The sequence below is a fragment of the Phocaeicola sp. HCN-40430 genome (assembly GCF_037890285.1).
GTDB lineage: Bacteria > Bacteroidota > Bacteroidia > Bacteroidales > Bacteroidaceae > Phocaeicola > Phocaeicola acetigenes.
Genome location: NZ_JBBKBS010000015.1, coordinates 1 through 57,671, shown reverse-complemented (window position 1 = coordinate 57,671; position 57,671 = coordinate 1). Strand labels below are relative to the sequence as shown.

Annotated in this window: 42 protein-coding genes and 1 tRNA gene (1 of these 43 running past the window's edge); 22 read left to right on the top strand and 21 right to left on the bottom strand. The window is 41.0% G+C overall.

Translation table 11 applies throughout. The annotated features are described in order from the left end of the window. The 3 genes from bglX to WKU26_RS08165 all read left to right on the top strand — a co-directional run. Nucleotides 1-356 carry the final stretch of a beta-glucosidase BglX gene (gene bglX / locus WKU26_RS08175; protein ID WP_340321606.1) on the top strand. Its footprint begins 1,891 nt before the window's first position, so 356 of the gene's 2,247 nt are visible here — the last part of the coding sequence; its start codon lies beyond the left edge, outside the window; the stop codon is at nt 354-356. A 189-nt stretch (nt 357-545) separates the two neighbouring features. Further along, complete coding sequence (locus WKU26_RS08170) at nt 546-2,300, top strand: DUF6377 domain-containing protein (RefSeq protein ID WP_340321605.1); 1,755 nt, start codon at nt 546-548, stop codon at nt 2,298-2,300. 91 nt (nt 2,301-2,391) lie between these two features. After that, the gene (locus WKU26_RS08165; RefSeq protein WP_340321604.1) at nt 2,392-3,174 is read left to right on the top strand and encodes a Cof-type HAD-IIB family hydrolase; all 783 of its coding nucleotides are present in this window, start codon (nt 2,392-2,394) and stop codon (nt 3,172-3,174) included. 116 nt (nt 3,175-3,290) lie between these two features. Here WKU26_RS08165 and WKU26_RS08160 read toward each other — a convergent pair whose 3' ends face one another. Beyond that, entirely contained in the window at nt 3,291-4,022 is a 732-nt protein-coding gene (locus WKU26_RS08160) for a class I SAM-dependent methyltransferase (RefSeq protein WP_340321603.1), read from the bottom strand. 210 nt (nt 4,023-4,232) lie between these two features. On the opposite strand from WKU26_RS08160, the gene argR reads away from it, so the two are divergent. The 6 genes from argR to proC all read left to right on the top strand — a co-directional run bounded on the left by argR (nt 4,233) and on the right by proC (nt 9,660). Further along, a complete protein-coding gene (argR, locus tag WKU26_RS08155) occupies nt 4,233-4,712 on the top strand; it encodes an arginine repressor (RefSeq protein ID WP_178266056.1) in 480 nt (159 codons plus the stop codon). A gap of 12 nt (nt 4,713-4,724) precedes the next feature. Further along, the gene (locus WKU26_RS08150; protein WP_340321602.1) at nt 4,725-5,291 is read left to right on the top strand and encodes a GNAT family N-acetyltransferase; all 567 of its coding nucleotides are present in this window, start codon (nt 4,725-4,727) and stop codon (nt 5,289-5,291) included. Between the two features lie 11 nt (nt 5,292-5,302). Beyond that, nucleotides 5,303-6,511: an argininosuccinate synthase gene (locus WKU26_RS08145; protein ID WP_178266054.1), complete on the top strand. Its 1,209-nt coding sequence runs from the start codon at nt 5,303-5,305 to the stop codon at nt 6,509-6,511. Between the two features lie 90 nt (nt 6,512-6,601). After that, nucleotides 6,602-7,570 (top strand): N-acetyl-gamma-glutamyl-phosphate reductase, encoded by a 969-nt coding sequence (argC, locus tag WKU26_RS08140; RefSeq protein WP_340321601.1) that lies wholly within the window; start codon nt 6,602-6,604, stop codon nt 7,568-7,570. A 102-nt stretch (nt 7,571-7,672) separates the two neighbouring features. Then, nucleotides 7,673-8,797 (top strand): aspartate aminotransferase family protein, encoded by a 1,125-nt coding sequence (locus WKU26_RS08135; protein ID WP_340321600.1) that lies wholly within the window; start codon nt 7,673-7,675, stop codon nt 8,795-8,797. 89 nt (nt 8,798-8,886) lie between these two features. Beyond that, nucleotides 8,887-9,660, top strand: coding sequence for a pyrroline-5-carboxylate reductase (proC, locus tag WKU26_RS08130; protein WP_340321599.1), 774 nt, complete (start codon nt 8,887-8,889; stop codon nt 9,658-9,660). A gap of 320 nt (nt 9,661-9,980) precedes the next feature. On the opposite strand, the gene WKU26_RS08125 is transcribed toward proC, so the two are convergent. The 7 genes from WKU26_RS08125 to WKU26_RS08095 form a co-directional block, all read right to left on the bottom strand. After that, the gene (locus WKU26_RS08125; RefSeq protein ID WP_340321598.1) at nt 9,981-11,330 is read right to left on the bottom strand and encodes an MATE family efflux transporter; all 1,350 of its coding nucleotides are present in this window, start codon (nt 11,328-11,330) and stop codon (nt 9,981-9,983) included. A 164-nt stretch (nt 11,331-11,494) separates the two neighbouring features. Continuing rightward, nucleotides 11,495-12,865 (bottom strand): DUF4989 domain-containing protein, encoded by a 1,371-nt coding sequence (locus WKU26_RS08120; protein ID WP_340321597.1) that lies wholly within the window; start codon nt 12,863-12,865, stop codon nt 11,495-11,497. A 78-nt stretch (nt 12,866-12,943) separates the two neighbouring features. Next, nucleotides 12,944-14,374, bottom strand: coding sequence for a BT_3987 domain-containing protein (locus WKU26_RS08115; RefSeq protein WP_340321596.1), 1,431 nt, complete (start codon nt 14,372-14,374; stop codon nt 12,944-12,946). A 34-nt stretch (nt 14,375-14,408) separates the two neighbouring features. Continuing rightward, on the bottom strand, nt 14,409-15,557 hold the full coding sequence (locus WKU26_RS08110; protein WP_340321595.1) for a DUF1735 and LamG domain-containing protein: 1,149 nt from the start codon (nt 15,555-15,557) through the stop codon (nt 14,409-14,411). An 8-nt stretch (nt 15,558-15,565) separates the two neighbouring features. Next, nucleotides 15,566-16,651 carry a glycoside hydrolase family 18 gene (locus WKU26_RS08105; RefSeq protein ID WP_340321594.1) on the bottom strand — a complete coding sequence of 362 codons (1,086 nt, stop codon included), beginning with the start codon at nt 16,649-16,651 and terminating at the stop codon, nt 15,566-15,568. A gap of 28 nt (nt 16,652-16,679) precedes the next feature. Next, nucleotides 16,680-18,269, bottom strand: a complete 1,590-nt coding sequence (locus WKU26_RS08100; RefSeq protein ID WP_340321593.1) for a RagB/SusD family nutrient uptake outer membrane protein — start codon at nt 18,267-18,269, stop codon at nt 16,680-16,682. Nucleotides 18,270-18,281: 12 nt separating this feature from the next. Further along, nucleotides 18,282-21,389 carry a SusC/RagA family TonB-linked outer membrane protein gene (locus WKU26_RS08095; protein WP_340321623.1) on the bottom strand — a complete coding sequence of 1,036 codons (3,108 nt, stop codon included), beginning with the start codon at nt 21,387-21,389 and terminating at the stop codon, nt 18,282-18,284. Nucleotides 21,390-21,913: 524 nt separating this feature from the next. Between WKU26_RS08095 and WKU26_RS08090 the strand changes: the two genes are divergently transcribed. The 6 genes from WKU26_RS08090 (at nt 21,914) to WKU26_RS08065 (ending at nt 33,832) form a co-directional block, all read left to right on the top strand. Continuing rightward, nucleotides 21,914-24,193 carry a GH92 family glycosyl hydrolase gene (locus WKU26_RS08090; RefSeq protein WP_340321592.1) on the top strand — a complete coding sequence of 760 codons (2,280 nt, stop codon included), beginning with the start codon at nt 21,914-21,916 and terminating at the stop codon, nt 24,191-24,193. Nucleotides 24,194-24,243: 50 nt separating this feature from the next. After that, entirely contained in the window at nt 24,244-26,526 is a 2,283-nt protein-coding gene (locus WKU26_RS08085; protein ID WP_340321591.1) for a GH92 family glycosyl hydrolase, read from the top strand. Between the two features lie 10 nt (nt 26,527-26,536). After that, nucleotides 26,537-28,819 carry a GH92 family glycosyl hydrolase gene (locus tag WKU26_RS08080; protein ID WP_340321590.1) on the top strand — a complete coding sequence of 761 codons (2,283 nt, stop codon included), beginning with the start codon at nt 26,537-26,539 and terminating at the stop codon, nt 28,817-28,819. 262 nt (nt 28,820-29,081) lie between these two features. Further along, a complete protein-coding gene (locus WKU26_RS08075; protein WP_340321589.1) occupies nt 29,082-30,455 on the top strand; it encodes an MFS transporter in 1,374 nt (457 codons plus the stop codon). Nucleotides 30,456-30,482: 27 nt separating this feature from the next. Further along, nucleotides 30,483-31,454, top strand: coding sequence for a glycoside hydrolase family 130 protein (locus WKU26_RS08070; RefSeq protein ID WP_340321588.1), 972 nt, complete (start codon nt 30,483-30,485; stop codon nt 31,452-31,454). A 146-nt stretch (nt 31,455-31,600) separates the two neighbouring features. Further along, the gene (locus WKU26_RS08065; protein WP_340321587.1) at nt 31,601-33,832 is read left to right on the top strand and encodes a GH92 family glycosyl hydrolase; all 2,232 of its coding nucleotides are present in this window, start codon (nt 31,601-31,603) and stop codon (nt 33,830-33,832) included. A 445-nt stretch (nt 33,833-34,277) separates the two neighbouring features. Here WKU26_RS08065 and WKU26_RS08060 read toward each other — a convergent pair whose 3' ends face one another. Together WKU26_RS08060 and WKU26_RS08055 are read right to left on the bottom strand one after the other, a co-directional pair. Further along, complete coding sequence (locus WKU26_RS08060; protein ID WP_178266043.1) at nt 34,278-34,769, bottom strand: peroxiredoxin family protein; 492 nt, start codon at nt 34,767-34,769, stop codon at nt 34,278-34,280. Between the two features lie 19 nt (nt 34,770-34,788). Continuing rightward, nucleotides 34,789-36,594, bottom strand: a complete 1,806-nt coding sequence (locus WKU26_RS08055; protein ID WP_340321586.1) for an AMP-dependent synthetase/ligase — start codon at nt 36,592-36,594, stop codon at nt 34,789-34,791. A 208-nt stretch (nt 36,595-36,802) separates the two neighbouring features. On the opposite strand from WKU26_RS08055, the gene WKU26_RS08050 reads away from it, so the two are divergent. Further along, nucleotides 36,803-37,867 carry a M20 family metallo-hydrolase gene (locus tag WKU26_RS08050; protein WP_340321585.1) on the top strand — a complete coding sequence of 355 codons (1,065 nt, stop codon included), beginning with the start codon at nt 36,803-36,805 and terminating at the stop codon, nt 37,865-37,867. Between the two features lie 4 nt (nt 37,868-37,871). On the opposite strand, the gene WKU26_RS08045 is transcribed toward WKU26_RS08050, so the two are convergent. From WKU26_RS08045 to WKU26_RS07995, 11 genes are all read right to left on the bottom strand, one after another. Beyond that, nucleotides 37,872-38,576, bottom strand: coding sequence for a M48 family metallopeptidase (locus WKU26_RS08045; RefSeq protein WP_340321584.1), 705 nt, complete (start codon nt 38,574-38,576; stop codon nt 37,872-37,874). Nucleotides 38,577-38,741: 165 nt separating this feature from the next. Further along, the gene (locus WKU26_RS08040; protein WP_340321583.1) at nt 38,742-39,203 is read right to left on the bottom strand and encodes a hypothetical protein; all 462 of its coding nucleotides are present in this window, start codon (nt 39,201-39,203) and stop codon (nt 38,742-38,744) included. Then, a complete protein-coding gene (locus WKU26_RS08035; protein ID WP_340321582.1) occupies nt 39,193-39,702 on the bottom strand; it encodes an RNA polymerase sigma factor in 510 nt (169 codons plus the stop codon). Before WKU26_RS08035 ends, WKU26_RS08040 begins: the two co-directional genes overlap by 11 nt. Nucleotides 39,703-39,762: 60 nt before the next feature. Beyond that, nucleotides 39,763-40,539: an acetylglutamate kinase gene (gene argB / locus WKU26_RS08030; RefSeq protein WP_178266037.1), complete on the bottom strand. Its 777-nt coding sequence runs from the start codon at nt 40,537-40,539 to the stop codon at nt 39,763-39,765. An 82-nt stretch (nt 40,540-40,621) separates the two neighbouring features. Further along, entirely contained in the window at nt 40,622-42,514 is a 1,893-nt protein-coding gene (gene speA / locus WKU26_RS08025; protein ID WP_178266036.1) for a biosynthetic arginine decarboxylase, read from the bottom strand. 29 nt (nt 42,515-42,543) lie between these two features. Beyond that, entirely contained in the window at nt 42,544-43,071 is a 528-nt protein-coding gene (locus WKU26_RS08020) for a shikimate kinase (protein WP_340321581.1), read from the bottom strand. Further along, complete coding sequence (gene topA / locus WKU26_RS08015) at nt 43,068-45,401, bottom strand: type I DNA topoisomerase (protein WP_340321580.1); 2,334 nt, start codon at nt 45,399-45,401, stop codon at nt 43,068-43,070. Before topA ends, WKU26_RS08020 begins: the two co-directional genes overlap by 4 nt. Nucleotides 45,402-45,881: 480 nt before the next feature. Next, nucleotides 45,882-47,519, bottom strand: a complete 1,638-nt coding sequence (locus WKU26_RS08010) for a TonB-dependent receptor (protein ID WP_340321579.1) — start codon at nt 47,517-47,519, stop codon at nt 45,882-45,884. Beyond that, nucleotides 47,516-50,530 (bottom strand): tetratricopeptide repeat protein, encoded by a 3,015-nt coding sequence (locus WKU26_RS08005; RefSeq protein WP_340321578.1) that lies wholly within the window; start codon nt 50,528-50,530, stop codon nt 47,516-47,518. The genes WKU26_RS08010 and WKU26_RS08005 overlap by 4 nt, the downstream gene beginning before the upstream one ends. A gap of 15 nt (nt 50,531-50,545) precedes the next feature. Continuing rightward, on the bottom strand, nt 50,546-51,079 hold the full coding sequence (locus tag WKU26_RS08000) for an NUDIX domain-containing protein (RefSeq protein ID WP_340321577.1): 534 nt from the start codon (nt 51,077-51,079) through the stop codon (nt 50,546-50,548). A gap of 179 nt (nt 51,080-51,258) precedes the next feature. Next, a complete protein-coding gene (locus WKU26_RS07995; RefSeq protein ID WP_340321576.1) occupies nt 51,259-51,663 on the bottom strand; it encodes a hypothetical protein in 405 nt (134 codons plus the stop codon). A gap of 120 nt (nt 51,664-51,783) precedes the next feature. On the opposite strand from WKU26_RS07995, the gene WKU26_RS07990 reads away from it, so the two are divergent. The 6 genes from WKU26_RS07990 to WKU26_RS07965 all read left to right on the top strand — a co-directional run bounded on the left by WKU26_RS07990 (nt 51,784) and on the right by WKU26_RS07965 (nt 57,608). After that, nucleotides 51,784-52,620 carry an alpha/beta hydrolase gene (locus WKU26_RS07990; protein ID WP_340321575.1) on the top strand — a complete coding sequence of 279 codons (837 nt, stop codon included), beginning with the start codon at nt 51,784-51,786 and terminating at the stop codon, nt 52,618-52,620. Between the two features lie 41 nt (nt 52,621-52,661). Next, nucleotides 52,662-54,431, top strand: a complete 1,770-nt coding sequence (sppA, locus tag WKU26_RS07985; RefSeq protein WP_340321574.1) for a signal peptide peptidase SppA — start codon at nt 52,662-52,664, stop codon at nt 54,429-54,431. A gap of 16 nt (nt 54,432-54,447) precedes the next feature. Beyond that, nucleotides 54,448-55,557 (top strand): tetraacyldisaccharide 4'-kinase, encoded by a 1,110-nt coding sequence (gene lpxK / locus WKU26_RS07980; protein ID WP_340321573.1) that lies wholly within the window; start codon nt 54,448-54,450, stop codon nt 55,555-55,557. Then, complete coding sequence (locus WKU26_RS07975) at nt 55,514-56,323, top strand: purine-nucleoside phosphorylase (protein ID WP_269877247.1); 810 nt, start codon at nt 55,514-55,516, stop codon at nt 56,321-56,323. Before lpxK ends, WKU26_RS07975 begins: the two co-directional genes overlap by 44 nt. A 3-nt stretch (nt 56,324-56,326) precedes the next feature. Beyond that, on the top strand, nt 56,327-57,364 hold the full coding sequence (gene thiL, locus WKU26_RS07970; RefSeq protein ID WP_340321572.1) for a thiamine-phosphate kinase: 1,038 nt from the start codon (nt 56,327-56,329) through the stop codon (nt 57,362-57,364). A gap of 171 nt (nt 57,365-57,535) precedes the next feature. Next, nucleotides 57,536-57,608: transfer RNA gene (locus WKU26_RS07965), tRNA-Phe, on the top strand. Nucleotides 57,609-57,671 lie beyond the last annotated feature (63 nt).

Genomic DNA, 57,671 nt, shown 5'->3' with positions numbered 1-57,671 from the left:
CATTTGAATACAGCAGCCTGACTCTTTCATCTGAAAAGCTAACTACCCAAGACAGTTTATCGGTTAGTTTCACACTTAAGAACACAGGCCATTACGATGGCACAGAAGTCGTTCAGCTCTACATACAAGATAAAACCGGTTCTGTGACCCGCCCAGTCAAAGAACTTAAACGATTCCAACGTATCACATTAAAAGCCGGCGAATCGAAACAAGTATCATTAAGCATTCCTGTTTCCGAATTAGCATTTTGGGGATACGATATGAAGTTTGAAGTTGAACCCGGTGATTTCAGACTTTGGGTAGGAACTAACAGTTCAGAAGGATTAACAAAAGACTTCTCGGTTTCTGCATTATAGTTTACAATAGTTTCATAAGATGAATAAAACAGGCTAAAATTAGCCAACACGCTGCTTAAATCACTCTAATACGGTGTTTAAGCAGCGTTTTTATTCATTTTTCACCGAAAAGTTCTTTCCTTACAAGAAATCTATATAACTTTAAAGTCTAATCTAATAATGTTAGTTTACGACCTTTATCTATCCAACATGAAGTCATATAATCTCTTTAAAATACTCATTTCGTCTATTTTATTTCTATCAGGAACTTTATTTCATTTACCGGCTCAAGATATTCAAAACGAAGAAATGCTGCTTCGTAAATTGGATGCAGCATTATTAAAGTATCCAGAGTATGTCCACCAGAAAGAAAAGCAGATTCTTGAACTCCATAAGTATGAAATATCCACCAGAGATAATGAACAGAAATACTGGATTAACAAGCTTCTTTATGAAGCGTACGTATCTTTTGAAGCAGATTCAGCTCTAATTTATGCACAAAAGAACCTTGAATTATCTCAAAAAATGGGAAATAAAGGACGGGAAACTTTATGGAAAATCTATAAAACTTATATGACTGCATCTACAGGATTAGTGCTAAGTGCCTCCAGTGATTTAGAAGAACTACGTCCATATATTACAACTCCTGATTTGAAAATAGAATACTATGCTCATCAAATCTTTCTGTCCGGGCACATCCTACAATATGCAGCGGCACCTATTGACTGGAGTAAACATATTCCTCAAAGTGTACGTGAACAAGTGGACTATTATGCCCGACAAGAACAATTGTACAGAGATTCATTAGCATTATGTCTGCAAACTGAAAAAGAACATATGTCTTTATGGTATCAAGGACTTGCATTATTTGAAACCGATTCCCTTGTCTCTATCCAAGACACATTGAAAATAGCTATCCAAAAATCTCAGATGGATACCCGGGAAGATGCTATGCATGCTTATTTATTATCTAAAATATACCAAAAGCAGGGAGAGGAAAAGAAAGCCAAGCATTACCTCATCTTATCTGCACTGGCAGATATAAAATCTGCCAATAAAGACATTGCTTCACTGGAAGAACTTGCACAAATTGAATTTCAGAATGGAAATATCGAACGAGCCTATCTTTATATTTCAAAATGTCTGGAACTTGCTCAATCTTATTGCAATCGAGTACGTCTTGTCAGTATTTCTAAAATCCAGCATAATATATTAACGGCTTATCAAAATCTGGATAAAGCCCAAAAATCCAAACTGAGAACATCGGTTTTCTTCTTAGGTTTTTTGGCATTCTCACTGATCATCGCAATCTTTATTTTAAAGAAACAAATTGATAAACTAAACAATTCACGAGCCCAAATCAACCAAGCCAATAAATTATTGAGTGAGCAAGCAGCCGAAATGCGAAAGGTACACAAAGACTTGGAATATGCTCATAAAAAAGAACAACAACTGAACACTTCATTAAAAGATGCTAACATGAAGTTACAATCATCTAACCAACTAAAAGAAGAGTACATCGCTTATGTTTTATCGATATGTTCCAACTATATCAGCCTATTAGATGAATTCAGAAGCAAATTAAAATGTAAACTAAAAGTACATCAATATGAAGAGGCACTCACTTTAACCAGCAACCAGGCGATGACGCAAAGTGAGCTAAAAGAATTCTACCGCACTTTCGACACAATCTTCCTCCACGTATATCCTTCATTCGTAAAAGAGTTCAATCAATTACTCATTCCTGAAGAACGCATCGTACTGTCGGAAGATGAAAAACTGAATACCATGTTGCGTATTTATGCACTTGTCAGATTAGGTATTAGTGAAAGTGTAAAGATTGCAGAGTTTTTACATTGCTCTGCACAAACGGTATATAACATACGGCTTAAGACTCGCAACAAACTAATTGTACCTAAAGATGACTTTTTGACCCTAGTTCAAAATATCGGAAAAGAATGTTAACTTCTTCTTACACAGATTATATAAAAATGAAAACTATCTCTATCTCTTTTATTCATTATCTTTGTACAGATTTTGATTTTAAGATACAAATATGGTTAAAGCGATTTTCTTTGATATAGACGGAACTTTGGTGTCATTCAAGACTCACACCATCCCCGAAAATACCCGACAGACCTTACAGCAATTACGCCAACAAGGTATTAAAGTATTCATTGCTACCGGACGTCCTAAAATGTTGATGATGGACGCTGTAGGAGATATTGAATTCGACGGATACATCACACTGAACGGAGCACACTGTTTTACCTCCAGTCATGAGGATATTTTCAAGAAAGGTATCTCACGAGAAGATATCGGGCGTCTGGTAAACTACCACCATGCTCATCCGAAGATACCTTTTGTCTTTGCCTCTGCCGACCGTTGGTTTATCACCTCCATCGATTCATCTGTAGAAAAAGTAGCACGCCTGATTGAGATTGATACTCCTCCGGTTGAACCCATAGAACACGCCCTACAGGAAGATGTACTTCAGATTATGGGATACTTCAATAAGGAGCAGGAAAAAGAAATATTCGAACAGGTGTTGCTGGAATGTGAACCCATGCGTTGGAATCCACTCTTTACTGACATCATCGCAAGCGGGAACAGCAAAAGTATGGGTATCGACAAGGTGCTGGAACATTACGGTATCAATTTAGAAGAGACTATGGCTTTTGGCGACGGAGGAAACGATATCCCAATGCTTCGCCATGTAAAGATCGGAGTGGCAATGGGTAATGCAGCACCGGAAGTGCAGGCTTCAGCCGATTACGTTACGACCTCTGTAGACGAAGACGGAATTACGCATGCATTGAAACATTTCGGAGTCATCTGATTGCAGTATAAAGCAATCGAACAAATACAAATAAAGAGCTCACTTGGATTCCCTATTAGCCGGTTTTATCCAAGTGAGCTCTTTCGTATATTATAACTTGCCAGACGGTATAAGCATTATCGCAAGGTCAACTTAGCCAAATAATCATAATGCTCACCTTCCTGAACTTTTTCTACATTAAATCCATACTGTGATGCATACAGACTCAAGGTTTCAAAATCAATATAAAGCCAGTCGAATGTTTCTCCCTTTATCTTTTTATAATGCATGCAAAAATCAATCTCCCCATAGTAGGAAGCCGCAAGGTCAATCACAAAACTGCCGTCTTCTTCTTCGAACAAATAGCGCAGGTCACTCGAATCCATCAGTACACATCCACCCGGATTGAGCAATTGCTTCACACGTAAGAAAAACGCCGGTAAGTTTTCAATCTTTCCGACAATTCCCGAACCATTCATCAGCAACAGAATCGTATCAAAGCGATCGGTAAAATGTTCATCAAAGAAATTAATCTGACGCGCATTCTCCAATCCTCTTTCCTGCATTACCTTTACCGATAAAGAAGAAATATCAATAGGCAAAACTTCTTTTCCCTTTTCTTTTAATACGAGAGAATGACAGCCACTACCAGCACCCACATCCAGAATGCGCCCTTCTGCCATCTGCAAAGCAACCTGTTCCAACACCGGCATTTCATCATACGTACGGAATAAATTCTCTACCGGAAAATCATCCTCCTCAAACTGTGATGAAAATACTTTCAGACGGCCCGCCTTACCCAAATGAAAGTAATCGGATATAGCAACTCCCATCGGATCTTTTTCTTCTGACAAACAACTTGTTTTCATATATCTTAAATCTGATTAATCTTTCATCAACAAAGATAAGCAAAATAAATACGATCCCACAAAAACAGATTTGCTTCTGTTTGCATAATCATTCCCTATTTTTGCATATTCATATTATTTTTGCAAATAATTGCATAAATAAACCTATAAACGCATCCATTATTCCAAAAATATACGTAACTTTGCGCCCGACAAAGAATAATTATACATATGAAAAATAAAAACAGCAGACTCGATTCTATCAAGATTATCATATCGAGTAAAGAGATAGGAAGCCAAGAAGAACTTTTGCAAGAACTGGCAAAAGAAGGTTTCCAGTTAACACAGGCTACACTTTCACGAGATTTAAAACAGCTCAAAGTAGCTAAAGCTGCCAGTATGAACGGAAATTATGTATATGTACTTCCCAACAATACGATGTACAAGCGTATGACAGAATCTCATACAGCCAGCGAAATGCTACGTCATAACGGTTTTGTGTCAATTGAATTCTCTGGAAATATTGCTGTTATTAAAACCCGTCCAGGTTATGCCAGCAGCTTGGCATACGACATAGACAACAGCCAGTCGTACGAAATTTTAGGAACAATTGCAGGAGATGATACCATCATGCTGGTTCTTCGCGAAGGATGTTCTCAAACCACTTTAAAACAATCTCTTTCACACATTATACCTAATATAAACAAATAAAGAAAATTAGCAATGGATACTAAACAAATTGATGTGATGGTAGCCGACGCCTCACACGAGGTTTATGTTGACACAATATTAGACACAATCAGAGAAGCTGCAAAAGTACGTGGAACTGGTATCGCCGAACGTACACACGAATACGTAGCTACAAAGATGAAAGAAGGGAAAGCCATTATTGCTTTATGCGGCAACGAGTTTGCCGGATTCACTTACATCGAATCATGGGGAAACAAGCAATATGTAGCAACGTCCGGTCTGATTGTACACCCTAAATACAGAGGATGTGGTTTGGCTAAGCGAATCAAGCATGCTTCATTCACCCTTTCACGCTTGAGATGGCCAAAAGCAAAAATATTCAGTCTTACTTCGGGAGCTGCAGTTATGAAGATGAATACCGAATTGGGATATGTACCGGTAACCTTCAACGAACTGACAGACGATGACGCATTCTGGAAAGGTTGCGAAGGCTGTATCAACCATGAAATTTTAGTAGCAAAAAAACGCAAATTCTGTATCTGTACCGCCATGCTTTACGATCCGGCTCTACATACAGACGATAAAATCAATAACTTTTAAACAGAAGCCTTATGGAAGAAAAGAAAAAAGTAGTCGTTGCATTTAGCGGCGGATTGGACACCTCATTCAACGTAATGTATTTAACAAAAGAAAAAGGTTACGAAGTGTATGCAGCTTGTGCCAATACCGGAGGCTTCAGCCCTGAACAACTGAAACAGAACGAAGAAAATGCATATAAACTGGGAGCCGTTAAATACGTTACACTGGACGTGACTCAGGAATATTACGAAAAGAGTTTGAAATACATGGTCTTTGGAAACGTATTGCGTAACGGTACTTATCCTATTTCTGTAAGTTCAGAACGTATCTTCCAGGCATTAGCCATTGCACGTTACGCAAAAGAAATCGGTGCACATGCCATCGCTCATGGTTCTACAGGAGCCGGTAACGACCAGGTGCGTTTCGATATGACATTCCTGGTAATGGCACCGGGAGTAGAAATCATCACCTTAACCCGCGACATGGCACTGAGCCGTGAATACGAAATCAACTATCTGAAAGAACATGGATTTGAAGCTGATTTCACCAAGCTGAAATACTCTTACAACGTAGGTATCTGGGGTACTTCTATCTGCGGTGGAGAGATTCTGGATTCTACACAAGGCCTTCCTGAAAGTGCTTATCTGAAGCAAGTAACCAAAACTGGAAGCGAACTGCTGAAGTTGGAATTCAAAAAAGGAGAACTGTATGCTGTAAACGGTGAAGTATTTGATGACAAAATCAAAGCGATTCAGAAAGTTGAAGAAATCGGAGCAGCGTATGGTATCGGACGTGATATGCACGTAGGCGATACTATCATCGGTATCAAGGGACGTGTAGGCTTCGAAGCCGCAGCTCCTATGCTGATTATCGGCGCACACAAATTCCTTGAAAAATATACATTGAGTAAATGGCAGCAATACTGGAAGGATCAGGTGGCAAACTGGTATGGAATGTTCCTTCACGAAAGCCAGTATCTGGAACCGGTTATGCGCGACATCGAAGCCATGTTGCAGGAATCTCAGCGTAACGTAAACGGTACAGCTATTCTGGAGCTTCGCCCATACTGCTTCTCTACCGTAGGAGTTGACTCTAAAGACGACCTTGTAAAGAACAAATTCGGAGAATACGGTGAAATGCAGAAAGGATGGACCGCAGAAGATGCCAAAGGTTTCATCAAAGTATTGTCTACTCCTTTGAGAGCATATTACGCTAATCACAAGGACGAAGAAAATATCTAATACCTAAGTAAAGAGTTCATCTGTTTACAAGTTTGTCCATATTTTTAGGGACATAACTTATAAACTTACAAACTCATAAACCAAAAACTTATGATTAAAGTAGGAATTATAGGAGGGGCTGGATATACAGCAGGCGAACTGATTCGCCTGCTTCTCAACCACCCTGAAGTAGAAATAAAGTTTATCAACAGTTCGAGTAATGCCGGAAACAAAATAACCGATGTGCACGGAGGACTTTACGGAGAAACAGACCTTGTTTTCACCGATGAGCTTCCTCTCGACACAATCGATGTGTTGTTCTTCTGCACTGCACACGGCGACACAAAAAAATTCATCGAAAGCCATTCTATTCCAGAAGACTTGAAGATTATTGACTTGTCAATGGATTACCGCATCAAAAGCGATGACCATGATTTTGTCTATGGTCTTCCAGAACTGAACCGCCGCACTATCTGTCAAAGCAAGCATGTGGCTAATCCAGGATGTTTTGCCACCTGTATTCAGTTGGGACTGCTTCCACTTGCCAAACACCTGATGCTGAACGATGACATTATGGTCAACGCTATCACAGGAAGTACCGGAGCGGGAGTAAAACCTGGAGCAACAAGCCATTTTAGCTGGCGTAACAACAACATGAGTGTGTACAAACCTTTTTCACACCAGCATGTACCGGAAATCAAACAGTCACTCAAACAACTTCAGAACAGTTTCAATGCCGACATAGATTTCATTCCTTACCGTGGCGACTTTGCACGTGGTATTTTCGCAACTCTTGTTGTAAAAACCAAGATTGAATTGGATGAAATCGTGAAAATGTACAACGACTACTACGCAGAAGACTCTTTCGTACATATTGTTGAAAAGAACATCGACCTGAAACAGGTAGTCAACACCAACAAATGCCTGATTCATTTGGAAAAACACGGCGACAAACTGCTGATTATCTCTTGTATTGACAACTTGCTGAAAGGTGCAAGTGGACAAGCGGTACACAACATGAACCTGATGTTCAATCTGGAGGAAACCGTAGGATTGAGACTCAAACCTTCGGCATTCTAACTAAAGAATCATATATAACGCCATTCTGAGTGTAGTAAATACTTCCACTACATTCAGAATGACAGATACAAAAGTATCTTACTTCAATCCTAATTTACAAAGATGAAACTATTCGACGTATATCCCTTGTTCGATGTAAACATCGTAAAAGGAAAAGGCTGCCATGTATGGGACGACAAAGGTCAGGAATACCTCGACCTGTATGGAGGACATGCCGTTATTTCTATCGGCCATGCACATCCTCATTACGTGGAAGCAGTCAGCAAACAGGTAGCCACTCTCGGCTTCTATTCCAACTCTGTCATTAACCAGCTGCAAGTAGAACTGGCGCAACGTCTCGGAAAGATTTCCGGATACGACGATTATCAACTGTTCCTTATCAATTCCGGAGCAGAAGCAAACGAAAACGCACTGAAACTGGCTTCGTTCTACAACGGACGCACTCGCGTTATTTCATTTGCCAAAGCGTTCCACGGACGTACTTCACTGGCAGTAGAAGCCACCAACAATCCTAAAATTATTGCTCCTATCAATGCCAACGGACACGTTACTTACCTTCCGCTGAATGATACTGAAGCAGTGAAGGCAGAGCTGGCCAAAGGTGATGTATGCGCCGTAATTATTGAAGGTATTCAGGGAGTAGGCGGCATCCAGGTTCCTACCACAGAATTTATGCAAACATTACGTACTGCTTGCGACGAAACCAACACTGTCCTTATTTTGGACGAAATCCAGTCGGGTTACGGTCGTAGCGGAAAATTCTTTGCACACCAGTACACAGGCATCCGCCCGGATATGATTACAGTAGCCAAAGGTATTGCCAACGGATTCCCGATGGCCGGCGTACTGATCAGTCCTAAATTCACTCCTGTATACGGACAGTTGGGTACTACTTTTGGTGGAAATCAGTTGGCTTGTGCAGCAGCTCTTGCTGTACTCGATGTAATGGAAGCTGATAATCTGGTAGAGAATGCTGCGAAAGTAGGTGCGCATCTCATCGAAGAACTGAAGAAATTCCCACAGATAAAAGAAGTACGTGGAGAAGGTCTGATGATTGGTCTGGAATTCAACGAACCGGTCAAAGAACTACGCCAGCAACTTTTGTTCGATCAGAAAGTATTTACCGGTGTCAGCGGAACCAATGTCATCCGCCTGCTTCCCCCACTCTGCCTGAGTATGGAAGAAGCTGACGAATTCATCAGCCGCCTCAGCAAACTTTTAAAATAAGCAGGATACAGAAATAATTCCGCATAAACAGACAGTCGCATACCTTTTTAATTATATCTTTGTAAATAAGACTATAAAAAAGAAAAGTTATGAAAGTAGCAATTATCGGAGCCGGCAACATGGGAGGAGCTATTGCTCGCGGACTGGCACAAGGTCACTATACAGAAGGATATGAAATCACTGTTTCCAATCCCAGCAATAAAAAGCTGGAAAAACTGAAAACAGAATATCCAAATATCCATACCACAAACAACAACAAAGAGGCGGCAACCGATGCCGATATCGTTATCGTAGCGGTAAAGCCTTATAAGGTAGCCGAAGTGTTAAAGCCTCTTCGCCTGCGCCAACCTCAAATACTGGTTTCGGTAGCAGCCGGACTGACTTTCGAGGAACTGGCTCATTCGGTGGATCCTGAAATGACTATATTCCGCGTTATTCCGAATACCGCCATTTCCGAACGTGCCAGCATGACACTGGTTGCAGCACGAAATGCATCGGACCAGCAAAAGGAAAACATACTGAATATGTTCAATGAAATGGGACGTTCTATCCTGATAGAAGAGAAACAGTTTGCAGCCGCCACCTCTCTTACTTCATGCGGTATTGCTTACGTACTGAAATATGTACAGGCAGCCATGCAGGCGGGAGTAGAATTAGGTATTTCGCCCAATGTAGCAATGCAGATGGTAGCTCAGACAATGGAAGGAGCTGCACAATTGTTACTCAACAATGAGCATACTCACCCCGCGTTGGAAATAGAGAAAGTAACTACTCCCGGAGGTATTACTATCAAAGGAGTTAATTCTCTGGAAGCCGATGGATTTACAGCAGCTGTTATCAATGCGATAAAAGCAAGTCTATAGTTTATACGACACATAAAAATAGATCAAAATCCGGTTACCTTCACCTTGAAAGCAACCGGATTTTTTATTGCATTCCTTTTCACAGGAATATCCATACTCTGAAACGTATCCTATCCATTCCATCCACAAGTCTTGTCATCTGCTATCACAGAGTAAAATCGACGACGCCGGATATACAATCGGCGTGGGCGAATATACAATCAGCGACGTCATTTCCACAACCAACAGCGTCGATTATAAAGCGACAGTAGTTGCAGGCATAAACAGAAACAATATCCCAATCTGATACTACCGTTAGTCGTACACAGGTCCGATTCACGCTATTTTACAAAACTCTTCTTTGCCCACTTCAGACTGTTCCATCGGCGGACAAAAATCAAAGCACGAATGTTTTCGTCGAGCAGAAAAGCACACCACATTCCTACCAGCCCCCATCCCCAATAGATGCCGAACAGGTAACTGAATCCGACCGAAACAATCCACTGTACCACCAATCCCACGTAGAAAGGATAATTTACATCGCCGGCCGAACGCAGTGCATTCGTAGCATAAATGTTTACAGCACGACCAATCTCTACCAACACGTCCACAATCATTACCGTTACCCCCAGTTTGATAATTTCTTCATTATTGGTGAGCATACTGAAAATGGAATGTCCGAATACCGCCCAAATACAAGAAAGTAGCAGAGAAACCAAAATAGAAAGCCTCATCACATACTTACCTAACAGATAAGCGGCACGAATCTTATGCTGCCCTACCAGATGACCGATGCTGATAGCTCCTCCCTGTGCCATAGCAATGGCAAACAGGTATACAAACATCACAATATTGACTGTATAAGTACGGGTAGTCAGCGCATTATTTCCGAGTATATTAATCAGATAGGTAATCACCACTTGAGAGAAGCTGTACGACATATTTTCTCCTGCTGACGGAAGACCTACCTGCAGAAGCTTCTTCAACTCGATAAAAGGGAAAGGACGGAAATAAGCCAAAGGGAAACGAGGTATGTGCTTACGGAACAAGATAATAAACAAAACGACCATACTGACTCCGCGGGCTACAGAAGTAGAAATAGCTGCTCCCTCGGCGCCCAAGGCCGGAAATCCAAACTTACCGAATATCAAAGTATAGTTTCCTACGATATTTAATATATTGACCAGCACAGTAACCAGCATCGGATAAATAGCTTTATTGGCACTGCGCAGCGAAGCCGAAATAGTCAACGAAATAGCCTGAAAAAATGCAAAGGCTCCTACAATCTGCATATAGCCAATACCGTACTTCAAAAGTTCAGGACGTAATCCCATCCATCCTAACAGTGTTTCAGCCCCAAAATGCAAAATGGCACTGACTATACCACCTACTACCAGATTGAGCAAAAGAGAAACCCCGACAACTTGTACCATATTCTTCTGAAGTTTTGCCCCCAGATATTGAGAACACAATACAGAAGTACCGATATTAATCACCTCAAATATCAAGAAAGAAAACATTACAATTTGGTTGACTACACCTACTGCTGCCACACTGTTGTCGGAATAACGGCTCAACATAATGGTATCCACTGCACCCAGTGTCATAATCAACAAGGTCTCGATGAAAATAGGAACTACCAACTTGGTTAGTCCTTTACGAATATTAGTCTGCTGAATAACCTGTTCCACAATGATAAAAATTTTCGTGTGCAAAATTATCACAATTTCACACGCGAAGGCTTGATATGAATCAATAATCTACTCGGACATATAATAACAAAAAGGAGACATCATCACTGATATCTCCTCTCGCTTAGATTTCTAAATCTATGAAATGTGCATATCCACACAATTTACTGTTCTTTTTCTCCGTAGAATTTCATTTCCAATAACTTCATCAGTGCATAATCTGAATTAACAGTACCCGCATATTTAATATAACGTGTCTTGATTGGCACCACAATATTAATATAATGTCTGTCAGTAGAAGGAGTATCCACTACACCAAGAGAAGTCCATTCACTCTTATCGTCAGAAACAAAAAGTTCTGTTTTCAACGGAGATAAATACTTATATCCACTTGGATATGAATATTCATAACCATATGCAGCCCAGAATCCTACGATATTTTCTTCCTTACCTAAATCAATAACGATTTCACCTACAGAAGTATTTATTTCCACAAATTGAACACCAGCACCCCAAGTATAATTATCAAACAAATCTTCAGGATTTCCAGACCAGCCATCCAGTAAAGTTGCAATCCATGAGTCTCTTTCCAATTGGCTCCAATTAGATTGAGTGCCACTCACCCATTCCAACAACGAAGAAGTTTTATTTAAGGTTATATTTATACTTTCATTGTCCGGATTCACAGAAACCATGTCTGTATTTTCAAAGACAGGCTTCAAGACAATATTAAACTCCTCATCTTCTTCATTAGCAAATAAGAAATCATTTGATATTGCCCATTTGATTTCACCACTATTCTTCTCTCCTGCAGGGATTGTTACCTGAGCTGGAGTAAAAGATGCATCTCCTAAAAATTCTTCAGGTATACCAGCAACACTAAAAGAAATAGGCAAATCTTCTTTTACAGGACGGTCTAACTGAACTTCAAACGAATACTCTACAGCTCCACCTATAACATCACCATCTTTGCACACACGCTTCATGGCAACAGTATTTCCATTTTCTCCAGCCATAGAAACATGTACTAAATATGGATCTTTCTCTATTACCATTTTACCAGTAGCAGATTCTGTTTTCAAATTCAAGCCCTCTGCATTTACTACATTAAAGCCCAATTCATAAGTTTGTGCTTCCAGATTTTCTGCAGCAAAAGAGAAATCATCACCCTTTAAACCAATTGTTACAGAAGCCGAGACATATCCAGCCGGAATCTTTATTGTTGTTTCTGAAAGTTCTACTTTATCAACAGGTATATTTACACAATAAGGAGCTATCTGCAATACAACATCTTCAGGCGAAGGAGTAGCTAACGAAACTGTCCAAGTGTGACGTAAAGAAGTAGCTGTAACCAACTCTCCATTCTCATTGTAAGTAGCCTTTACTTTCATTGTAGAAACATCCCCCGATTCTCCTGGAGTAACTATACTAACCGGATTTTCAGGATATCCCAGCAAGTTTAATTCTTCATCTTCCTGACATCCCATAAAAATGCCGGCACAACAAAGTGCTATGCTATATAAATAAAATTTCATAATATACTAAAGGTTTTATGTTTTACTCAATGGTAAAGCAACAGCTTTTTATAAACGTATTGCTTTACCATCATTTAATCAATTATATAAATCATCCGGATACTTATAAGGTTTCGGGTCTTGATGCTTATAGAATATTGTAGGATCTTTTAAATCAGAGCCATACAAAGTGGAAGCACCTGAATAACGATAGAAAATACTTCCATATTTCGCAGGACTTGGAGCAAATCCCATATGCCATCCATAACCTCCACTAATCAACCTTTGTGCAGTAGATGAACTTAATGAAGTACCACCTCCTAAATTTAACTCAGCAGCACTACCTGCACACTTTTTATAAGTCATATTACCAATAGGAGATGCAGATCCACCATAGTTTGGAACGACTACATCAATCCATTCGTCAGCATCAACTCCATCAACAGATGATGTTCCATACATTCTTCCAAAATCAAATACTGTTACCAGTTTATCAGGCATAGCCTGCTTTGTTTCATAACACAAGCGAGCGGCAGCACGAGTAGAAGGACTATCAAAAGCAGGATTTTCTAAATCCGGATTTTTGGAATATTCATCATCATAATTAACTCCATCCAAATTGTATGCATAACAATATTGAGCAATTTCGCGTGCAAAGTCTTTTGCTCCCTGTTCTGACAATTGAGCCAATCCAGCCATATCATGATTACCCAGCAATCCTAATAAAACCTTAATACCGCGTTTACGCAATGGCTGTAAATAGGTTTCATTATTGTCCAATAAATACTGGACTTGCGGATTACATTTTACAAATGGGCGTCCGGCATCACTGTCATAGTTTATATTTGCAGCAAACAATACAACTACATCCCATAACAATTTCCCATTTTCCAATTCAAAAGAAAAAGCGTTCAAAGGATTTGTTCCATTCACCTCAAAGAATAAAAAGCCTTTTACGACATCTTCTCCTTTATACGCATCACTGGCATTACGCATATCCTTCACCAAATACATACAGTGTTTAGCTGTCTCATTCTGAACTGTAAAGTCACTGCTCGGTTCTGTTATAGCTACCGGTATAGCATAAGTTTGGTCTTCCAATACGGCTTCTCCTCCAGTGATTGTCATTCCAACCTCTCCAGATTTTTCTTCCGTAAAATTAATAATACCACTGTTATCGAATGAAACCAACTCTTGAGGATATAACTGGAAATCAGTACCGTGTTCCTGATTATAAGTTTCCAGATAAGATGCATCGATAGCCACTTTTGCAGAGGTAGCCGTAGTAGCCGGTTTAGTCAGATTCAATTTGACAGAAGTGGTATATGAATCTTCATATAATTCTACAATAGGAGCGGACAGATTGGATTTTCCATCTCTCAAATAAGCATTGTTCTGCAACACCTTGTTATATTGGGATTCATCTATCTTTTTTCCGACTTCCAAATCATCGGCACAAGAAGTCATCATCGAAAAACTTACCAATGCCATGCTTAACAATAAGCCCGATTTAAAATATTTCATAGTCATAATTAAGTATCTTAAATAGTAATTAGATTGTATATTATTCCGGAAGTTCTACATTCACCCATTCTACAGTACCATTGCCCGACAAGTCATTGCCGTTTTCTGTATAATCGTGAATACTATTACCTGTTCCTTCATTAAACTTCCAATAAGCAATCAAGCCTTCTGTTTTAGGATCTACAACATACATACTGCTGGCAATCTGTTCGGCTGTTCTTTGTACACTCCAAATACGCAATTCGGATATTTCACCAGGCAAATAACGGCTGGAATCATAAGAGTATCCTACATAACAATTACTTCCCAATGATACAGAAGAAGAAGCTGCATTATCCGAAGCTACCAGATTTCCGTTCTGATAATAAAGACGTTCACCGGTTGTTGCATCATATACAACAGCAATATGAATCCATTCATTAGTAGGTAAACCCGGTGCCACATTAGGATTAGGGAAGTTTCCTCCAGGTGCAACCATCTGCAACTGATTACGAGGACGGTCGGCATCTCCAATACGAACAAGGAAAGTACCCTCAATACCAAATACAGAACTCAACGGATTGTCACGTCCTGCTTCCCAATCGGCAGAACGAACCAAAGCTTCCACTGTAATGGTCTTTAAACCACTAACTGAGCTCTTCCATTTAACAGGAAAATACGTCTTGCTGATATTGGCAACCACATTAATCAAAGCAGCTCCTTTAAAGACATAGTAAACAGTACGTTTACTATCCAATAAATCGATATTGCTTGCACTCATAAAAGATACCGGAAGGACATATCTTTTCTTATCGTCCAACTGATTCGTATTTTTAAAGTTTATGATAATATTATCACCAGATACAGCACCTGCCTTAATAGTAGCAGTTTTTTCCGGTATCTCATAATATTCCTCTCCTAAAGCAATGGCATTATCATTATAAATCAAGTTATATGTGGCTGCCATAGAAGGTATTGCCCCTACATGAATTTGAATATCTTCGGTAGCTGGAGCAGCAAGGCGATAAGAAATTTCACGAGATGCTTCTGTAATATCTGCTCTGATCAGCAAGTCACTGCAAACTCCTTCAGAACTGATATAAAGTTTATTATCATAATGATGTTCATTATCAATATCATTTGACTGACAACTGCTTATCATAAACACAGCTGAAGCCAAAAGCATTATACTATTATTCAACAGTTTCATACGTATTCTTAATTATTAGGATTCATAATTTGAATAGATTCACGAATGTTACGATAAACAGGATTATTGCCAAAATAATCATTATGAGCATTCTGAACAAACAAACCTTTTCTCTCAAAATCGGCAGAAGGTGAAGCAACCCATTTTGCGGCTCCATAAGTGGCTAACATCTTACTGCCTCCTGTTTCAGTGTCCCAATAACCAAAAGCCTGCTCTTTATCTTCGGGGCGTGGAGTTTCTACACAAGCAACAAAACGATCTGTCGGTACCAAGTTTTCAGAACTGCCCAACGCTGCAGCTGCATCTTCACCTGCTTGTACTGCCATATAGGCTTTCACACTTAAATCACCCTCACCTGTAGACGATAATGTTTTCAGAATAATGTAATTACATTTTGAAAGAATGCCCATATGTTCCGGGAACAGATATTGTGCGTTTCCATAAAAAGCCAACATCTTACCTTTATGGCTATCAATCCATGCTCCTATTCTATCAAAAAAATTCTTTTGGCGTGCATTATATTCAGCCAATTCCTTTTCCGGCAAACTTACCATAGAACGTCCTGTATAATCTACGATAACTCCATCATAGTTATATCGGTCACAAAGAGCCAACATTTCATCTGTACGCTCTCCCAAATATTGCAACGCATCTTCTTCAGTCAAACTACCATCACTGTTTTTTACAATTGCAGTCCAGTCTTTTTCAAAACTTGCATAATCAATTGTATAAACAGTACGGGTTCCTTTCTTTCTGATTTCAACCATTTCATTTTGAATGGCTTCACACAACTGATCCGGATTATTCAGATTGACAAAATCAATACTATCAGGCAAAACAGTCAAATGTTCAGAACGGTTTACCGGATAAGTTAATGGATTATTAAATGAAACAAACATTACATTGTGATCACCTGCTTTATAATTGCATAAATCTTTCAAATAAGCTTCATAAAGCTCTGGATTCTGTTCTTCAAAAGAAGGGGTACGTAAAGTAAGACTTTCCGGGTCAGTCCAATCATTACAAGCAGGAAGCAGCAAGGCCGACATAATAAGTCCTACAAATATTTTTTTATTTTGAAATATCGTTTTCATATATACAATACATTAAATTCATTAATACTTATTTTTTGCATGCCCACCACACATCTGTAGCCATGTTGTCAGGGCCTTGTAAGTATTTTGAAACAGCTTCATTTACATTATTCAAGTTGCTGGAATACTCTTCTGTCGGATAAGGCATGCGTCGAGCACCTTTATTAGAGTCAACAACACCACCACTCTTATTACCATCAGCTGTAGCAGGAATCAAATGCGGATATCCTGTACGACGATAATCAGACCAAGCTTCATGTCCCAACATCCAATTGGCAATCCATTTCTGAATAATGATTCTCTCTTGTTTTTCTTCCTTGGTTGCACCTTCATTCCATTTTACTGTAATGGTTGAAAGCTTTTCATTATAACTTTGACCAGAGAAAGGATCTACATAAGTCTCAGGAACATTTTCCTCATCTGCCATATAAGCATCTGCACCGTCTGCTCCCCACTGTTCAAATGACAGGCGAATACCTTCATTGTAGAAGCCTTCTGCATCTCCGCCCATATTGAAATCAAAAACAGCTTTACCTTCCGCACGCAGAAAAGCAACTTCTGCAGCATTCATCCACATAATAGGATCTGATGCCGAAATTTTCACAGTGGAGTAATCAATAAAATTATCAGCTATACTGCTTTGTGTGATATCAATACCACGTCTTAAACCGACATAGCTGCCATTGGATGCTTTTTCAAAATAACTTGCACGACGATTATCTTTATAACCATTCATATAGCAAATTATATCAGCAGCTGCATGAGTATCTCCACCGCTTGTTTCTATATTATAACGAACTGCTTCGAACAAAGGATTGGTAATTGTTCCAAAATACTTCCAGGAAGCATTGTCCTCATTGGCTGTAATCAATCCTGCTTCACTGTCAATACAAGCTTCCGCTATTTCTTTTGCTTTTTGTGGATTTGCATATGCAATACGAATTGCCAGACGCAAGCGCAATGAATTGGCAAATTTCATCCATTTCTTCACATCTCCACCGTACACATAGTCGGCTGTAGGAACCAATAATACATTCTGATTTTCAGAAAGTACCTGAATAGCATTATCAAGTTCCTCGAAAAACTTATTATAAACTTCTTCTTGAGAATCGTATGGAATTGTAATCTTACCATCTTCTCCAATCTTAGAATAAGGAATCGGGCCATATGTATCTGTAATACGACTCATGGCTGCAACCTTGATCACTTGTGCAATAGCATAAGGAACCGGATTACCAGTATTGTTTGATACAATCTTTACAGAGTTTAAGTTTCCATATAGCACAGGAATCACTTTATCACTGACCAGGAAAACACGTGTCCAGTCATTTTTTGCATTATAATTAGAAATAGTTGCAGAAAAGCCTTTGTTAGAATCTGCAAAATATCCTCCCATCGGGCCTCCCAACAAACAATCTGTAAATTGGGCAGTATTCACATCCGGAGATACTACACAACCTGCAAGCTGGGTCATGGCCGATCCCAATGCATAATCATCATTTTCAAGATCTCCCGGTTGGTAAGGATTGGAATTTATATCCAAATATTTGTCTGTACAAGAAAATGAGACAAATACTAAGGAGCTCAATATTAACTTGTTTAATATGGTATTTTTCATAATTATTATCTTTTAAAATTTAAAGCTCAAACTAAAGCCTATATTACGCAATGCTGGCATCATAAAATAGTCAATGCCCTGATAGAAATTATCAGTAGAAGCCACTGTTTCAGGGTCGAATGGAGCTTTATTGTAAATCATCCACAAATTGCGTCCGATAAGTGCGACTTTAATATCACAAACATTTCGTAACATTTTGCGTGGGAAAGTATAACTTATAGATGCTTCTTGCAAACGTACATTGGTTGCGGAATAAGTATAATACTGCGGAACTGCTGTTCCTGCTCCAATTGTGCTATACCAAGTCTCAGGAGTAACACGGTCTGTACCATTTACCATCACATAACCTAAATCCCGAGCATCAGCAGAAGCTTCAGAAACGCCATAATAATCAAGCATTGCCTGAGTTCTTGAATAAACCACTCCACCCAAGCGAGCTGTAATCAAGAAACCTACATTGAAACCTTTCCAAGACAGATTATTACGCCAAGCCAAATTACCATCAGGTAATACACTTCCTAACTTAATGTATTGATCTGGATCTGAAATGGTTTCAGTTGTCATTTTTCCGTCACGACCAATATAAATATCGCCATTGCTATCACGCTTCAGATCAATCAGAGAATAGAGGTCACCCATTGTTCCACCTTCTTTCAGGAAGAAACGTGTTTCTCCCAATCCTCCCATATTCAAAGAAGATAATGAGAATTTTTCTCCTGTAATAGGATTGATTGCATTATCAGCTAATTCCAGAATTTTATTACGGTTCATAGAATAGGTAATACCTGTATCCCATGTAAAGTCTCTCCAAGTATTTTTATATCCTAAAGAAAGCTCAATACCTTGGTTACGAACAGCACCTGTCTGAATATACATTGCAGACCATCCACTTACCGGAAGCTGAGGGTTAAATGTCTGGTTCATAGTCTTGGCATTGTAATAAGTTACATCCAAATCGAAGTTTTTCAAGAAGCGCATAGACAAACCAACTTCGAATGACTGAGTACGTTCCGGCTTCAAGTTATACAACGGATATTGGGTTGTAATGCTCCAGGCATTATTTTTCCATTCATAACGTGGGTTTGCAATATAACGTGAGAAAGGATTACCTACAGATGCCCAAGAACCGCGTATCTTCATATAAGACAAATAATCTTTATTTAAATTAGGCATCAACTCGGAAAGTACGATAGATCCACCCACTGAAGGATAGAAGAATGACTTACTGCTTGAATTTGGACCTGCCAACTGTGAAGGCCAATCATTACGTCCTGTCAATGTCAAATAATAAGTGCTCTTATATCCGATTTCTGCTGAAGCAAAGATTGACTGAGTCTGCTCACGCCATCCTTCCTGGAACTTTTTAGTTTTACTTGCACTCAAATTCTGAATAGCAAAGAAGTTTGTATATCCTACCGGCTCATCACCAAAAGCAGCTCCTCCATCCGCAATAGGACCACGTACTTGCATTGCATCAGAACGCATATCAGAGATAGAAGCACCTAAGTTGGCCTGTAAGCTCCAATCTGTACCAAAGTTTTTATTTACACTTACAAGGACATCTGCATACAACTGTTTTTCCTGAGTACGAGTAATACCATAAAGTCCTCGGTTTGATTGTTCTGTCAGCTGAAGATTAGTTGATGCATAGAATTTTTCGGTATAATCATTATTTGAATTATCCAAACGTACACGTCCGCTCACGTTCAACCAATCTAAGATCTGATAACTTAATCCGGCATTCAACATGTATCGGTCTTTCTTGTTATTACGAAGGTTACGATAGTTGATCCAATAAGGATTCTGCATCGTCATTGCCTCATCACCGATAGGCCAATACTGGGTATAAATCTTACGAGCCGGGTCATAGCGTTCATACATCTCAATATCCGACCAATCATTTCCTCTCGGGAACAGATAAGCGCCTACCAATGGGTTATTATACACACCCTGGTTAGTCATATTCTGGTCGTTCTGTAAAATATAGCTGGCACCGATATCCAACTTCATTTTATCATTCAGGAATGAAGTTGTATTACGTACAGTAAAATTATATCGATTATATTTATTATTAGGAATAATACCTTTAGAGTTCACTGCTGCTGCAGAAGCATAAGTCTGATTCTTCTCTGTACCAGTCGACAAAGAGATGCTTTCACTTCCAATTATACCTGTTTGGAAATAATCATCCGTAGGATTATAACCATAATAGTTGGCTTCAGTCAAATGAGGTCCCCAGCTACGGCTACCAGTAGAACTATATACGCCCTCAGAACCAGTTCCATAACGTGTCTGAAAACGTGGCATTACAAAAGGAGAAGAAAATTCGGTATTACTGTTGACTGTAATACTCAACTTACCTTCTTTTCCTTTTTTGGTAGTGATAACAATTGCACCATTAGCGGCATCTGAGCCATACAATGCAGCAGCTGCTGCACCTGTCAATACAGACATTGATTCAATATCTTCCGGGTTAATGTCAGCAATCGGTTCAGTTGAGCCCTGTGAGTTAAATTCAGTTCCTCCTTTATTGCTTCTACCAGAAAAAATAGGTACACCATCAATTACATAAAGAGCATTAGATGATTGCATAATAGATTTTGTACCACGCATTACAACTTTTGAAACACCACCAACTCCTGAAGAAGATGCATTGATATTTACACCAGCAACTTTACCATTTAACGAATTGACGAAGTTTACGTCTTTATTTGTTGTTACATCATCTGCAGTAACTTGCTGTACATTATAAGACAATGCTTTTTCCGAACGTTTAATACCCAAAGCCGTAACCACAACTTCGTCCAATACCTCTGTATCTTCTTTCATAGTAAGATTTAAGACTGTTTTCCCAACTACAGACACTTCTATTGTCTTATAGCCTACATAGGAAAATTGCAAAACAGCCTTGTCGGAAACCTCTAAAGAGAAATTACCATCAAAATCTGTAATTCCTCCATTGGTCGTACCCTTTTCCATGACTGTTACACCAATCAAAGGTTGTCCCAAAGCATCTACAACTTTCCCAGTTACTTTTTTTTGTTGAACAGTTTGTTGAACAGCTGCAGCATGTTCTGCAACAGGTTGAACAGCATCTGAAGATGCAAACGCATTTTGCATAGGAATTGCCAAAAGCGTTGACATCATTAATGTCCGAGCAAGAGTTTCCGAACATTTAGATGAGTGTTTCTTTCTCATTTCTGTTTTTTCTTGTTAAGGTTAAACAATATGTTATTCTTCAAAACGGCCCCAAATTTATAAAATATATTTAAGCAAGAACGTTTTTATATAATTTTTTCTAATAAAACATACAATATCTATTCAAATTCCAATCACATAATGACATTCTTCAAAAGAGAGTAATTCAAAATTATTTTCAATATTGACAATTAATTACAATAATAAAGACAAATAGTTTTTGTACTACCAAAACTATTAGGCAGGTCTAAATGAAAAATAATATACTCTCCAATGAGAATTTAACAAGTTCTAACTGACAATTCAAAAACATACAATTTCCCATTGTAATACCGAGCTTAAAATAAAAAATAAAACTATTTTCGAACTATATTCATTAAAAAAGGAAGAATAAAACATTAAGTTCCACTTAATTTTCACAAAATGGTTATCTGCCAGTATTGGATATGTTTTTTGTTAATCGTATTTTTGTAGCGATAAATTTACATTATAACTATAAATTTAATTTCATGAAACTCGTTGCATCTTCGTTCTGCGCTTTAGCTGCATTATTTGTGGCATGCAGTACCCCCAACAAGTCTGCTACCACAGACTATACGCAGTATGTAAACCCGTTCATCGGAACCGACTTCACCGGTAATACATACCCCGGTGCGCAAGTACCTTTTGGTATGGTTCAGCTCAGCCCGGACAATGGTCTTCCCGGATGGGACCGTATTGCCGGATACTATTACCCAGACAGCACTATTGCCGGATTCAGTCACACACACTTGTCTGGAACAGGAGCTGGAGACTTATATGACATTTCTTTCATGCCAGTTACTCTTCCGTACAAAGAAGCAGAAGAACCTCTGGGCATACATTCTAAATTTTCACACGACAACGAAAGTGCATATGCCGGATACTATCAAGTATTGCTGACAGACTATAATATTAATGTAGAATTGACTGCAACTGAACGTTGCGGTGTACAGCGTTACACATTTCCTAAAGCAGAATCGGCAATTATTCTGAACCTTAGCAAGGCAATGAACTGGGATGCTACACAAGACTCTCATATTGAAGTAGTAGACTCTGTGACCATTCAAGGATATCGCTATTCGGACGGATGGGCACGCAACCAGAAGATTTACTTCCGTACCCGCTTCTCTCGTCCTTTCGACAAGATGACAATAGATACAACTGCAATTGTAAAAGAAGGTAAGCAAATCGGTACTGGTTACATTGCACGTTTCGACTACCCGACCTCTGAAGGAGAACAAATCACTCTAGTTACAGCCATCTCGGGTACAAGTATGGAAGGAGCTGCCAAGAACTTACAGGCAGAAGCACCTAACAATGATTTCGATACTTATTTGGCACAAGCCAAAGACATGTGGAACAAAGAACTGGCTAAAATCCAAATTGAAACCACAAACGAAGATGATAGAGTGGTATTCTATACCGCATTATATCACAGTATGCTTGCACCTACTATCTACAACGATGTAGACGGAGCTTACTACGGTCCGGACAAGCAAGTACATCAGGCAGACGGCTGGACCAACTACAGCACTTTCTCATTATGGGACACTTACCGTGCCGCTCATCCTCTGTTTACTTATACTCAGCCTGAACGTACCAACGATATGATTAAGTCGTTCCTGGCATTCTACGAACAGAACGGACGCCTTCCGGTATGGAATTTCTATGGAAGTGAAACTGATATGATGATTGGTTATCATGCAGTACCTGTCATCGTAGATGCATATCTGAAGGGAATTGGTAACTTTGATGCAGAAAAAGCATTGGAAGCATGCGTTGCAACTGCAAATTTAGACCACTACCGCGGTATCGGTCTTTACAAAGAAAAAGGATATATACCTTATAATATAAAGGACGAATACAATACTGAAAACTGGTCGCTGTCGAAGACACTGGAATACACCTTCGACGACTTCTGTATAGCCGAAATGGCCAAGAAGATGGGTAAGGAAGAAATTGCCAAAGAATTTTATACCCGTGCCGGATATTATAAGAATGTATACAATCCTGCCACTTCATTCATGCAGCCACGCGACGATAAAGGTAATTTCATCGCCAACTTCAAAGCCGATGAATATACTCCGCACATCTGTGAAAGTAACGGATGGCAGTATTTCTGGTCTGCACAACACGACATCAAAGGTATGATTGACCTTGTAGGAGGAAAAGAACGTTTTGAGCAGAAACTGGACAGTATGTTTACATTCCATCCAACCGACGAAGACGAGTTACCGATTTTCAGCACAGGAATGATAGGACAATACGCACACGGCAATGAGCCAAGCCATCACGTAAGCTACTTGTTTAATGCTGTAGGCCAACCGGCTAAAACACAGAAATATGTAGCGGAAATCATGCACAATCTGTACACAAATACACCTGCCGGACTTTGCGGTAACGAAGACTGTGGACAGATGTCGGCATGGTATGTATTCAGTGCAATGGGATTCTATCCGGTAAATCCAGTATCAGGTATGTACGAATTGGGCACTCCGCTGTTCCCAAAGACAGAGTTGCATTTGTCTAACGGGAAGACATTTACAGTTATTGCCAAAGAAGTAAGTCGTGAGAATATCTACATCCAGTCTGTCAAGTTAAACGGACAGCCTTATGACAAGAGCTACATCACTCACGAGCAAATTATGAGTGGTGCTACACTGGAACTGGAAATGGGTAGCACACCAGGTACAGCTTGGTATTAATTGAATTAATCACTATTTTTGCTTTAATTTAAAGCATTTTCATTCTTATCATGAAGATAAAAAACATTGCAATCATAAGTTGCACAACCCTTTTCTCTATGCTGGGAGCATGTACCTCTTCCGGCATAGAGAAAGATTATGCATCTTATGTCAACCCGTTTATCGGAACAGGAGGACACGGACATACTTTTCCGGGAGCAGTAGTACCCAACGGAATGATACAGCCCAGTCCCGATACACGTATCGACGGTTGGGATGCTTCATCCGGGTATTATTATGCAGACTCACTGATAAATGGCTTTTCACATACTCATTTAAGTGGTACAGGATGCGCCGATTACGGTGATATCCTGCTGATGCCTACAGTAGGAGAACAAGTATATAATCCTCAGGACTATACACAACAGAATTTACCGTTCTCTTCTACATTCTCTCACAAAAATGAAATAGCAGAACCTGGATATTACTCTGTATATCTGGACCGTTATCAGGTGAAAGCCGAACTGACTGCAACCAAACGTGCTGCTCTGCACCGTTACACATTCCCTGCAAGTGAAAAAGCAGGTTTTATCTTAGACCTGGACTACTCTGTACAACATCAGACCAATCTGGACATGCAGGTAGAAGTAGTGAGTGACACTGAAATACGAGGACATAAACTCACAGAATACTGGGCCTTCGATCAGCAAATCAGCTTTTATGCCAAGTTCTCCAAACCTTTTACTTATACAATTGTAAGAGATACATTAACCGATCAAAACAACAAACAGCAGCCTCGTTGCAAAGTGCTTCTCAACTTCAGCACACAGCAAGACGAACCGGTATTGGTAAAGGTAGGTATTTCTGCAGTAGATATGGAAGGAGCTAAAAAGAACCTGGAAGCAGAAATTCCAGACTGGAACTTTGACAAGGTACGTAAAGATGCACGTCAGGCTTGGAATGAATATCTGTCTAAAATTGATGTTACTACAAACAATGAAACAGATAAAACTATCTTCTATACCTCAATGTATCATACAGCCATCAGTCCGAATCTTTTCATTGACGTAGACGGACGATACTGGGGTATGGATCGAACAGTCCACCAGGGAGATATCGATAAACCTATTTACACTACATTCTCTCTTTGGGATACTTTCCGTGCATTACATCCTTTATTGTCTATTATTGAGCCGCAAATGAATAATGATTTCATTTATTCTTTGCTTCAGAAACACAAAGAAGGAGGTATTTTTCCGATGTGGGATTTGGCATCCAATTATACCGGTACCATGATTGGCTATCATGCCGTATCGCTCATAGCCGATGCCTACACCAAAGGCTATGCTGATTTCGACCTGGATGAAGCTTACAAGGCCTGCTTGCGTACAGCCGAATATGATACAACAGGTATTGCCTGTCCGGCTTTAGTGCTTCCACATTTAATGCCACAGACTAAATATTATAAGAATAAGTTAGGCTACGTACCTTGTGATAAAGATAATGAATCAGTAGCCAAGGCATTGGAATATGCTTACGATGATTACTGCATCTCTATTTTGGCAGAAGCTGTAGGCGACAAAGAGAATTTGGCTAAATATACACAATTTGCCAAAGCATACCAGCATTACTTTGATCCGGAAACACGATTCATGCGTGGAAAAGATTCGGAAGGGAACTGGCGTACTCCGTTCAGCCCAAGAGCTTCCAACCATCGTAGCGATGACTATTGTGAAGGAAATGCATGGCAATGGACCTGGTTCGTACCGCATGACATCGAAGGATTGGTGCAATTGATGGGAGGAAAAGAAGCCTTTATCGGTAAATTAGACTCTCTCTTTACAGCCGATTCCAGCCTGGAAGGCGAAGAGGTATCTGCAGATATCAGTGGTCTTATCGGACAATATGCGCATGGTAATGAGCCCAGCCACCATATCATCCACATGTACAACTATGTGGGACAACCATGGAAGACTCAGGAACTGATAGACCGTGTGTTTAAAGAACAGTATCGCAATGCTCCGGATGGACTTTCGGGTAACGAAGACTGTGGACAGATGTCGGCATGGTACATACTTAACTCCATGGGATTCTATCAGGTATGTCCAGGCAAACCGGTTTATTCCATCGGACGTCCTTTGTTCGATGAAGCGGTAATCCATCTGCCTAACCAAAAGACATTTACCATCAAGGCATACAACAATTCAAAAGAGAACAAATACATCCAGTCTGTTATGCTCAATGGTACCCCGCTTCATACTCCCTTCCTAAATCATAAGGATATTGCAGAAGGCGGAATTATTGAGATAACAATGACCAATCAACCTAAACAATGGGAATTAAACAACAATTAATAAATAAGCCATGAAAAAAGTATCATTACTTATTTTGTTAGCTGGTTTTTTCAGCTTTGCGAAAGCGACTACTACCGATTATGCAGACTATGTAAGTCCGCTTGTTGGAACACAGTCGAGCTTTGAACTTTCTACCGGAAATACTTATCCTGCAATTGCAAGACCATGGGGTATGAATTTCTGGACTCCTCAAACAGGAAAGATGGGAGACGGATGGCAATATACTTATACTGCCACCAAGATACGCGGATTCAAGCAGACCCATCAGCCAAGTCCGTGGATTAACGACTACGGACAGTTCTCCATTATGCCTATTGTCGGCAAACCCGAATTCAACGAAGACAAACGTGCCAGCTGGTTTGCGCATAAAGGTGAAGAAGTAAAGGCATACTATTACAAAGTGTATCTGGCAGAACACGATATTGTAACGGAAATGACTACTACCGAACGTGCTGCCATGTTCCGCTTCACTTTCCCGGAAAACGAACATTCGTACATCGTAGTAGATGCATTCGACAAAGGTTCATATGTAAAAATCGAACCGGAACACAATCGTATCATCGGTTACTCTACACGTAACAGCGGAGGAGTTCCCGACAATTTCAAAAACTACTTCGTAATTGAATTCGACAAGCCGTTTACATACAAGGCTACTGTAGCTGATGGAGCATTGAAAGAAAACGGCGTCGAACAGCAGGCTAACCATGCAGGAGCAATCATTGGATTTGCAACCAAGAAAGGTGAAACTGTACATGCACGTATTGCCTCTTCTTTCATCAGCCACGAACAGGCCCTCATCAACTTGAAGGAGTTGGGTAACGACAACTTCAATACTTTGGTAGCAAAGAGCAAGGAAGCATGGAACGAGGTATTGTCTAAGATTGATGTAGAAGGCGGCAACCTTGATCAATACCGCACATTCTACTCATGCCTGTACCGTTCATTGCTGTTCCCACGCAAATTCTATGAAATTGATGCACAGGGTAAAGTGGTACACTACAGCCCTTACAACGGACAGGTATTGCCCGGATATATGTATACTGATACCGGATTCTGGGATACATTCCGCTGTCTCTTCCCTCTGCTTAACCTGATGTATCCTTCTGTAAACAAGGAAATTCAGGAAGGTTTAATTAACACATACAAAGAAAGCGGCTTCTTCCCTGAATGGGCTAGTCCGGGTCACCGCGGCTGTATGATTGGCAACAACTCTGCATCTGTACTGGTAGACGCTTATATGAAAGGTGTAAAGGTTGAAGATCTGGAAACTTTATACAAAGGCCTGATTCACGGAACAGAAAATGTACACCCGGAAGTATCTTCAACCGGACGTCTGGGACATGAATACTACAACAAACTGGGCTATGTTCCTTACGATGTAAAGATTAACGAAAACGCTGCACGTACGCTGGAGTATGCATACAACGACTGGTGTATCTACCAGCTGGCCAAAGATTTGAAGCGTCCGAAAAAGGAACTCAAGCTGTTTGCAAAACGCGCCATGAATTACAAGAATCTGTTCGACAAAGAAAGTCTTTTGATGCGCGGACGTAATGAAGACGGCAGTTTCCAGGCTCCATTCTCACCATTGAAATGGGGTGACGCCTTTACAGAAGGAAACAGCTGGCACTATTCATGGTCAGTATTCCACGACCCTCAAGGTTTGATTGACCTGATGGGAGGCGACCAGGTATTTACCCACATGCTCGACTCTGTATTCTCTGTACCGCCTATCTTCGATGACAGCTACTACGGACAGGTAATCCATGAAATACGCGAAATGACAGTAATGAACATGGGTAACTATGCACACGGAAACCAGCCTATCCAGCACATGATTTACCTGTACGATTATGCAAAACAACCTTGGAAAGCACAGTACTGGTTGCGTCAGGTAATGGATAGAATGTATTCTGCAACCCCTGACGGATATTGCGGTGACGAAGACAACGGACAGACTTCAGCATGGTATGTATTTACAGCTCTCGGTTTCTACCCTGTATGTCCGGGAACAGACCAGTATGCAGTAGGTGCTCCTTTGTTCAAGAAAGCAACCATCCATTTGGAAAACGGAAAGAATGTAGTTATCAATGCGCCGGAAAACAGTAAGGAAAACATCTATATCCAGCACATGAAAGTAAATGGAAACGAGTACACCAAAAATTACTTTACTCACTCCGATTTCATGAACGGTGCAGTTATCGACATCAACATGAGTAATACTCCAAATAAAGAAAGAGGTATTGCTCCGGAAGATGCTCCTTATTCATTTACCAATGAATTAAAGAAATAATCTTTCACACCCCATTTTAACAGCCCTTCCAATTCATTTTTCCACAAAGAAGTGAATTGGAAGGGCTGTTCTTTTTATGACAAAGTTTCTTCAAATCCTTTCGGTACAAAGCAGATTGCAGACGGGCATCTGTCTACATCAAAATTCAAAAGAACAACAATAAAAAAGTACAAAATCAAGAGTTCTATTTTCAATATTTCAGTATTAATTCTTACATTTGTAGACCAAATTAATGACATTTTGCAGACAAAGTTTTAATGCTATGAAAATAGAAGGAAAGACAATTCAACAAACAAAAAGAAATCCTATTACATGGGTTCCGACAGCCTACTTTGCAATGGGGCTACCCTTTGTAGTGCTCAACATGGTGACAGTATTAATGTTTAAAGGACTGAATGTAGAAGACAAACTCATCACATTCTGGACTTCCTTAATCCTACTTCCTTGGACATTGAAGCCCTTATGGAGTCCTTTCCTTGAACTTTTCAAGACTAAAAAATTCTTTGTCATAGCTACTCAGCTCATCACAGGTATCACTTTCGGACTGGTAGCATTTTCACTCAATCTCCCTCACTTTTTCAGCATTGCAATCGCTTTACTTGCCATTATTGCATTTAGCGGTGCCACACACGACATTGTTTGCGATGGAGTCTATATGAGTGAACTTTCCACAGAAGAACAGGCCAAGTACATCGGATGGCAAGGAGCTTTCTATAATATTGCAAAAATCATTGCTACCGGTGGATTGGTTTATCTGGCAGGTTATCTGATTGAGAGCTATGGTGGTGGAGCTGGCGCTGATGCATCCAGTGTTTTATCAGCCAACCAAAAAGCATGGATGATTATCATGGCTATTTTGTGCGTGGTAATGGTACTTTTAGGCATTTATCACATGTTTATGCTACCTTCCGGAAGCAATAATGTAAAAAAGGAAGCACGTAGCACAAAGGAAGTCATGTCTGAATTAGGCAATGTTCTTCTTGCTTTCTTCAAGAAACATCATATCGTTTACTACTTGTTCTTTATTATCCTCTATCGCTTTGCAGAAGGCTTTGTGATGAAAATCGTACCTCTATTCCTGAAAGCAAGCAGAGATATGGGTGGTTTGGGACTGAGCGAAAAAGAAATCGGACTATATTACGGTACATATGGAGCTGCCGCCTTTGTGTTAGGCTCATTACTGGCCGGATACTATATTGCAGCACGCGGACTGAAGAAAACTTTGTTCTCTTTGTGCTGTATCTTCAACTTACCTTTCGTGGTATATGCATTCTTTGCGTTTTTCCAGCCGGAAAACGGAATTATCATCTGTAGCGGTATTGTATTCGAATACTTCGGATATGGTTTCGGATTCGTAGGCCTCACCCTGTTTATGATGCAACAAGTAGCACCGGGCAAACATCAGATGGCTCATTATGCTTTTGCTTCCGGTATTATGAACTTGGGAGTAATGATTCCAGGAATGCTCAGCGGATGGGTATGCGAATTGTTGGGCGAATGGTTCAACAAACCGGGAGGATATGAACCTTTCTTTATCTTTGTACTCATTGCTACTATCCCGGCATTTTTAATCACTTATTTCGTTCCATTCAAATATAATGCAGACGGAACATTGATAGAAGGAGAAAGAGAATAATCAATAAACCATTAAATAAATAGAATTATGGCAGAAAACTTTATTATGCCTTGGGAAGATCGCCCGGCAGGTTGTAAAGATGTAATGTGGCGTTACTCAAAAAATCCGGTTATCGGACGTTACCACATCCCTACATCAAACAGTATTTTCAACAGTGCAGTTGTTCCATTCAAAGATGGATTCGCCGGTGTATTCCGTTGCGACAACAAAGCTGTACAGATGAACATCTTCGTAGGTTTCAGTAAAGACGGTATCAACTGGGATATCAGCCACGAACCTATCAAATTCAAGGCTGGTAATACAGAAATGATTGAATCTGAATACAAATATGACCCTCGTGTAACTTGGATTGAAGACCGCTACTGGATTACATGGTGTAACGGATACCACGGACCTACAATCGGTATCGCTTATACTTTCGACTTCGAAGAATTCTTCCAGTGCGAAAACGCATTCTTGCCATTCAACCGTAACGGTGTATTGTTCCCACAGAAAATCAATGGCAAATATGCAATGTTGAGCCGTCCGAGCGACAACGGTCACACTCCGTTCGGTGATATCTATATCAGCTATAGCCCTGATATGAAATACTGGGGTGAACACCGCTGCGTAATGAAAGTGACTCCGTTCCCTGAAAGTGCATGGCAGTGTACTAAGATTGGAGCAGGTTCTGTTCCTTTCCTTACAGAAGCAGGATGGTTGATGTTCTATCACGGTGTAATCACTACTTGCAACGGTTTCCGTTACTCAATGGGTGCAGTGATTCTGGACAAAGACAATCCGGAAAAGGTATTGTACCGTACACGCGACTACTTGCTGGCACCGGCAGCTCCTTACGAACTGCAGGGTGATGTACCTAACGTAGTATTCCCTTGCGCTGCATTGCAGGACGGCGAACGTGTTGCCGTATATTATGGTGCAGCTGATACTGTAGTAGGTATGGCATTCGGATACATCAACGAAATCATTGAGTTCGTAAAAACTCACTCAATCGTGTAAATGAATGCATAAAGTACGATTGTACACATTGAAAAATCAATAAAACCTAAGAATAAAGCTGCATCAGGTAGACCGGTTTCTATCCGGACTATTTGGGCAGCTTTATTCTTTTTCAATTTTATATAATTATATAATCTAACTTATCCATGAAACATTTCTTACTCGGTCTGACCTGCCTGTTTACCCTGAATACACTTCAGGCACAAGAGCCGGTCGATTATGTGAATCCGTTCATCGGAACAACCAACTTCGGGACTTGTAATCCGGGAGCCATCTGCCCTAACGGTCTGATGTCTGTCGTACCGTTCAACGTAATGGGTTCCGACGAAAATACTTACGATAAAGATGCCCGCTGGTGGTCAACTCCGTACGAATACACCAATAGTTTCTTTACCGGATTTGCTCACGTCAACCTCAGCGGTGTGGGTTGCCCCGAACTGGGATCACTCCTGCTGATGCCTACTACAGGCAAACTGGATGTAGACTATCATAACTACGGAAGCAAATACGAAAAGGAAAATGCCAATCCGGGATATTATACTATTTCACTGACCAAATATAACATTCTGGCAGAAGCAACAGCTACTCCACGTACCGGACTTTCACGTTTCACTTTCCCGAAAGGAGAGAGCAACATTCTTCTGAATTTGGGTGAAGGTCTGACCAACGAAACCGGTGCTTTCATGCGTAAGGTGAACGATCAGGAAATAGAGGGTATGAAACTTATGGGTACATTCTGCTACACCCCACAAGCTGTATTCCCCATCTACTTTGTAATGCGTATTAACAAGGCTCCCAAAGCTTCGGGATACTGGAAGAAACAGCGTCCTATGACCGGAGTGGAAGCTGAATGGGATCCGGATCAAGGCAAATACAAATTGTACACCAAATACAATAAAGACATTGCCGGCGATGACATCGGCGCATGGTTTACTTTCGATACAGAAGAAGGTGAACAGATTGAAGTTTCAATGGGTGTTTCTTTTGTCAGCATAGAAAATGCAAGAGAAAACCTCGACAAGGAACAGCACGGACGTCACTTTGCAGAAATTCATCAGGAAGCCCGTACACGCTGGAACGATGATTTGAGCCGTATCCTGGTAGAAGGAGGAACAAAAGACCAGAAGACTGTATTCTACACAGCCTTATACCACGCCCTGATTCATCCGAACATCTTGCAGGATGTAAACGGACAGTATCCGCAGATGGAAGGTGATAAAATCCTGACAACAAAAGGCAATCGCTATACCGTTTTCTCTCTTTGGGATACTTACCGCAACGTACATCAGCTGATGACACTGGTTTATCCGGAACGTCAGATGGACATGATCAATACCATGCTGGATATGTACCGCGAACACGGATGGTTGCCTAAATGGGAACTGTACGGACGCGAAACACTGACTATGGAAGGAGACCCCAGTATTCCGGTTATCGTAGATACCTGGATGAAGGGATTCCGCGATTTCGACATTAATCTGGCATACGAAGCAATGTACAAGTCGGCTACACTTCCTGGCAAAGACAACCTGATGCGTCCGGACAACGACGACTATACACAGAAAGGTTACGTAGCACTCCGCGAACAGTTTGACAACTCGGTATCGCATGCACTGGAATACTACATTGCCGACTACTCTCTCTCTACGCTGGCTAAGGCATTGGGTAAGAAAGAAGATGCAAAACTCTTCTACAAACGTTCTATGGGATACAAGAACTACTATTGCAAAGACTTTGGTACCTTGCGTCCTATCCTGCCCGACGGTACTTTCTACTCACCATTCGACCCCATGCAAGGACAGAATTTCGAGCCAAGCCCAGGTTTCCACGAAGGTAATGCATGGAACTATACATTCTATGTGCCTCATGATATAAAAGGACTGGCAAAACTGATGGGTGGCAAGAAGAAGTTTGTAGACAAACTGCAAATGATATTCGATAAGGGTTATTATGATCCTGCCAACGAGCCAGATATTGCATATCCTTACTTGTTCAGCTACTTCAAGGGTGAAGAATGGCGTACACAGAAAACTGTAAAAGAATTGCTTAACAAGTATTTCACCACCAAGCCTGACGGTATTCCGGGTAACGATGATACCGGTACAATGTCTACTTGGGCTATTTTCAGTATGATGGGATTGTATCCGGATTGTCCGGGTGTACCAGAATATACACTGACATTGCCTACCTTCGATAAAGTAACCATCAAACTCGATCCGAAATACTACGGAACAGATAAGCTGGTTATCGAAACAGTCAACAAAGAAAAGGATTCCGATTATATCGAATCAATTAAAATGGGTGGAAAGAAATGCGGATACCGCATCAATCATAACGATTTGGTGAAAGCCGGTACACTGCAGTTCTACAAGAAATAACAGCAATTAGCTTACTTACTCAAAACAGCATCTCATCTGGAATAGTATGGGATGCTGTTTTCTTTTATCAGCTTATTTCATTCGACGACGTCGAATGCACAATCGACAACGTCGGCTGTACGGCCAACGGCGACAACCCGACAACCGACGACGGCGGATGAAACTTTCTATCGTTCTCATCACTATTCTATTCCTGCCACAAAATATATCTGCAAAGGAATGACCTGCCCCCTTCATACAAATCTATTTCGCTCCTTACTTGAACTAATGTACAATTTATAGAAATCAACTACAGAACAGCAAATTACACGATTATGAGCTTTTCAGAGGAAAAAGAATCCGTATGCCAAAAAGAAAGGCCACCTCAAAATAAACTTGAGATGACCTTATCTGTATTCTTTTCCTCATCAGAGGAACCATGCTTTTATGGCTTTGAAAAGCATACTTATTTCTTTTCAGCGCCAAGCAGTTCTTCCAGCTTATTATACAAAGCCTGTCCACGCAAATTAGTTGCTACTACAGAACCGTCAGGACCTATCAGCATTGTATAAGGGATACTTCTCACTCCATACATCACTGCTCCTTCACACTTCCAACCTTTCAAATCGGACACATGATTCCAGTTCAGTTCCATCTGTTTGATAGCTCCCTTCCAAGCTTCTTCTTTATTATCCAACGATACCCCCAAGATATCGAAACCTTTGTCTTTAAAAGCCTCGTAAGCTTTCTTTACATGCGGCATTTCTGCACGACAAGGTCCACACCAACTAGCCCAAAAATCTACCAATACATAGTTTCCTTTTCCTACATATTCGGAAGTATTGTGCATTTTACCGTCGGCTCCCATCATATCAAAGTGGGTAAACTGATTTTTCTGCTGTGCAAAAGCGAACAATACAGTCATGCACAGACACAACATACATACTACTTTCTTCATTTTTTAATTGGGTTAAAGGTTATTCTTCGTACATTTTTTCTATTTCTGCCGCGTAATTCTTTATCAGAACCGAACGTTTGATTTTCAAGGTATTTGTCAGTTCTCCCTTCTCCATGCTGAACGGCTCGGGCAGCAAGGTAAAGCGTTTAATCTGCTCATAATGGGCAAACTCCTGCTGAAGGGTATCAATACGCATCTTAAACAATTCGATAATCTCCGGTTTCTGCAGCAAATCTTTCCGGTCGGTATAGGCAATATGATGGTCTTTGGCATATTTTTCTACCTGTCCGTATTCCGGAACAATAAGAGCAGAGACAAACTTACGCTGGTCGGCAATAATAGAGATCTGATCTATATAACGATCTACGACCAATTTTGTTTCGATAGCCTGCGGAGCAATGTATTTTCCGTTAGATGTTTTAAACAAATCTTTAATACGGTCTGTCAAATACAAATAGCCGTCTTTCACATAACCGGCATCTCCTGTATGGAACCATCCGTCTTCTGTAAGTACCTGGCGGGTCAGGGCTTCTTTCTTGTAATATCCTTTTGTTACTGTTTCTCCACGCAACAGAATTTCGTTGTTTTCTCCAATCTTCAGTTCCAGTCCCGGCATCAGACGGCCCACAGAACCGATACGGAAATCATCCAGCCATTCACAGGATACCGTTGCTGTCGTTTCGGTCAGACCATATCCGGCTATCATATTAATACCTACTGCACGAACAAACTCTTGTACTGCCACCGGAATAGCTGCTCCGGCTGTAGGGAAGAAGTTTCCGTTCTCTATACCAATGGTTTTCTTCAGTAAGCTGTAAATGGTCTTTTCATAAAACTTATACTTCATATGCAACCACGCAGGAGGAGTCTTTCCATTCATCAGATAGTCAATGTTATGCTCCTTGCCTACACGCAAGGCATCCAGCATCAGACTCTTCTTTAATCCTGTAGTTGCATTGATTTTTTCCTGTACACCGGCATAGACTTTTTCCCAAAAACGGGGCACACTACACATAGCCGTAGGACGAACCTCTTTAATTGTTTTCTGGATATCCTGCGGACGTAAATTTATACAAAGCTGACATCCCCTATATAAACAGTAATAGGACCAGGCACGTTCGAAAATATGAGTAAATGGCAAGAAGTTCATAATCACATCGTCTTCTCCCAAACGGGTAATACGAGTGTTGTGGGCCTCAAAAGCAGCTCCATAGCAAGAATGATGAAGCATCACTCCTTTTGATTCGCCGGTGGTACCCGATGTATATAGAATATTAGCCAAATCCGTATCTGTAGATGCGGCTGTACGTGATTCGACTTCATTCTTATAGTCTTTTTCTTCTCCCAGCTTCAGGAAATCAGTATAATAAAGTGAATTATTATCGTTAGGAGCTCGTTTTACTTTCGGATCGAAAATAATAATCCGATGCAGCGTCTTGCACAGGTTCTGAACACGAAAAGCTACATCATACTGATATTGTTCACCCACAAACAGGTAACGGATTGATGCATCCTCCAAAATATAATGTACCTGCGATTCGGAACTGGTAGCATACAGCGGTATAGTTACTACACGGCAAGCAAAAGCTCCAAAATCTGTATATAAACATTCCGGCATGTTCTGAGAGAAAATACCGATATTTTCCTGAACTTCAACCCCCAATGCAATTAAGGCTTCCGATACCTTCCATACTCTCTCTGAAAACTGATTCCATGTAACAGGTATCCAGCTTTCTGTTTCATAGTCACGATATTTTAAAGCGATTCTTTCACCATATTTTTTTGCCTGGTGATGAATCAAATGCGATAAACAAGAATTGCTCATTTATTGTTTTTATTTAATCTCTTTGCAAAGATATGGTTTAATTTGGAATGACCCACTATGCCCGCATATTATTTTCTCCGTTTATTCAATGACTTACAGCAATATCACGCAACTTTTTAATTGCAGATGCAACTGTATAATAACCGTTAAACATCAAGATGTTTAGACAGAAAATATTATCTTTGCTTCATCAAAAAAAAGCATTTTTATGATAGATTACGATTATTACACAGCCGAAGCTATTACCCTGCTACAAGCTCTAATTGGCATTCCGTCTATCAGCCGGGAAGAAGAAGCTGCTGCAGACTTTCTACAAAACTACATCGAAGCTACAGGTATTATGACCGGACGTTCGGGAAATAACATTTGGTGTATCAGCCCGATGTTCGACATCAACCGTCCTACCATTCTTCTGAATTCACATATCGATACTGTAAAACCTGTTCAGGGATGGCGCAAGCAACCCTTTACAGCCAAGATGGATAATGGCAAACTTTATGGATTAGGAAGCAACGATGCAGGTGCCAGTGTAGTTTCTTTATTCCAGACCTATCGTTATCTTAGCAGTACCCAGCAAAAATATAATCTCATCTTCCTTGCCTCATGCGAAGAAGAAGTATCGGGTAAAAATGGAATAGAAAGCGTTTTGCCACAACTGCCTCCTATTACATTGGGAGTAGTAGGAGAACCTACAGAGATGAATCCGGCCATTGCCGAAAAAGGATTAATGGTACTGGATGTAACTGCACGAGGAAAAGCAGGACATGCGGCACGTGAAGAAGGAGAAAATGCTATTTACAAAGTACTCGATGATATCAACTGGTTCCGTAGCTACCGTTTTCCGAAGGAATCATCTTTATTGGGACCGGTAAAGATGACCGTCACACAAGTTAATGCCGGTACACAGCATAACGTAATTCCTGATTTATGCACTTTCGTTGTGGATATCCGGAGCAATGAATTCTATTCAAACGTCGAACTATTAGAAGAAATCAAGACTCACATCAGTTGTGAGGCTAAAGCCCGTTCTTTCCGTTTGAATTCATCACGCATTTCTCCTGAGCATCCCTTTGTAAGAAGAGCTGTTGAATTAGGAAAAGTGCCATACGGATCGCCGACTCTCTCCGATCAGGCTTTAATGCCTTTCCCTTCGGTTAAAATTGGCCCGGGAAAATCATCCCGTTCGCATACAGCCGATGAATATATTTTAGTCAGCGAAATAGAAGAGGCAATAAAAACCTATATTGACATTTTAGACGGACTGGAACTCTAAGACATTAAAAAGGGAAACGGAATTTACGAAGTTCAGCACGCAGACGAAGAGATTGTCCTTCGGTCATGCTGTCAAGTAAAGTCCAAAATGCTTCCCCATGATTCATTTCACGGGTATGTGCAAGTTCATGTAAAATCACATAATCCATCAACTTAGAAGGTACCAGCATCAAATAACAGGAAAGACTAATAGTACGCGTAGCTGTGCAACTTCCCCAACAGGTTCGGGCACCAGTTATGCGTACTTTTTTATAGGGCAATCCATAACGCTCGGACCAGAACCGAAGAAGAGGAGGCAAATAAGAAGATGCTGCTTTTTTCAAGGCTCTGATTATGGCATTACGCACCAGCTTTTGGACTTCCTCTTTCGAAAAATCAGTATCACGCGGACAATATATATTTATCCCCTCTTCCGTTTGCCGGAGCATGAAGCATTTCATGTCACCAGGTACCAAAGACAGGCGAAAACATTCAGATTGAATAGAAAAATTAAAGTCAATCTTCTTCACTGCTACTTTGCGGAAATCTTCCAACAGCCGTTCTCTATAAGAAGACAGTACAGCCATCACTCTATCGGTCTTACTGTAAGGAGGAACGGTAACATACAGCCCATCTGGCTTTACACGCATCGTAATATTGCGAGCCAAACGGCGGGAACGGAGTATGATATATCCGAAATCCGGATCGGGTATGATTCTTTTAGTTGCCATAATTATGAGTACAAAGATAAAGAAAGAAAGGTTACTGCTCACGCGGTAACCTTTCCCAATTTATTGAGTTAGTAATTTAATTTGAGAGAATTGAAACTTCACAGCCTCTAAAACAATTTTAAGCACTAACTATTATATATAAAAGCAAATGAAAATGTTATTTCGTTATTCCTCCACATCCAATCCTTGAGACATATCCATCGGTATAGCCAAGGTATCAGATTCATACGCAACTTGTGGAGTTTTCTGGTGATGTTCATATTCGTCATACACATATACAACACCTGCTTTCTCCTCACTGACAGAATGTTTCACCACTCCTCCTACCAGAAAAAGAAACGCTACTACAGCAGCAGCCTTAAACAAGGGCATAAAACGGGAATGCAAGCTAAGATGCTTGGCTTTGACTACAGGTCTTTCTATTTCAGCCAATACACGACGGTCAAAATCCTCGCCTAACCCGACTTTCTTTTCTTCTTCCTGATAGATAAACAATGACCGATAAGGCAACAAATGAACAGGAATATCTTTTTGCTTGAAGAAAGAACGGAGAATCTGCTCTTCTTCGATAGAAGTCTCACAAATCCAGTAACGCTCCAACAGCTGTTCAATATACTTATAGTCCATATCTTATTAAATCATTGTATTTCATTTTAATCCGTTGCCGTGCCCTAAAAAGATTTACTTTTACCTGTTCCTCCGTTAGGTGCATAATCTCGGCAATTTCTTTATAGCTTTTTTCTTCCACATCACGCAACTGTAACATTGTACGCTGCTTTTCCGGAAGATCATTGATGAGCCGGTGAATCAGACTTAACTGTTCCTGTTGTTCCAATTGCTCATCAGGTCGCAACGCATCTGAAATCTCCTGCATTTCAGGTAGCAATTCTTCATGCCGGGCATCCATCTTCTGACTACGATCTATTGCCAAGTTTCTGGCAACCGTCAGACAGTAAGCCTCCACAGACTCGAATTGTTTCCATTCCTCGCGCTTATTCCAAACCCGAATCATGGTATCTTGTACAATATCTTCCGCTTCTGCACTGTCCAGTGTTATACGAAGTGCCAACCTGTACAATTTATCCTTCAGCGGTAATATATCGTTTCGAAAACTGATTTCTTGCATTGCTTTCTATAACAATGACGGGTGAATGACCCCAAAGTTACACCCACCCGTCTATTTTTTTCATTTTTTTCTAATTACTGTTCCTTCTTGCCTGTGGATAGCTGAAGCTTGTGTGATAACAACCTGACTGACTCCCGCTTCTACAGCCGAAAAAGAATTTTCCAGTTTAGGAATCATTCCTCCCTGTATAATTCCTTCGGATACATACTGTTCAAACAATTCGGGAGTAATAACGGGAATTACACTATCATCATCGTTTTCATCACGCAGCACTCCTTTTTTCTCAAAGCAGTAAACCAAAGTCACATCAAACTCTTCAGCCAATGCTTTTGCTGTTTCTCCGGCAATAGTATCGGCATTGGTATTCAGCATAGAACCTGCTCCATCGTGAGTAAGAGGTGCCATAACAGGTACTATTCCCTGACGAATCAGATTGGCCAATACAGAAGCATTCACAGCCTTCACATCGCCTACATAACCATAATCCACCTCTTTCACCGGACGTTTTTCCGAACGAATCACATCCATATCTGCTCCTGTCAATCCAATGGCATTGACACCCTTAGCCTGAAGACCAGCTACAATATTTTTATTAACCAATCCTCCATATACCATTGTCACTACTTTCAACGTCTCCAAATCGGTAATACGGCGTCCGTTTACCATACGGCTTTCAATACCCAGTTGAGCAGCTATTTTGGTAGCCGAACGTCCACCGCCGTGTACCAATAGTTTATAGCCAGGTATTGTAGAGAAATCAGTCAAAAGCTGATTCAAGGTTTCAGATTCTTCTACAATCTTACCACCTACTTTTATCACTGTCAGTTTTTCTTTCATAATCCACAACAAATACAAAGTCAGAATGAAAGGTTGATTTTATAATGAGCAGACTCATCATCCTTTCATTCCGACTGCTATTTTATTCCAAATATGTATATCCGTAAAGTCCGGAACGATAATTCGCAAGGAACTCTTTACCTTCTTCAAGCGAAATCTTACCTTCTTTTACAGACTTGGTTACCCATGTCTCCAAAGTACGTACCAGTTTCTTCGGATTATACTGTACATAATCCAAAACCTCTGCTACAGTTTCACCGTCAATAATCTGATCGATAGAATATCCTTTTTCGTTTACACTTACGTGCACGGCATTGGTATCACCAAACAGGTTGTGCATATCACCCAAGATTTCCTGATAAGCTCCCACCAAAAATACGCCGATGTAATAAGATTCCTTTCCTTTCAGAGTATGTACCGGCAAATCATGCGATACATTACGTGTAGAAACGAAGTTGGCAATCTTTCCGTCCGAGTCGCAAGTTATATCCTGCAGAGTAGCTGTACGATCCGGGCGTTCATCCAAACGCTGAATAGGCATAATCGGGAAAATCTGGTCGATAGCCCATGAATCCGGCAACGACTGGAACAAAGAGAAGTTACAGAAATATTTATCTGCAAGCAACTTATCCAGTTTACGGAATTCATCGGGAGCATGTTTCAATCCAGAAGCAATCTGATTGATTTCCCGTGTCACCGACCAATACAGACGTTCTATCTGCGCACGTGTCTTCAGGTCTACAATACCATGGCTGAACAAATCCAATGTTTCCTCACGAATCTGTTGTGCATCGTGCCATGCCTCCAACATACGGCTCTGATTCAAGTTATCCCAAATCTGATACAGTTCATGAACCAGCTCATGATCATCGGGACTAACCTCAAAATCATCATCCATCTCTGGGAGAGAAGCTGTTTCGAGCACCTCAAAAATCAATACAGAATGATGTGCAGTCAACGAACGTCCACTTTCTGTAATGATATTTGGATGAGGTATATTATTCTTATTGCTGGCGTCTACCATAATTGAAATAGAGTCGTTTACATATTCCTGAATGGAATAGTTGACACTACTTTCACTGTTGGAAGAACGGGTTCCGTCGTAATCCACACCTAAACCGCCACCTATATCGACAAACTCCACAGGGAAGCCTAACTGATGAAGCTGTACATAGAACTGTGAAGCCTCACGCAAGGCGGTCTTGATACGACGAATCTTTGTAACCTGACTACCAATATGAAAATGAATCAGCTTAAGACAGTCTTTCATATCTTTCTTCTCAATGAAATCGAGAGCCTCAAGCAACTCACTGGAAGTCAAGCCAAATTTGCTGGCATCTCCTCCACTGTCTTCCCATTTACCGCTACCGGAAGAAGCCAGTTTAATACGGATACCAATATTAGGACGTACATTCAACTGCTTGGCCATGCGCGCAATCAAACGCAACTCATTCATTTTTTCCACTACAAGGAAAATACGTTTTCCCATTTTCTGAGCCAACAAAGCCAGCTCGATATAGCTTTCGTCCTTATACCCGTTACATATAATCAAAGAGTCCGAGTCGGTATTAATTGCAATTACAGCATGCAACTCAGGTTTTGAACCGGCTTCCAGTCCAAGATTGAACTTCTTTCCATGACTGATGATTTCCTCTACCACCGGACGCATCTGATTCACCTTAATAGGATAGATAATAAAGTTCTGTGCTTTATATCCATATTCTTCAGAAGCAATGGAAAAACAGTTTGAGATTTTTTCGATACGATTATCCAGAATATCAGGAAAACGTACCAGCATAGGGGCAGTCACATCTCTCAGCTGCAGTTCATCTACCAGTTCTTTCAAGTCGACAGCCACTCCATTTTTACGGGGAGTAACCACCACGTGACCTTTCTCATTAATACCAAAGTAAGAAACTCCCCACCCTGTAATGTTGTAGAGTTCCTCAGAATCTTCAATACGCCATTTTCTCATTTCACAACATAAAAAGACTACGTTTATACTTAATTTAATAACAGTGTTTTCAATCTTTGTACCGAACAGCTAATCTGTTCTCTATCTTCCAGGCTTTCCGCATTAAAAACATATTTAGCCTGCGAATAGAACGGGACTCGAATCCTCAATGCATTCTGAATCACATCCATCAGTTCTTCGTCCGATTTATCCATCAGAAGAGGTCTTTTACTCTTTGCTATCTTCAAGCGCCGGAACAATACTTCCGGAGAAGCGTCCAGAAAAACAGTTTCTCCCTTCCCGTTCATATACTCCATATTGTCGAAGAAACAAGGTGTACCTCCTCCACATGCGATTATCACATCCTCAAACTCGGCCACTTCGTGAAGCATGTTTCTTTCTATCTCCCGGAAGCCATCTTCTTTCCGTTCTTCGAACAGTTCTTGCACTGTCTTATGGAAACGTTCTTCAATATACCAGTCTAAATCGATGAATTGCAGTTGCATGGCACGGGCATACGCCTTTCCCAGCGTGGTCTTGCCCGACCCCATGTAACCTATTAAAAATATACGTTTCATGCCTTTCTCTTAGCGGTTGAACGTGTTTTACGTACTTCAGCCTTTTCTTTCTGCAACTCAATAACCTTAAAGCAGGTTTCAATATTCAGGTCAGACGGTTCTATGTTCGACGGAATCTTATAATTCTTCTTCTGATAAGAAATATAAGGCCCATAACGACCATTCAGAATCTGAAGATCAGGTTCTTCGGCAAAAGTCTTGATTACCTTCTGTGCATCAGCCTGCTGTTTGTTTCGGATAAGAGTAAGAGCCTCATCCAATGTAATTTCCAAAGGATTTGTAGTCTTAGGAATTGAAACAAACATATCCCCATAATGTACATAAGGTCCGAAACGTCCTTCGCCGATAATCACTGTTTTTCCCTCTACTTCACCCAAATTACGAGGCAGTTTAAACAGGTCTAAGGCTTCTTCCAGGGTGATTGTTTCCAAAGAATATTCCTTTTTCAACTGGGCAAACTTAGGTTTCTCTTCATCGTCTACCGTTCCAATCTGCACCACAGGACCAAATCGGCCAATCTTCACCGATACCTGTTTTCCAGTCTTCGGATCTGTACCCAAGATACGTTCTCCCACACGATGTTCAGACTTCGAAGTCAAGGTCTTTTCCACCAGCGGATGGAAACCTTCGTAGAAGTGTTCCATAACTCCGGTCCATTCCTTTTCTCCATCTGCTATTTCGTCGAATTCTTTTTCTACGCTGGCCGTAAAATTATAATCCATAATCTGAGGGAAGTACTCTATCAGGAAGTCGTTGACCACAATACCGACATCGGTAGGCAGCAATTTAGACTTCTCACTGCCAGTCAGTTCGGTACGTGTACTTTCCGAAATCACTCCCTCTTCCAGTTTCAATATCGTATAATCACGTTTTACACCTTCCCGGTTTCCTTTTTCCACATATCCACGTTGCTGCACAGTAGAAATAGTAGGAGCATAAGTAGACGGACGACCGATACCCAGTTCTTCCAATTTGCGCACCAAGCTGGCTTCTGTATAGCGGGGAGGACATTGAGAGAAGCGCTCTGTAGCAGTAATAGTCTTACATTCCAGTGTCTGACCTACTTTCATAGTAGGCAACAGACGGCTTTCATCCTCCTGTTCTACTTCTTCGTCGTACGATTCTTTATATACTCGCAAGAAACCATCGAACATCACCACTTCTCCTACAGCAATAAACTTGTCTGCCTGTCCGCTGATACCAATCGTTGCTGTTGTTTTCTCCAGTTCGGCATCGGCCATCTGAGAAGCCAGTGTACGTTTCCATATCAATTCATACAAACGCTGTTCCTGGCTCGTACCTTCTATTTTGTCAGTCGACATATAGGTAGGACGAATGGCTTCGTGTGCTTCCTGAGCCCCTTTTGTCTTAGTCGTAAAGTGTCGTGTCTGCACATAGCGCTCTCCCATCAATGAGGTAATAGTCTCGCGACTGGTATTCAAAGCCAAATCAGAAAGATTCACCGAGTCTGTACGCATATAGGTAATCAATCCGCTTTCATACAGACGCTGTGCCAGCATCATGGTCTGTGCAACCGTATACCCCAACTTACGTGCCGCTTCCTGCTGCAATGTAGAAGTGGTAAACGGTGCAGCCGGTGATTTCTTGACCGGACGTGTAGTAATATCTTCAATTGTAAAAGTCGATTTCTTGCATTTTTCAAGAAAAGCATTTGCCTCCTCTTTGGTCTTGAATCTTTGTCCCAGGTCGGCTCTGATTTCGGCTCCATCTGCATTATTGAATACAGCAGTCACCCGATACGATGCTTCGCTGACAAAAGCCTGCACTTCTCTTTCCCGTTCTACGATAAGACGGACAGCTACAGACTGTACACGTCCGGCAGAAAGAGCCGGTTTGATTTTCTTCCACAGGATAGGTGAAAGTTCAAAACCCACAATACGGTCGAGAATACGACGGGCCTGCTGGGCATTGACCAAATCAATATTTATATCACGAGGATTTTCGATTGCCTTTAGAATTGCATTTTTCGTAATTTCATGGAATACAATACGCTTTGTCTTCTGAGGATCCAGTTGCAACACCTCAAACAAATGCCAAGATATAGCTTCTCCTTCCCGGTCTTCATCGGATGCCAGCCATACCATATCCGCTTTTTTGGCAGCAGCCTTCAGTTCTCTTACTATCTTTTCCTTATCCTCTGGAACTTCATAGAGAGGCTTAAAGTCATTCTTCACATCAATACTGAATGATTTTTGCTTCAAATCCCGAATATGTCCATAGCTGGAAAGCACTTTATAGTCACTTCCCAAAAACTTTTCTATCGTCTTTGCCTTTGCCGGAGATTCGACTATTACTAAATTATTCTGCATAATTCAAAGTATTCCATAAATATTTTCCGGACAAATGTAAAAAAAAAGCAGAATCACACCATTATAATAAGGTATGTTTCTGCTTTTTTTCGTACTTTTTGTGATTTAGCGCCTATAAATAGAACTGCATATTACATCCCTGCAAGATATATTTCTTTTCATTACTGTTCCCAAAGCCCATTGATTCCATGCCATAATCAGACCTGTCTGATTTTGCATCCGACGCCGGCGATTATACATACAACGACGTCGGATACAAATTCAGCGTCGTTGACTATACAAACGACGACGACGGATATAGCCTGCACTTCATCACAATAAGCCATCCGTTCATTACTTTTTCCCTATAGTTTTCTTACAGACGAACAGATTACATTTCCTGATCCCATAAAAAAACTGGCCTCGCACAAGCGAAGCCAGTTCTGAATTTACAATCATCTTAATATTTATCGGACGACAAAACCTTCCGGTAACCTTGCATCAGAAAGCAAAGCTTAATCCTCCCATTGCATAAAAGCCTTGTACGGGACATCCTACTTCTGTAACATAGTTTTTGTTCAGCAAATTATTCAGACGAACAAATACATCTACACGCTGGAACAAGCGGTAATCGGCCCATAAGCTCAAATCATTCACCGGGTCTGCTTTCTTCAAGGTTCCTGCCTGACTACGTCCCTCATAACAATATTTCATTGAAGCATACAAATCAGACAAAATCTTTACCCTAGCCGAGACATTAAATTCGTAGTTGGGTTTCAACACCAATAAGGGTTCTGTCTCCTGATTCATATTCCAGTTATAATAAGTTGCCTCCACATCAAGATTTACCCAATCTTTGTAAGTATATCCAATGCGTCCTCCTGCATAAGCTGTTTTTGCCTTTGCCTGCTCCATCAAGCTGTATACAGAAAACAGTTCGTCTTTTACGATACGGTATCCTCCGAACAAATTAAATCCGAATCCGGCAACGGGAGAACCTTTCACTCCCAACCGGGCATCCAGCGGTGTATGTGTACTGCGTATCTGCTCTTCACTCATCCAGTAAGGCGACATTTCGTTCAAACGACGGAAATCACTCAAGGTCGTACCTCCAATAGCCTGTATATAGAATTTATAAGTATCAGCAAAGGTATAACCGAAATGTGCATCAGGAGCGAATTTAATACCACTTCCATTCGAAGTCTGTGCATCTACATGCGCTCCAAGACGCAAGTCGATGACTTCATTATTCCATTTATAATATGGATTTACCTGAACCAAAGTATAGTCTTTCAAATCCGAATTATAGAACACATTATCCATTGCAAAATCAATGCCGACAGTATGTTCTTCCTGCAGCGTTCCCCATATCTGACCTACGGTATGTACCAAACCTTCGGTAGTACCGGGGAAATAAGGCATAGCATACTTACGTTTGAAGCTCTGAAAACCAGTCTGCAGACTGAATTGCACCGGAAGTGTTTCATCTTTCGATGTAACTTTCGCATACACATCGGCCAAAGTGAAATGCTGACTGTCGGAAGTCCAGGGTTCTCCTCCTTCATTCAAGACAGGTAAAACGTAATTGAACACCTGAGAGCCGAAAGCTCCTCCCAACTGCATGAATACGCGGTTGAATTCATGTTTATAATCGAGTAACACGTCTGTACGGAAAAAACGGGATTTCCAGTCTTCTTCCAGCCTTTCATATGGAATTTTTCCATTCATTCCATACAATGTTCCCATTACATTCAACTGGTCGCGTGAAGTAATATCCCACATATAACTTAACTTCACATCAGTATTATTCCGGTTTCCATAGGCTGCACGCACATATCCCTTATAAGGAGATTTTTGCTTTGCATTATATGTAATTACCGGTATCGGCTCTCCCTGCCAGCCCGATAAAGGACGTACAGCAGTAGCATAGTCGATATGCTGTTTTGCTACGGCTGGTTCTTCAACCTTCGGAAGCACATTTACCTTGAAAGCATCCATTACCTCCGGATTATACTGATTTTCTACTACCACAGTCCGGGTGAGTGTAGAGTCTTTAGCTTCTTCCTGTGCACATAATACCGAGGTAAACAACACCCCAGCACCTGTCAATATCATTTTTATCTGATTCATTGTCTTCATTCTCCTTTGTTAAGATTAGCCAAACGTGATTCTATCATCTGGGCAATATCATCCTCTGCCTGATAATTCTGCTGCAAAGACAACAGATATTGTTTTGCCTCTAATTTGCGGTCCAGACGTACATATACATCCGAAAGCAGGATAAAGCCGCGGGCCAGCCAGTATGTATGCGGCGTGCTCACTTCAATGTATTCCAAAACCTCTTTTTCTGCCTTTGCAGTTTCGCCCGCATTGAAATAAAGCTGTGCCACCAGGTATTTGGCTTCCGCTCCATACACATTACGTGTATCTTTGGCCAGCACTGTAAGGTCTTGCAATGCTTCCTTTGTTTCTCCTGCTTCCAGGAAGGCTTTTGCACGATAGTAATGAGCTTCATTGCTTAACTCCGGAGCCAGTTTACTTTCCGCCAGCAATGCCGAAGCAACGGCTATCACTTCTTTTCCATCGTTCAGCAAGTAAGCACTGCGCAAAGCACCTGTTTCTGCCGACAGTCTTTCTTCCTGAGAAACGGCACGGTCTATCATCCGTTTATACAGTTCCAATGCACGGCCGTAATCCTTTGCATCATATGCCATCACTGCACACATGCTCATGGCCTCTCCAGAGAATTTGTTGTTCGGATATTCTATGACTTTATTTAAATGCGCTGTAGCCTCGGTCCAGTTTTTCTGGTTATAACCTATCAGTCCGAGATAATAATGTGCATCTACACTGAAAGCTCCTTCAGGGAAAGACTGCAGGTAGCGTGTAAAGCTGCTTTGAGCTTCACTGATATTACCTCGCATGTAGACTCTTTCTGCTGCGACATAAGTCAACGAATCTCTTTCGTTCACATCGAAATTCGCTCCTCCAGGTATAGATGTCGCAAATGCCATATAATCGTCTACCTTATTCAAGTCGATGTAAATAGAACGCAAGTCACGTTGTGCCAGGCGAGCCTCATCACTGCCCGGATATTTTGTGATAACAGTTTTATAAGCCTCTATTGCCGCAGCGTACTGATCGTTCTGATAATACAGAAGACCGATTTCATTGGCAGCCTTACGAGACAAAGGACTATCCGGGAAGCGTTCTACAAGGAGTTTATAGCGCTTCACTGCATTTTCGCTATCTTCCAGTTGTACAAATGCGCGTCCTTGTTCATAAAGAGCATCGTCCAAATACTGTGAAGACGGATAGGCTGTTATCATCTGATTCAAAGTTTGAATCTTACCTGTATAATTACGCTGCAAGCCTTTCACAAATGCTTCCTGGAATAAAGAGTAGTCGCCCAATGAAGTATCGGTAGCAGCTGCTTTGGCATACATCTGCTGAGCAGTTTCGAAGCTACGGGCATAGAAATTACAGTCACCCAAACGGTTATACGCATCAGCCATCACTGTAGCCTGCAACGAGACTCCCGACTGTACACAACGGGCAAACCATGTTTGAGCTGAGCTATACTGTTTCTGCTTAAATGCAGTATAGCCTAAATTGTACAAAGCCAATCCATACTCTTCTGTTCTTTTGTCTTGTGCAAACTCCAGATATTGACGGAAATCGGCAGCTGCCGCTGCATACTGTTCCAGTCTGTACTTAGACTCACCTCTCCAATAATAAGCATCTGCTTTGGTTTGCTGATTATAGCGTCCCAGTTGCAAAGATTGGGAGAAACACTCTATTGCATTCTCAAAGGCAGCCTGAGCAAAAGCCTGTGTACCTAAACGGAACAGCAGTTTCTGCTTTGCTTCTAATATACGTTCACCCGGCTGACTGATTTTTGCAATCGACTTCAAGGCAGCCATATAGCTACGAGTATTCATATAAACCTCTACAAGATAGTCGTTCACCTTGTCTGCATAAGCTGAATGAGGATATTCATTCAGAAAACGTTCAAAAACAGTCACCGATTCGGCAAAAGGAGAATAAGAGGTTTCATGGATACAAAGTGCATAGTTGTAAAGAGCCTGTTCTTTAACGGCAGCATCGTAATTGGTGGCCGAAGCCTGTTCAAAAGCCATACGTGCCTGATTACGCTCTTTCAGTTGCAAATAAGCCAATCCCATATGCAAATATGCATTCTGTGTCAACGCATCCTGCGTCGTAGTCACTTCTCCCAGTCGGGCTGCTGCTTTCGAATATACTCCTATTTGTGCATAGCTCATACCCAATTCATACAAAGCCTTACGGTCGGGATTCTTCACCTCCGAGCAATATACTTCCAGGTTTTGTACTGCTTGCATATAGTCTTTCATTCCATATGCCGCTTCTCCGGCAATGCGTTTCATCTGTACCGCATTCGGTTCGTCCGGATACGCTTCTACATATACTCCTGCAATGCGACGCGCCTGTTCATAATTCTCTTTTATCAGATAGATATCTGCGATATAATAAGGAGACAGTTTACGGTAATGTTCATCCGATTCTACCTCACGGAATCCTGCCAAAGCCTCATCGTAACGTTTCTGTACGTAGTCAATATAAGCCAGATTATACACTGCATCGGCATGATACTTTTCGCTCACTTCCTTCAAGATAGAAAACCACATGGAAGCTTCCTGCAAATTACCAATCTTCTGATAAGCAGTTGCCAAACGAAGGGTACAAACATCCCTCTCTTCGTTGGAAAGCAATTCCAAGTCGCAGCCTTTAAATGTAGCAATTGTTTCCAGGTATTTTTCCTGAAAGAAATAAGTCGATGCCAGTAAAGCCTGTACACGGTTTCTGTGGCGTGAATCCGGATAAGCATCCAGAAAGTTTTCCAACTGCTCCAGACGGTCGGAAGCATTCAGTTCATAAGCAGTACATGTCAGCATGTATGCTACTTCATCCGAAGTTTCGGTCTGTGAATTCTGTTTTACATATTGCATCAGCGTCTGTTGTGCAGCAGCATAGTCGTGACGCAAAAACAACTCTTTACCGTCGTCCAACAAGCGCCGGTTATTGGTCAAAGGTTCTGTCTGCTGTGCAGACACCACCAAAGGCAGGGCACACAAACATCCGGCTATCCATTTATATCTCTTTGTATTCATCAGTATAATCTCTTTTTATTTGTTTTTATTTGCATACTCCTTCAAAAAACGGGTAACCCCTCTACGTACCGAATCAAGACCAAACTCTTCGGGCTGAATGCTATCCAAAGGCATCCAAAAAGAATCGGCCACATCATCCATCGCACGCAGACGAGTATCATCGGCTATCTTGCACAAGAAGAACAAATCCAGCGTATGAACCAGAAAACCAGAATACAAGTATGTATTAGGCAAAGAAAACAGATATTCAGTATCAATAACCGTCAAGCCGGTTTCTTCCATTACCTCTCTTGCTACTCCTTCCTCACCGGTTTCATTCATATCGATAAATCCTCCCGACAAATCGAGTGTACCTTTTGCCGGTTCCTTTGCTCTGCGACATACCAACAGTTCATTGCGATGATTCAAAATAAATGCTACTGTAGCCGCACTCGAATTAAAATAGTAGGTAAAACCGCAGTCGTCACAATGTTTTGATTTTTCATTGTGTACCTCGAAATGAGACGAACCGCATTTGGGACAATACTTAAACTGTTCTAATGGATGCATGATTCTCTATTTTATTGAAACTCAAAATTACTAATTATTTAATTAATCCCATTATATACAGATAAAAAATACACTCCGAAAAACATCCATCTCTTACAGACAGGTTTTCGAAGTGTAGCAATAAAAAGTTTTTATTACCGGACCTCAGAATATGGCAAGATGCCTATTCCTATAGCAAATCAGCGTGCAGTTTCTTCTACAAACACTTTGCCATTTTTCTTCTGTATTTCCACGAGACTTCCTTTCGGATTCAAATTAAAGGGAGTAATCTCTTCGGTACGATTGTCTACCACCATCAGCATATTTTCTTCGGCAAAACGGTTGATTTGCAATTTCACCTCAGCCTCGGTCATTGTTTTGTTGAGCAACAGACTGTCGTTTACATAAACAGACAAGCTGTCGCCAGAAAAACTGCCGGCTACACAGATGGTGTATATACCCTCAAAAACTTGCTTTCCTCCCTCCTTGCGCTGAAAGCGGAAACCTAAATACAAAAACAGACAGACAATGAAAAAGACGCCAAAGGCCAAAATTCCATTGCCAACCATAAACTGCTTGTTACTATTGATGCTCTTATTACTCATATTCATTAAATTTTCAACAATACAAATGTAGACAAAAAAGAGGAATCATTGCGTCTCATTTCTGTATTTCAAGTAAAAAGTTTACATTTGTATATTATTGTTCTTAAAAATATTACTCGTATGAGACATTGCATTTTTATCCTTCTCACACTATTCCTATTCATATCCCCGATTCATGCGGCTACTACAGACACCCTCCACATTTACAGTCCGGTTATGGACCGAAAAATCAAAGTCAATGTAGTTGTCCCTAAAGATGTGAAGCCGAACAGTCCGGCCGTCTACCTTCTGCATGGATACAGTGGTAATGCCAATACATGGCTTATAATCAAACCAGAGCTAAAAGATTATGCAGATCAACACCAACTAATCATTGTCTGTCCGGATGGAGAAAACAGCTGGTATTGGGATAGTCCATTAAATCCCCGTTCACAGTTCGAAACTTTTATTTCCAAAGAATTGGTCGAATACATAGATTCCCATTACCCTACTCTTCCCAGTAAATATGCCCGTGCTATAGCTGGCCTAAGTATGGGCGGACATGGAGCCATGTGGTTGTCCATGCGTCACCCGGATGTATTTGGAGCAGCCGGAAGTATGAGTGGCGGAGTAGACATCCGTCCTTTTCCAGATAATTGGGAAATGAAAAAGCAAATCGGTGAAAAAAGCACTTATCCAGCACTTTGGGAGCAACATACAGCCATCAACCAAATCAACCGGATCAAACCTGGTGATGTGGACATGATTATTTGTTGCGGCTACGATGATTTCTTCTTTCAAGTAAATTGTGAATTTCATGAAAAGCTACTGGCTCACGGCATTCAGCATGAATTTCTGGTAAATGCAGGAGCTCACACCCTTGCTTATTGGGCGCACGTAATTGATTACGAAATGCTGTTTTTTATTAAGTACTTCCAAAACCATAAGCAACTTGCTTTTTCCAAAGGAAAAAACTAACTTTGTTTAAGCTTACACATTACTAAAACTACTTACATCTTATGAAAGAGTTTATAAAAATGGCTTTTGCCACAGTCGTAGGATTTCTTATCAGCGGCTTCTGTCTGATGATTTTAGGAATCATGTTCCTTGCAGCATTAGTTGCATCTACAGAAAATACAACAACTACCGTAAAAGACCGTTCGGTATTCGTTTTAGAATTAAATGGGAATGTGGCCGAACGTTATCAAACCAGTCCTTTAGACAAATTATTGGGTGAAGATTTTTCCACATATGGTTTGGATCAAATTCTAAGCTCTATCCGTAAGGCAAAAGAAAACGAGTCTATTGCGGGAATCTATATTGAAGCCGGCAATTTTGTTTGCCCTACTGCTTCACTGCAAGAAATCAGAAGAGCATTATTAGACTTTAAAGAATCAGGCAAATTCATCGTTGCTTATGGTGGAAACTACACACAAAGCACTTATTATCTGGCCAGTGTAGCAGATAATCTGGCAGTCAACCCTTCTGGTAGTATTGCCTGGCAGGGATTATCGGCACAGACTGTATTCCTTAAAGGTTTGCTGGAAAAAATTGGAGTTGAAATGCAGATTTTCCGTGTAGGTACTTATAAATCGGCTGTCGAACCATTTATCGCTCACGAAATGAGTGATGCTAACCGTAAGCAGACTGAAGTATTTATCGGATCTATATGGAATAATTTGGTAAACGATATTTCAGCCTCACGTCATATCACATCAGAAGAACTTAATGCACTGGCCGACAAGAACCTCAGTTTCTGTCCGGCACAAGAATACATCCAGACTAAACTGGCAGATAAACTGATGTATAAAGATGAAGTTCTGAGTTATCTGAAAACCCTGACCGGACGGACAGAAAAAGAAGAACTTCCTACACTGAGACTGGAAGACATGATTAATGTGCCCGAGACAGCATCAAAATCTAATCTTCACAAGGATCGTATTGCAATTTATTATGCATTTGGAGAAATAGACAACGGATCCAACACTTATGATGAGGGAATCAACTCCGAAGTTGTTATCAACGATTTACGCCGTCTGCGTGAAGACGACAAGATAAAAGCAGTTGTATTCCGTGTTAACTCTCCGGGAGGAAGTGCCTATGGTTCCGAACAAATCTGGCGTGAGATTTCATTGCTCAAAGAAGTCAAACCTGTTGTCGTTTCCATGGGCGACTATGCTGCATCCGGAGGATATTATATTTCTTGTGCAGCAAATTATATTTATGCCGAACCCACTACCATTACCGGTTCTATCGGTATTTTTGGTATGATTCCCAATGCACAAAAATTATTGGAAGATAAACTGGGATTGAGCTTCGACGGGGTAAAGACGAATAAACTTGCCGATTTAGGCGACTTCAGCCGCCCGTTCAATCAGGAAGAATCTGCACTCGTACAACAAATGGTAAATCAGGGATATGCATTGTTTACCCAACGTTGCGCCGATGGCCGCCGGATGCCGATAGAGAAAATACAGGAAATTGCAGAAGGCAGAGTTTGGACAGGAGAAGATGCAAAGAAGCTGAATCTGGTAGACGAATTAGGAGGTATCAACCAGGCTGTTGAAAAAGCAGCGTCGTTGGCAGAACTTACTGAATACAGTATTCAGAGCTATCCTGCGCAAGAAGACAAATGGTTCCGTTTGCTGGACTTGAAGTCTGACCATTATATCCAGAGTCAGATTCGTTCGGCTTTTGGTGATTTCTATCCAAGTGTACGCTTTATGCAGCAAATCAAGCACGCAGACCGTATACAGGCCCGTCTGCCATTCGAACTGAGCATTAACTAATCACATAAACACCGGAATGAAAGAGAAGTCTATTAAAATATATTATCCGTTACTTCCTCTGTCAGCCTTGTATCGTATTGGGGTAAGCATACGAAACAAGTTGTTCGACTGGGGGATACTTCATGCACAGTCTTTTCCTCTTCCGGTAATCAGTGTAGGCAACATCACAGTAGGCGGAACAGGAAAAACTCCTCATACGGAATATCTGATCCGTATGCTTGAAACAGATTATCATGTAGCCGTATTGAGCAGAGGATACAAGCGCAAATCGAAAGGTTTTGTACTGGCAGAGAGTAGTACTCCAATCGAACAGATTGGTGATGAACCGTTTCAGATGGCGCACAAGTTTCCTCGTATCCGTATGGCAGTAGATGCAGACCGTTGCCATGGAATCCGTTGCCTGACCGACGGACGGGTAAAACCACAGCCGGATGTTATCATTCTGGACGATGCTTTCCAGCACCGCTACGTTAAACCCGGCCTGTCTATTTTACTGATAGACTATCATCGCCCCATTTGGAAGGATTGTATGCTTCCGGCAGGAAGACTGCGAGAGCCACAATATGGGAAAAAGCGTGCAGATATTATTATTGTAAGTAAATGTCCTCCTACGCTGAATGAGCAAGAGCAAACGTTTCTACGACAGCAGATAGCTCCACACAAAGGTCAGGAGGTATATTTCACCACACTGGTATATGGCCAGTTGAAACCGCTTTTTGCAAAAGAAAAGCCGGAGCGTCCCCTACACAGTTTGCACAAAGAAGAACAGATACTTCTTGTTACGGGCATCGCCTCACCAGCTGCCATCATCCGTGAACTGCACAAATATGTAAGCCAAGTGGTGCCGGTTACTTTTCCGGACCATCATCATTTCACAGCGAATGATATGGACATTATACTGCAGAACTTCCGGCAACTACCGGAGCACAACCGACTTATCATCATCACAGAGAAAGATGCCGCCCGTCTTATCGATCATCCTCTTCTTTGTGAAGAACTGAAAGCTTACATCTATGTATTGCCTGTAGAAGTAAGTTTTCTGAACGAGCAAAAACAAATGTTTCACCAAAATCTTATAAGATATGTTACAGAAAATTCAAGAAACAGCTGCATTCCTCAAAGGTAAAATGCACACTCAACCGGAAACAGCCATTATTCTGGGCACAGGATTAGGTAGTTTAGTACACGAAATCACAGATAAATACGAAATCAACTATTCAGAAATACCCAACTTCCCCGTATCAACTGTAGAAGGTCATAGTGGCAAACTTATATTCGGTAAATTGGGAGGAAAGGATATTCTTGCCATGCAGGGACGCTTCCACTACTACGAAGGTTATTCGATGAAAGAAGTAACCTTCCCGGTACGTGTAATGCGCGAATTGGGCATCAAGACCTTGTTTGTATCCAATGCTTCAGGTGGTACAAATCCCAATTTTGAAATAGGCGACCTGATGATTATTACAGACCACATCAACTTCTTCCCCGAACATCCGTTGCGCGGAAAGAACATTGAATACGGTCCACGTTTCCCGGACATGAGTGAAGCTTACTCAAAAGAATTGATTGCACAAGCGCTCGAAATCGCAAAAGAGAAAGGTATCAAAGTACAACAGGGTGTATATATCGGAACACAAGGACCGACATTTGAAACTCCGTCGGAATACAAGATGTTCCGTATTTTGGGAGCGGATGCAGTAGGTATGTCTACCGTACCCGAAGTAATCGTTGCCAACCATTGCGGTATCCGTGTATTTGGAATTTCGGTCATCACCGACTTGGGAGTAGAAGGTAAGATTGTAGAAGTATCGCACGAAGAAGTACAACGCGCAGCAGACGAAGCACAGCCTCGCATGACAACCATTATGAGAGAACTTATAAACAAAGCTTAATATATGCACGAAGGACAGAGAACTGAAATTTCGACTGTGGGTGAGTTTGGGCTTATCAAGCACCTTACCCAAGATATCCAACTCCATAACCTGGAAACCAAGTATGGCATAGGCGATGACGCAGCCGTACTGGAGTTTTCGGACAAACAAGTACTTGTAACTACCGATCTATTGATGGAAGGAGTACATTTCGACCTTGTTTATACTCCTTTAAAACATTTGGGATACAAATCGGCTATGGTGAACCTTTCGGATATTTATGCCATGAACGGTACACCTAAACAGATTACTGTTTCACTGGCTGTATCGAAACGTTTCTGCATTGAAGACTTGGAAGAGTTTTATGCCGGTCTTCGCCTGGCTTGCGAACAGCACCATGTCGACATTGTAGGAGGAGATACGACTTCATCTGTAACCGGACTTGCCATCTCGATTACTTGTATCGGTGAAGCCGACAAGAATCAGGTGGTATATCGCAACGGTGCCAAAGAAACAGATTTGATTTGTGTATCGGGCGACTTGGGTGCAGCCTACATGGGACTTCAGCTGATGGAACGTGAAAAAGCAGTATTCCAGGGAGAAAAAGATGTTCAGCCCGACTTTGCAGGAAAAGAGTACTTGCTGGAACGTTTCCTGAAACCGGAAGCCCGCCGCGACATCATCGAGGAACTGGCAAAAGCAGGAATCAAACCAACTGCCATGATGGACATTTCCGACGGACTTTCTTCAGAACTGATGCACATCTGCTCGCAAAGCAAAACGGGATGCCGCGTATATGAAGAACGTATTCCTATCGACTATCAGACAGCAGTAATGGCCGAAGAGTTCAACATGAACCTAAGTACTTGTGCACTGAATGGTGGAGAAGACTACGAGTTGTTGTTTACAGTTCCACTGACCGATCACGAAAAAGTATCTGCACTCAAAGACGTGAAAGTTATTGGTCACATTACCAAACCGGAACTGGGCTGTGCACTGGTTACCCGTGATGGCAATGAGCTGGAATTGAAAGCACAGGGATGGAACCCTTTAAAAGAATAACAAAAATATCTTTTCAATACGAAAAAGAGGTTTGCATAGCCATTGCAACCTCTTTTTCTTGTATTCAACACCTCGAAAGAATAAAAAAGTAATTTTTTCATCATTTTATTGTCATAAAGTTTGCAGATTAAAAAACTTTACCTACCTTTGCAACCGCAAACGAGAAACAATGGTGCCATAGCTCAGTTGGTAGAGCAAAGGACTGAAAATCCTTGTGTCCCCGGTTCGATTCCTGGTGGCACCACAGAAACTCAAAGATGAATCCTCTGAAAGTTCACTTTCGGAGGATTCATTTTTTATATGCCTT

Coding starts and splice junctions, on each gene's coding strand:
- speA (WP_178266036.1), bottom strand. CDS start 42,514: ATGAGAAAATGGCGTATTGAAGATTCTGAGGAACTCTACAACATTACA.
- lpxK (WP_340321573.1), top strand. CDS start 54,448: ATGAAAGAGAAGTCTATTAAAATATATTATCCGTTACTTCCTCTGTCA.
- WKU26_RS08070 (WP_340321588.1), top strand. CDS start 30,483: ATGGCAGAAAACTTTATTATGCCTTGGGAAGATCGCCCGGCAGGTTGT.
- WKU26_RS08090 (WP_340321592.1), top strand. CDS start 21,914: ATGTTTTTTGTTAATCGTATTTTTGTAGCGATAAATTTACATTATAAC.
- argC (WP_340321601.1), top strand. CDS start 6,602: ATGATTAAAGTAGGAATTATAGGAGGGGCTGGATATACAGCAGGCGAA.
- WKU26_RS08085 (WP_340321591.1), top strand. CDS start 24,244: ATGAAGATAAAAAACATTGCAATCATAAGTTGCACAACCCTTTTCTCT.
- WKU26_RS08045 (WP_340321584.1), bottom strand. CDS start 38,576: ATGGCAACTAAAAGAATCATACCCGATCCGGATTTCGGATATATCATA.
- WKU26_RS08020 (WP_340321581.1), bottom strand. CDS start 43,071: ATGAAACGTATATTTTTAATAGGTTACATGGGGTCGGGCAAGACCACG.
- WKU26_RS08050 (WP_340321585.1), top strand. CDS start 36,803: ATGATAGATTACGATTATTACACAGCCGAAGCTATTACCCTGCTACAA.
- argB (WP_178266037.1), bottom strand. CDS start 40,539: ATGAAAGAAAAACTGACAGTGATAAAAGTAGGTGGTAAGATTGTAGAA.
- WKU26_RS08010 (WP_340321579.1), bottom strand. CDS start 47,519: ATGAAGACAATGAATCAGATAAAAATGATATTGACAGGTGCTGGGGTG.
- WKU26_RS08145 (WP_178266054.1), top strand. CDS start 5,303: ATGGAAGAAAAGAAAAAAGTAGTCGTTGCATTTAGCGGCGGATTGGAC.
- WKU26_RS07975 (WP_269877247.1), top strand. CDS start 55,514: ATGTTACAGAAAATTCAAGAAACAGCTGCATTCCTCAAAGGTAAAATG.
- WKU26_RS08115 (WP_340321596.1), bottom strand. CDS start 14,374: ATGACTATGAAATATTTTAAATCGGGCTTATTGTTAAGCATGGCATTG.
- thiL (WP_340321572.1), top strand. CDS start 56,327: ATGCACGAAGGACAGAGAACTGAAATTTCGACTGTGGGTGAGTTTGGG.
- WKU26_RS07990 (WP_340321575.1), top strand. CDS start 51,784: ATGAGACATTGCATTTTTATCCTTCTCACACTATTCCTATTCATATCC.
- sppA (WP_340321574.1), top strand. CDS start 52,662: ATGAAAGAGTTTATAAAAATGGCTTTTGCCACAGTCGTAGGATTTCTT.
- WKU26_RS08150 (WP_340321602.1), top strand. CDS start 4,725: ATGGATACTAAACAAATTGATGTGATGGTAGCCGACGCCTCACACGAG.
- WKU26_RS08000 (WP_340321577.1), bottom strand. CDS start 51,079: ATGCATCCATTAGAACAGTTTAAGTATTGTCCCAAATGCGGTTCGTCT.
- topA (WP_340321580.1), bottom strand. CDS start 45,401: ATGCAGAATAATTTAGTAATAGTCGAATCTCCGGCAAAGGCAAAGACG.
- WKU26_RS08065 (WP_340321587.1), top strand. CDS start 31,601: ATGAAACATTTCTTACTCGGTCTGACCTGCCTGTTTACCCTGAATACA.
- WKU26_RS08005 (WP_340321578.1), bottom strand. CDS start 50,530: ATGAATACAAAGAGATATAAATGGATAGCCGGATGTTTGTGTGCCCTG.
- WKU26_RS08160 (WP_340321603.1), bottom strand. CDS start 4,022: ATGAAAACAAGTTGTTTGTCAGAAGAAAAAGATCCGATGGGAGTTGCT.
- WKU26_RS08110 (WP_340321595.1), bottom strand. CDS start 15,557: ATGAAACTGTTGAATAATAGTATAATGCTTTTGGCTTCAGCTGTGTTT.
- WKU26_RS08055 (WP_340321586.1), bottom strand. CDS start 36,594: ATGAGCAATTCTTGTTTATCGCATTTGATTCATCACCAGGCAAAAAAA.
- WKU26_RS08170 (WP_340321605.1), top strand. CDS start 546: ATGAAGTCATATAATCTCTTTAAAATACTCATTTCGTCTATTTTATTT.
- WKU26_RS08080 (WP_340321590.1), top strand. CDS start 26,537: ATGAAAAAAGTATCATTACTTATTTTGTTAGCTGGTTTTTTCAGCTTT.
- argR (WP_178266056.1), top strand. CDS start 4,233: ATGAAAAATAAAAACAGCAGACTCGATTCTATCAAGATTATCATATCG.
- proC (WP_340321599.1), top strand. CDS start 8,887: ATGAAAGTAGCAATTATCGGAGCCGGCAACATGGGAGGAGCTATTGCT.
- WKU26_RS08060 (WP_178266043.1), bottom strand. CDS start 34,769: ATGAAGAAAGTAGTATGTATGTTGTGTCTGTGCATGACTGTATTGTTC.
- WKU26_RS08165 (WP_340321604.1), top strand. CDS start 2,392: ATGGTTAAAGCGATTTTCTTTGATATAGACGGAACTTTGGTGTCATTC.
- WKU26_RS08035 (WP_340321582.1), bottom strand. CDS start 39,702: ATGCAAGAAATCAGTTTTCGAAACGATATATTACCGCTGAAGGATAAA.
- WKU26_RS08100 (WP_340321593.1), bottom strand. CDS start 18,269: ATGAAAAATACCATATTAAACAAGTTAATATTGAGCTCCTTAGTATTT.
- WKU26_RS08075 (WP_340321589.1), top strand. CDS start 29,082: ATGAAAATAGAAGGAAAGACAATTCAACAAACAAAAAGAAATCCTATT.
- WKU26_RS08095 (WP_340321623.1), bottom strand. CDS start 21,389: ATGCAAAATGCGTTTGCATCTTCAGATGCTGTTCAACCTGTTGCAGAA.
- WKU26_RS08040 (WP_340321583.1), bottom strand. CDS start 39,203: ATGGACTATAAGTATATTGAACAGCTGTTGGAGCGTTACTGGATTTGT.
- WKU26_RS07995 (WP_340321576.1), bottom strand. CDS start 51,663: ATGAGTAATAAGAGCATCAATAGTAACAAGCAGTTTATGGTTGGCAAT.
- WKU26_RS08105 (WP_340321594.1), bottom strand. CDS start 16,651: ATGAAAACGATATTTCAAAATAAAAAAATATTTGTAGGACTTATTATG.
- WKU26_RS08120 (WP_340321597.1), bottom strand. CDS start 12,865: ATGAAATTTTATTTATATAGCATAGCACTTTGTTGTGCCGGCATTTTT.
- WKU26_RS08135 (WP_340321600.1), top strand. CDS start 7,673: ATGAAACTATTCGACGTATATCCCTTGTTCGATGTAAACATCGTAAAA.